56 protein-coding genes and 2 tRNA genes (2 of these 58 running past the window's edge) are annotated in these 55,233 nt (G+C 59.8%); 42 read left to right on the top strand and 16 right to left on the bottom strand.

The window, feature by feature from the left end; translation table 11 throughout:
* On the top strand, positions 1 to 1,023 hold the 3' portion of the coding sequence (locus tag AC1RT4_RS20250; RefSeq protein ID WP_493087376.1) for a c-type cytochrome. Its footprint begins 213 nt before the window's first position; only the last 1,023 of its 1,236 coding nucleotides appear in the window; its start codon lies off the left edge, out of view; it ends in the stop codon at positions 1,021 to 1,023.
* A gap of 2 nt (positions 1,024 to 1,025) precedes the next feature.
* Positions 1,026 to 1,997: an XdhC family protein gene (locus AC1RT4_RS20245; RefSeq protein ID WP_493087374.1), complete on the top strand. Its 972-nt coding sequence runs from the start codon at positions 1,026 to 1,028 to the stop codon at positions 1,995 to 1,997.
* Between the two features lie 52 nt (positions 1,998 to 2,049).
* Here AC1RT4_RS20245 and AC1RT4_RS20240 read toward each other — a convergent pair whose 3' ends face one another.
* A complete protein-coding gene (locus AC1RT4_RS20240; RefSeq protein ID WP_074687695.1) occupies positions 2,050 to 3,333 on the bottom strand; it encodes an NAD(P)/FAD-dependent oxidoreductase in 1,284 nt (427 codons plus the stop codon).
* 184 nt (positions 3,334 to 3,517) lie between these two features.
* Between AC1RT4_RS20240 and AC1RT4_RS20235 the strand changes: the two genes are divergently transcribed.
* From AC1RT4_RS20235 to AC1RT4_RS20225, 3 genes are all read left to right on the top strand, one after another.
* Positions 3,518 to 3,594: transfer RNA gene (locus AC1RT4_RS20235), tRNA-Val, on the top strand.
* A gap of 142 nt (positions 3,595 to 3,736) precedes the next feature.
* Positions 3,737 to 4,198: a GNAT family N-acetyltransferase gene (locus AC1RT4_RS20230; RefSeq protein WP_493087370.1), complete on the top strand. Its 462-nt coding sequence runs from the start codon at positions 3,737 to 3,739 to the stop codon at positions 4,196 to 4,198.
* A gap of 341 nt (positions 4,199 to 4,539) precedes the next feature.
* Positions 4,540 to 4,995 carry a DUF2214 family protein gene (locus tag AC1RT4_RS20225; RefSeq protein WP_493087366.1) on the top strand — a complete coding sequence of 152 codons (456 nt, stop codon included), beginning with the start codon at positions 4,540 to 4,542 and terminating at the stop codon, positions 4,993 to 4,995.
* Positions 4,996 to 5,202: 207 nt separating this feature from the next.
* Here AC1RT4_RS20225 and csrA read toward each other — a convergent pair whose 3' ends face one another.
* Positions 5,203 to 5,397: a carbon storage regulator CsrA gene (gene csrA, locus AC1RT4_RS20220; RefSeq protein WP_003179932.1), complete on the bottom strand. Its 195-nt coding sequence runs from the start codon at positions 5,395 to 5,397 to the stop codon at positions 5,203 to 5,205.
* Between the two features lie 251 nt (positions 5,398 to 5,648).
* Between csrA and AC1RT4_RS20215 the strand changes: the two genes are divergently transcribed.
* The gene (locus AC1RT4_RS20215; protein WP_493087364.1) at positions 5,649 to 6,014 is read left to right on the top strand and encodes an SPOR domain-containing protein; all 366 of its coding nucleotides are present in this window, start codon (positions 5,649 to 5,651) and stop codon (positions 6,012 to 6,014) included.
* An 86-nt stretch (positions 6,015 to 6,100) separates the two neighbouring features.
* The gene (locus AC1RT4_RS20210; protein ID WP_493087362.1) at positions 6,101 to 7,003 is read left to right on the top strand and encodes a siderophore-interacting protein; all 903 of its coding nucleotides are present in this window, start codon (positions 6,101 to 6,103) and stop codon (positions 7,001 to 7,003) included.
* Between the two features lie 54 nt (positions 7,004 to 7,057).
* On the opposite strand, the gene AC1RT4_RS20205 is transcribed toward AC1RT4_RS20210, so the two are convergent.
* The 3 genes from AC1RT4_RS20205 to AC1RT4_RS20195 all read right to left on the bottom strand — a co-directional run bounded on the left by AC1RT4_RS20205 (position 7,058) and on the right by AC1RT4_RS20195 (position 9,296).
* Positions 7,058 to 7,747 carry an endonuclease gene (locus tag AC1RT4_RS20205; RefSeq protein WP_085612799.1) on the bottom strand — a complete coding sequence of 230 codons (690 nt, stop codon included), beginning with the start codon at positions 7,745 to 7,747 and terminating at the stop codon, positions 7,058 to 7,060.
* 4 nt (positions 7,748 to 7,751) lie between these two features.
* A complete protein-coding gene (locus AC1RT4_RS20200) occupies positions 7,752 to 8,021 on the bottom strand; it encodes a DUF1654 domain-containing protein (protein WP_371857356.1) in 270 nt (89 codons plus the stop codon).
* Between the two features lie 186 nt (positions 8,022 to 8,207).
* Positions 8,208 to 9,296: an asparaginase gene (locus AC1RT4_RS20195; RefSeq protein WP_007956004.1), complete on the bottom strand. Its 1,089-nt coding sequence runs from the start codon at positions 9,294 to 9,296 to the stop codon at positions 8,208 to 8,210.
* Positions 9,297 to 9,645: 349 nt separating this feature from the next.
* Here AC1RT4_RS20195 and AC1RT4_RS20190 point away from each other — a divergent pair, with 349 nt between their 5' ends.
* The 8 genes from AC1RT4_RS20190 to AC1RT4_RS20155 all read left to right on the top strand — a co-directional run bounded on the left by AC1RT4_RS20190 (position 9,646) and on the right by AC1RT4_RS20155 (position 17,270).
* On the top strand, positions 9,646 to 10,095 hold the full coding sequence (locus AC1RT4_RS20190; protein WP_493087359.1) for a hypothetical protein: 450 nt from the start codon (positions 9,646 to 9,648) through the stop codon (positions 10,093 to 10,095).
* Between the two features lie 197 nt (positions 10,096 to 10,292).
* Positions 10,293 to 11,249 carry a sugar ABC transporter substrate-binding protein gene (locus AC1RT4_RS20185; RefSeq protein ID WP_493087357.1) on the top strand — a complete coding sequence of 319 codons (957 nt, stop codon included), beginning with the start codon at positions 10,293 to 10,295 and terminating at the stop codon, positions 11,247 to 11,249.
* 55 nt (positions 11,250 to 11,304) lie between these two features.
* Positions 11,305 to 12,858, top strand: a complete 1,554-nt coding sequence (locus tag AC1RT4_RS20180; protein WP_493087355.1) for a sugar ABC transporter ATP-binding protein — start codon at positions 11,305 to 11,307, stop codon at positions 12,856 to 12,858.
* Positions 12,855 to 13,832: an ABC transporter permease gene (locus AC1RT4_RS20175; RefSeq protein ID WP_493087353.1), complete on the top strand. Its 978-nt coding sequence runs from the start codon at positions 12,855 to 12,857 to the stop codon at positions 13,830 to 13,832. Before AC1RT4_RS20180 ends, AC1RT4_RS20175 begins: the two co-directional genes overlap by 4 nt.
* Before the next feature lie 3 nt (positions 13,833 to 13,835).
* Positions 13,836 to 14,855: a LacI family DNA-binding transcriptional regulator gene (locus tag AC1RT4_RS20170; protein WP_493087351.1), complete on the top strand. Its 1,020-nt coding sequence runs from the start codon at positions 13,836 to 13,838 to the stop codon at positions 14,853 to 14,855.
* Between the two features lie 23 nt (positions 14,856 to 14,878).
* Positions 14,879 to 15,796, top strand: coding sequence for a ribokinase (rbsK, locus tag AC1RT4_RS20165; protein WP_493087349.1), 918 nt, complete (start codon positions 14,879 to 14,881; stop codon positions 15,794 to 15,796).
* Positions 15,793 to 16,197: a D-ribose pyranase gene (gene rbsD / locus AC1RT4_RS20160; protein WP_493087347.1), complete on the top strand. Its 405-nt coding sequence runs from the start codon at positions 15,793 to 15,795 to the stop codon at positions 16,195 to 16,197. The genes rbsK and rbsD overlap by 4 nt, the downstream gene beginning before the upstream one ends.
* Before the next feature lie 44 nt (positions 16,198 to 16,241).
* A complete protein-coding gene (locus AC1RT4_RS20155; RefSeq protein WP_493087345.1) occupies positions 16,242 to 17,270 on the top strand; it encodes a nucleoside hydrolase in 1,029 nt (342 codons plus the stop codon).
* Between the two features lie 33 nt (positions 17,271 to 17,303).
* On the opposite strand, the gene AC1RT4_RS20150 is transcribed toward AC1RT4_RS20155, so the two are convergent.
* Positions 17,304 to 17,516, bottom strand: a complete 213-nt coding sequence (locus AC1RT4_RS20150) for a hypothetical protein (RefSeq protein WP_007956023.1) — start codon at positions 17,514 to 17,516, stop codon at positions 17,304 to 17,306.
* A gap of 127 nt (positions 17,517 to 17,643) precedes the next feature.
* Here AC1RT4_RS20150 and AC1RT4_RS20145 point away from each other — a divergent pair, with 127 nt between their 5' ends.
* Both AC1RT4_RS20145 and AC1RT4_RS20140 read left to right on the top strand, forming a co-directional pair.
* A complete protein-coding gene (locus AC1RT4_RS20145) occupies positions 17,644 to 17,949 on the top strand; it encodes a hypothetical protein (RefSeq protein ID WP_493087342.1) in 306 nt (101 codons plus the stop codon).
* A gap of 167 nt (positions 17,950 to 18,116) precedes the next feature.
* Entirely contained in the window at positions 18,117 to 18,434 is a 318-nt protein-coding gene (locus AC1RT4_RS20140; protein ID WP_192564211.1) for an I78 family peptidase inhibitor, read from the top strand.
* A 72-nt stretch (positions 18,435 to 18,506) separates the two neighbouring features.
* Here AC1RT4_RS20140 and AC1RT4_RS20135 read toward each other — a convergent pair whose 3' ends face one another.
* Both AC1RT4_RS20135 and AC1RT4_RS20130 read right to left on the bottom strand, forming a co-directional pair.
* Positions 18,507 to 18,719, bottom strand: coding sequence for a cold-shock protein (locus tag AC1RT4_RS20135; protein WP_007956027.1), 213 nt, complete (start codon positions 18,717 to 18,719; stop codon positions 18,507 to 18,509).
* A 290-nt stretch (positions 18,720 to 19,009) separates the two neighbouring features.
* The gene (locus AC1RT4_RS20130) at positions 19,010 to 19,312 is read right to left on the bottom strand and encodes a hypothetical protein (protein ID WP_262157856.1); all 303 of its coding nucleotides are present in this window, start codon (positions 19,310 to 19,312) and stop codon (positions 19,010 to 19,012) included.
* Between the two features lie 372 nt (positions 19,313 to 19,684).
* On the opposite strand from AC1RT4_RS20130, the gene thrS reads away from it, so the two are divergent.
* From thrS to AC1RT4_RS20085, 9 genes are all read left to right on the top strand, one after another.
* Positions 19,685 to 21,607 carry a threonine--tRNA ligase gene (gene thrS / locus AC1RT4_RS20125; protein ID WP_007956031.1) on the top strand — a complete coding sequence of 641 codons (1,923 nt, stop codon included), beginning with the start codon at positions 19,685 to 19,687 and terminating at the stop codon, positions 21,605 to 21,607.
* The gene (gene infC / locus AC1RT4_RS20120; protein WP_169432615.1) at positions 21,607 to 22,158 is read left to right on the top strand and encodes a translation initiation factor IF-3; all 552 of its coding nucleotides are present in this window, start codon (positions 21,607 to 21,609) and stop codon (positions 22,156 to 22,158) included. The genes thrS and infC overlap by 1 nt, the downstream gene beginning before the upstream one ends.
* Positions 22,159 to 22,218: 60 nt before the next feature.
* Positions 22,219 to 22,413 (top strand): 50S ribosomal protein L35, encoded by a 195-nt coding sequence (gene rpmI, locus AC1RT4_RS20115; RefSeq protein ID WP_002553160.1) that lies wholly within the window; start codon positions 22,219 to 22,221, stop codon positions 22,411 to 22,413.
* 30 nt (positions 22,414 to 22,443) lie between these two features.
* Positions 22,444 to 22,800, top strand: a complete 357-nt coding sequence (gene rplT, locus AC1RT4_RS20110) for a 50S ribosomal protein L20 (protein ID WP_007913489.1) — start codon at positions 22,444 to 22,446, stop codon at positions 22,798 to 22,800.
* 109 nt (positions 22,801 to 22,909) lie between these two features.
* Positions 22,910 to 23,926 (top strand): phenylalanine--tRNA ligase subunit alpha, encoded by a 1,017-nt coding sequence (gene pheS / locus AC1RT4_RS20105; protein ID WP_493087337.1) that lies wholly within the window; start codon positions 22,910 to 22,912, stop codon positions 23,924 to 23,926.
* 26 nt (positions 23,927 to 23,952) lie between these two features.
* Entirely contained in the window at positions 23,953 to 26,331 is a 2,379-nt protein-coding gene (gene pheT, locus AC1RT4_RS20100; RefSeq protein WP_085607825.1) for a phenylalanine--tRNA ligase subunit beta, read from the top strand.
* 3 nt (positions 26,332 to 26,334) lie between these two features.
* Positions 26,335 to 26,637 (top strand): integration host factor subunit alpha, encoded by a 303-nt coding sequence (gene ihfA, locus AC1RT4_RS20095; RefSeq protein WP_002553164.1) that lies wholly within the window; start codon positions 26,335 to 26,337, stop codon positions 26,635 to 26,637.
* Positions 26,618 to 26,974, top strand: a complete 357-nt coding sequence (locus AC1RT4_RS20090; protein ID WP_003179985.1) for a MerR family transcriptional regulator — start codon at positions 26,618 to 26,620, stop codon at positions 26,972 to 26,974. Before ihfA ends, AC1RT4_RS20090 begins: the two co-directional genes overlap by 20 nt.
* An 89-nt stretch (positions 26,975 to 27,063) precedes the next feature.
* A tRNA-Pro gene (locus AC1RT4_RS20085) sits at positions 27,064 to 27,140 on the top strand.
* A gap of 142 nt (positions 27,141 to 27,282) precedes the next feature.
* On the opposite strand, the gene AC1RT4_RS20080 is transcribed toward AC1RT4_RS20085, so the two are convergent.
* Positions 27,283 to 28,404, bottom strand: a complete 1,122-nt coding sequence (locus AC1RT4_RS20080; RefSeq protein ID WP_493087334.1) for a Gfo/Idh/MocA family protein — start codon at positions 28,402 to 28,404, stop codon at positions 27,283 to 27,285.
* Between the two features lie 120 nt (positions 28,405 to 28,524).
* Positions 28,525 to 29,445 (bottom strand): MurR/RpiR family transcriptional regulator, encoded by a 921-nt coding sequence (locus AC1RT4_RS20075; RefSeq protein ID WP_085607793.1) that lies wholly within the window; start codon positions 29,443 to 29,445, stop codon positions 28,525 to 28,527.
* A 309-nt stretch (positions 29,446 to 29,754) separates the two neighbouring features.
* Between AC1RT4_RS20075 and AC1RT4_RS20070 the strand changes: the two genes are divergently transcribed.
* From AC1RT4_RS20070 to AC1RT4_RS20020, 11 genes are all read left to right on the top strand, one after another.
* Positions 29,755 to 31,692 (top strand): bifunctional 5-dehydro-2-deoxygluconokinase/5-dehydro-2-deoxyphosphogluconate aldolase, encoded by a 1,938-nt coding sequence (locus AC1RT4_RS20070; RefSeq protein WP_493087332.1) that lies wholly within the window; start codon positions 29,755 to 29,757, stop codon positions 31,690 to 31,692.
* A 43-nt stretch (positions 31,693 to 31,735) separates the two neighbouring features.
* Positions 31,736 to 32,629, top strand: a complete 894-nt coding sequence (iolE, locus tag AC1RT4_RS20065) for a myo-inosose-2 dehydratase (protein ID WP_493087330.1) — start codon at positions 31,736 to 31,738, stop codon at positions 32,627 to 32,629.
* Entirely contained in the window at positions 32,626 to 33,435 is an 810-nt protein-coding gene (iolB, locus tag AC1RT4_RS20060) for a 5-deoxy-glucuronate isomerase (protein WP_493087328.1), read from the top strand. Before iolE ends, iolB begins: the two co-directional genes overlap by 4 nt.
* A gap of 30 nt (positions 33,436 to 33,465) precedes the next feature.
* Positions 33,466 to 34,968, top strand: coding sequence for a CoA-acylating methylmalonate-semialdehyde dehydrogenase (locus tag AC1RT4_RS20055; protein ID WP_493087326.1), 1,503 nt, complete (start codon positions 33,466 to 33,468; stop codon positions 34,966 to 34,968).
* 25 nt (positions 34,969 to 34,993) lie between these two features.
* On the top strand, positions 34,994 to 35,815 hold the full coding sequence (locus tag AC1RT4_RS20050; protein WP_493087324.1) for a TIM barrel protein: 822 nt from the start codon (positions 34,994 to 34,996) through the stop codon (positions 35,813 to 35,815).
* A 45-nt stretch (positions 35,816 to 35,860) separates the two neighbouring features.
* Positions 35,861 to 37,792, top strand: a complete 1,932-nt coding sequence (iolD, locus tag AC1RT4_RS20045) for a 3D-(3,5/4)-trihydroxycyclohexane-1,2-dione acylhydrolase (decyclizing) (protein WP_493087322.1) — start codon at positions 35,861 to 35,863, stop codon at positions 37,790 to 37,792.
* 35 nt (positions 37,793 to 37,827) lie between these two features.
* Entirely contained in the window at positions 37,828 to 38,853 is a 1,026-nt protein-coding gene (gene iolG / locus AC1RT4_RS20040) for a bifunctional inositol 2-dehydrogenase/D-chiro-inositol 1-dehydrogenase (protein WP_179692031.1), read from the top strand.
* A 65-nt stretch (positions 38,854 to 38,918) separates the two neighbouring features.
* Positions 38,919 to 39,968, top strand: a complete 1,050-nt coding sequence (locus AC1RT4_RS20035; protein ID WP_493087320.1) for a Gfo/Idh/MocA family protein — start codon at positions 38,919 to 38,921, stop codon at positions 39,966 to 39,968.
* A 160-nt stretch (positions 39,969 to 40,128) separates the two neighbouring features.
* Entirely contained in the window at positions 40,129 to 41,055 is a 927-nt protein-coding gene (locus AC1RT4_RS20030; RefSeq protein ID WP_007956051.1) for a sugar ABC transporter substrate-binding protein, read from the top strand.
* A 70-nt stretch (positions 41,056 to 41,125) separates the two neighbouring features.
* Positions 41,126 to 42,691 (top strand): sugar ABC transporter ATP-binding protein, encoded by a 1,566-nt coding sequence (locus AC1RT4_RS20025; RefSeq protein ID WP_493087318.1) that lies wholly within the window; start codon positions 41,126 to 41,128, stop codon positions 42,689 to 42,691.
* 57 nt (positions 42,692 to 42,748) lie between these two features.
* Positions 42,749 to 43,771 carry an ABC transporter permease gene (locus AC1RT4_RS20020; protein ID WP_007956055.1) on the top strand — a complete coding sequence of 341 codons (1,023 nt, stop codon included), beginning with the start codon at positions 42,749 to 42,751 and terminating at the stop codon, positions 43,769 to 43,771.
* Between the two features lie 99 nt (positions 43,772 to 43,870).
* On the opposite strand, the gene AC1RT4_RS20015 is transcribed toward AC1RT4_RS20020, so the two are convergent.
* Positions 43,871 to 44,128 (bottom strand): hypothetical protein, encoded by a 258-nt coding sequence (locus AC1RT4_RS20015; protein ID WP_493087316.1) that lies wholly within the window; start codon positions 44,126 to 44,128, stop codon positions 43,871 to 43,873.
* Positions 44,129 to 44,259: 131 nt separating this feature from the next.
* Positions 44,260 to 45,861, bottom strand: coding sequence for an RNA repair transcriptional activator RtcR (rtcR, locus tag AC1RT4_RS20010; protein WP_493087314.1), 1,602 nt, complete (start codon positions 45,859 to 45,861; stop codon positions 44,260 to 44,262).
* Positions 45,862 to 46,066: 205 nt separating this feature from the next.
* Here rtcR and AC1RT4_RS20005 point away from each other — a divergent pair, with 205 nt between their 5' ends.
* From AC1RT4_RS20005 to AC1RT4_RS19985, 5 genes are all read left to right on the top strand, one after another.
* A complete protein-coding gene (locus AC1RT4_RS20005) occupies positions 46,067 to 47,614 on the top strand; it encodes an RNA-binding protein (RefSeq protein WP_493087312.1) in 1,548 nt (515 codons plus the stop codon).
* 238 nt (positions 47,615 to 47,852) lie between these two features.
* Complete coding sequence (locus AC1RT4_RS20000; protein ID WP_085612896.1) at positions 47,853 to 49,079, top strand: RtcB family protein; 1,227 nt, start codon at positions 47,853 to 47,855, stop codon at positions 49,077 to 49,079.
* A gap of 39 nt (positions 49,080 to 49,118) precedes the next feature.
* A complete protein-coding gene (locus tag AC1RT4_RS19995) occupies positions 49,119 to 49,907 on the top strand; it encodes a nucleotidyltransferase domain-containing protein (protein ID WP_493087310.1) in 789 nt (262 codons plus the stop codon).
* An 8-nt stretch (positions 49,908 to 49,915) separates the two neighbouring features.
* Positions 49,916 to 50,947, top strand: coding sequence for an RNA 3'-terminal phosphate cyclase (rtcA, locus tag AC1RT4_RS19990; RefSeq protein ID WP_493087308.1), 1,032 nt, complete (start codon positions 49,916 to 49,918; stop codon positions 50,945 to 50,947).
* 74 nt (positions 50,948 to 51,021) lie between these two features.
* Complete coding sequence (locus AC1RT4_RS19985) at positions 51,022 to 51,351, top strand: hypothetical protein (RefSeq protein ID WP_007956060.1); 330 nt, start codon at positions 51,022 to 51,024, stop codon at positions 51,349 to 51,351.
* A 57-nt stretch (positions 51,352 to 51,408) separates the two neighbouring features.
* On the opposite strand, the gene AC1RT4_RS19980 is transcribed toward AC1RT4_RS19985, so the two are convergent.
* From AC1RT4_RS19980 to AC1RT4_RS19965, 4 genes are all read right to left on the bottom strand, one after another.
* The gene (locus AC1RT4_RS19980) at positions 51,409 to 51,822 is read right to left on the bottom strand and encodes a VOC family protein (protein WP_493087306.1); all 414 of its coding nucleotides are present in this window, start codon (positions 51,820 to 51,822) and stop codon (positions 51,409 to 51,411) included.
* 159 nt (positions 51,823 to 51,981) lie between these two features.
* Complete coding sequence (locus AC1RT4_RS19975; RefSeq protein WP_493087304.1) at positions 51,982 to 52,926, bottom strand: alpha/beta hydrolase; 945 nt, start codon at positions 52,924 to 52,926, stop codon at positions 51,982 to 51,984.
* 112 nt (positions 52,927 to 53,038) lie between these two features.
* Positions 53,039 to 54,037, bottom strand: coding sequence for an NAD(P)H-quinone oxidoreductase (locus tag AC1RT4_RS19970; protein WP_493087302.1), 999 nt, complete (start codon positions 54,035 to 54,037; stop codon positions 53,039 to 53,041).
* A gap of 63 nt (positions 54,038 to 54,100) precedes the next feature.
* Positions 54,101 to 55,233: the 3' portion of a YbfB/YjiJ family MFS transporter gene (locus tag AC1RT4_RS19965; protein ID WP_493087300.1), read on the bottom strand. 88 nt of this gene lie beyond the right edge of the window; 1,133 of the gene's 1,221 nt are visible here — the last part of the coding sequence; its start codon lies off the right edge, out of view; it ends in the stop codon at positions 54,101 to 54,103.

Here is a 55,233-nt window from a genome sequence, read left to right as displayed (position 1 = left end):
AGCAAAGAGCACGGCATCGGTTTGTACAACGACGACGAGTTTTTCGCTGCGCTGACTGAAGGCAAGCGTCGTGACGGCGCGAACCTCTATCCGGCGATGCCGTACACCTCGTATCACTTGATGCCGCGTGCGGATTCGGATGCGATTCACGCGTATCTGAAAACCATCGAGCCAATCGAGCGTGCAGCGCCGGTGACCAGTCTGAGCTTCCCGTTCAACGTGCGTCCGGGCTTGATCGGCTGGAACATGATGTACGGCAAAGCCTTGAAGCTCGAATCTGCCGAAGGCAAAAGCGATGCCTGGAAGCGCGGCCAGTACATGGTCGAAGTGCTTGGCCATTGCGGCGAATGCCATACGCCACGCGGCCTGCCGGGCGCGATGCAACTGGACAAGCGCCTGACTGGCGGCATTCTCAACGGCTATCTGGCACCGAGCCTGCTGGCGACGGACCTGGCGGCGCGCGGCTGGAATCATCAGGACCTGAGCACGTTCCTCAAGCACGGCATGAGCGCCCAGGGCACGATGTTCAACGAGATGTTCCCGGTGTTCCACAACAGCACTCAGGGTCTGAATGATCCGGATCTGGCGGCGATGGCGACTTTCCTGCTGGGCGACAAGCCTCCAGCGGCGAAAGAACTGACCGAAGTGCCGGTGGAAAAACTCAGTGCCAGCGCTCAACGCGGCCGTCAGGAATACTTGAACGTCTGCGCCGGCTGTCACGCGGCCGGTGGCGAGGGTAAGCCGCACATCGCGGTGGCCATGCGCGGCAACACCACGCTGCGTCTGGAAGACCCGCGCAACCTGTTGCGAGTGGTCGAGGATGGCATCGGCGAACAGAAATTCGCCGGGTTCGAACACATGCAGCCGATGCCGGGTTTTGCCGACAAGCTCAGTGCTGAACAACTGACTGATCTGCTGAACTACCTGCGTCAGGGTTGGGGTGGTCAGTCGGCTGAGTTGGCGGTGGGCGACGTGCAGAAGCTTCAGGCTGACGCCCCGTCCATCGAGCACAAGGCGCACTGATCATGCAGCATCTCGATCTGCAGGTTGTGCGGCGGGCGCTGGAGTGGTCGACAGCGGGGCAGCGCATCTGGCTCTGCACCGTGCTGACCACCTACGGCTCGGCGCCTCGCGCGCCGGGTTCACTGCTGGCGGTGAACGATGGCGGGCAGTGGGTCGGGTCGCTGTCCGGTGGCTGCGTTGAGGAAGACTTTCTCGAGCGCGTCGCCGAAGGTGCGTTTCTCGATGCGATCAATGTCGTGCGTTATGGCGAAGGTGACGATCCGCGTTCGCGGGTCAGCCTGCCGTGCGGCGGCATTCTCGATGTGCTGGTAGAGAAATTTGACGCCGGCTGCGAGGTGCAGGCGCACCTGCGTGAACTGGAATCGGCGTTGCTGGGGCAGCGCCGGTTGATTCGCGAGGTCGATCTGACCACGGGCGCGCGTAGCCTGTTTGCGGATCGTGAACAGGGTGCGCGGATCGAGCGTGAGATCGACCGGGTGCGGATCCGCATCGGCGCTGCCCAGCGTTTGTTGCTGGCGGGCTATTCCAGCGTGGCGCAGGCGTGTGCGGAATTCGCGGTCGGTCTCGGTTTCGAAGTGATTCTCTGCGACCCGCGCGATGAGGTGCTGGAAGGCGTGGTGCTCAATGGCGTGGAGATCCGCCGGCAGTTGCCGTCGGTGTTTATCGCCGATGGCGGTTGCCACCGTGATACGGCGGTGGTGGCGTTGACCCATGATCCGCGCATCGACGATCTGGCGATGATGGAAGCCGTGCGCACCGAAGCGTTCTACATTGGCGTAATGGGCTCGCAGCAGACATCGCAGAAGCGCTTCGAGCGTTTGCGCCGGATTGGCGGTCTGGGTGAAAGCGAGCTGGGGCGGATTCATGCGCCGATCGGTCTTAACCTTGGCAGCAAGACGCCGGCGGAAATTGCTTTGGCGGTGCTCGCGGATATTCTGCGGATTCGCAGCGGGATTGCGCGGGATCAGTTGTGATTGATGTTGGATGTAAAAAGGGCCGCTTTTCAGCGGCCCTTTTTTTCGCTCATCAGAAACCGAGCTTGTCGCGCAATCCGTAGTACCACGCGCCCAGCGCGGCGAACGGTGTTCGCAGCAGTTGCCCGCCGGGGAACGGGTAGTGCGGCAGGTCGGCGAACGCATCGAAGCGCTCGGCTTGTCCGCGCAGTGCCTCGGCCAAAACCTTGCCGGCCAGATGCGTGTACGTCACGCCGTGGCCGCTGCAACCCTGGGAGTAATAGATGTTGTCGCCCAGGCGTCCGACCTGAGGCAGGCGCGACAGGGTCAGCAGGAAATTGCCGGTCCAGGCGTAGTCGATCTTCACATCCTTGAGCTGCGGGAAGGCCTTGAGCATTTTCGGGCGGATAATCGCTTCGATGTTTGCCGGATCCCGCGCGCCATACACCACACCGCCGCCGAAGATCAGACGCTTGTCGCCAGTGAGGCGATAGTAGTCGAGCAGGTAATTGCAGTCTTCGACGCAGTAGTCCTGCGGCAGCAGGGATTTCGCCAGCTCATCGCCCAGTGGCTCGGTGGTGATGACCTGAGTGCCGCATGGCATCGATTTGGCCGCCAGTTCCGGCACCAGATTGCCGAGGTAGGCGTTGCCGGCGACGATGATGAATTTGGCTCGGACCTTGCCCTGCGGTGTATGCACGACCGGGTTGGCTCCGCGTTCGATGCGCACGGCCGGCGACTGTTCATAGATAGTGCCACCCAGGGATTCCACGGCGGCGGCTTCGCCCAGCGCCAGGTTAAGCGGGTGGATGTGGCCGCCGCTCATGTCGAGCATGCCGCCGACGTATTGATCGCAGGCCACCACTTCGCGGATGCGGCGTTGATCGAGCAGTTCCAGTTGGGTATGGCCGAAGCGTTCCCACAAGCGTTTCTGCGATTCCAGGTGGCCCATTTGCTTGGCGGTGAGGGCGGCGAATACGCCACCGTCCTTCAGGTCGCACTGAATGTTGTACTTGCTGACGCGCTCACGAATGATCCGGCCGCCCTCGAACGCCATCTGCCCGAGCAGTTGCGCCTGTTTCGGGCCGACGCTGCGTTCGATCACGTCGATGTCACGGCTGTAGCTGTTGACGATTTGCCCGCCATTGCGCCCCGAGGCGCCAAAGCCAACCTTGGCGGCTTCCAGCACGGTCACGCGAAAACCGTTCTCCAGCAGGAACAGGGCCGAGGAAAGTCCCGTATAACCAGCGCCGATCACACAGACATCCGTCTCCACGTCATCCTGCAGCGCAGGGCGTGGCGGTACGGCGTTGGCCGATGCAGCGTAATAAGACTCTGGGTAAGGGGTGTTCGCCATCCTGCAGCCTCTGTTTAATATATTTTACGAGTGCAGCGATCCTACCCCAGTTGAAAAACCTCCGCCAGCCACCGGGAAATCTTCTTGCGGCAGGTCGAAATTAAATATTTTGCATATTCATAGGGTTAGGTGAAAAAAAGGTGTTGACACCCCTCCGGAATTCCGTAGAATGCCGCCTCACAGCAGGCACGTAGCTCAGTTGGTTAGAGCACCACCTTGACATGGTGGGGGTCGTTGGTTCGAGTCCAATCGCGCCTACCAAACAAAATCCGCTCTGCTGGGCGGTCTGGAAGGGCTCACCGAAAGGTGGGCCCTTTTTTGTTGTCTGCGATTTGCAGAGCCTTTGCACATTTTGGTTTGGTCGAGCGCAGCTACACTTCGGCACATTTGCTGGAGTTTATTTATGAGTCGCCAATTCAGGCGTGCCAGCCCAGGCGATATCGAAAGCCTGTTGAGGATTGATCCTTTCGCTGAAAAAGATTGCTACCGTCGCGAATACATCGCGAGGGCCGTTGGGGCGGGGGAGTGCTGGGTAGTCTGCGAGACTGGCGATCCCGGTGTTCCCCTCGGCTACGGATGTCTGGATCGAAGCTTTTTTGGAGAGTTGTTCATACCTCTCGTGGTCGTCTCCAGTGCGAACAGGCGTTCCGGAATGGGGCGACAAATCGTGAACGGTCTGGAGCAACATGCTTGTGCAGAAAAGATCTTCACGTCGACCAATACGTCCAACTTGCCGATGCGACAACTGCTGACCAATCTTGGATATCAGCACAGCGGAATGGTGGAGAACCTTGATCCGGGGGATCCCGAGCTCATTTTTGTAAAATTCTTGAGCCGTGCGCGTATTGATCGCGATGGATTCTGATCCATTCGTCGCCGGGTTTCGCGATCGCCCTTCTAAATAGTGTGGATATTTAATGGGTTACGGATTTTATTAACCATTCGGTTATCAAAAATACGTTGTTACATACTGGAAAAATCAGTAATATCCGCCCCGCGTTCACCACCACGGTTTATGCATTTTTAAATCCCAAGCTTCCATCAGCTGCTTGGGATTTTTTTTGCCCGCGATTTGCCTTTCCCGCACCTCTGCCCAGCCTCTCGTCTCGCCCGCTCCTGTTTTCCGGGAGGGGTGACAGGCAAGCCCGCATTTTTTCGACTACTACTGTCAGGCTGATTTCAACTCTGCCGGACAGGAGTTCATCGATGCTGGTTCATTGGTTTCTTGCGGCGATTAATTTACTGGCGTTTGCCATGGGCTTCTGGGCGGTGTTGACGCGTGGGACGGCTTTCAGTCGCCTGGCGTCCGGCTCCGGTGATGTCGGGCGCGTGCTGCTTGCCGACAATCTATGGGGGCTTTCGGCGCTGGTGTTGCTCATCACCGGTGGCATGCGCGCCTTCGGAGGTTATGAGAAGGGAACCGACTACTACCTGCATCAGCCGCTGTTTCATCTGAAGATGACGTTGTTTGTGCTGATTCTGCTTCTGGAGCTTGTGCCGATGATCACCCTGATCAAGTGGCGCGTGGCCAAGACGCGCGGCACTGTCCCTGACACAGGACGAGCAAGGGTGTTCGCACGGATCAGTCATGCCGAGGCGCTGCTGTTGATATTGATGGTCGTGGCGGCCGCCGGGATGGCGCGTGGCGTCACATTCGGCTAGGCGGGCGAGATTCCCGACCGCTATTCGGAAATGTCCGACAGCCAGCCCATTGAATGACGGTTAGTATCGGTTGCGAGAAGGGTTAAGGCAGGAAGGGGCGTGGCACGCGCCGTCACCAAGGAGGTGGGGGAATGGCAATACGGCGCTTGAATCTTTAGCCAGTCATTGCGCGCAGGCAAACGAACTGGCTACTGACTGCGATAGGGCTCAGGGCGTTTGTGGCTTGTCCGGTGCGGTCAGGCCAGCCTGGATGCGCTGGTAGATTTCTTCCCGATGCACTGCAACGTTCTTCGGAGCATTGATGCCGATTCGAACTTGCTGGCCGCTGACGCCGAGAATGGTGATCGTGATGTCATCACCAATGTTTATGCTTTCACCGACTTTGCGGGTGAGTATCAGCATGGTCTTCTCCTTGATTGCTTTGTAGGGCACCTGATTCAGACAGTGCAGAGGTCGGTGGTACGTATAGATTAGTGCGAAGTCTTACAGTTTGGGTGCCTCTTTCTGACGCGCAGCAGCGGCATTAATTCCCAGCGCGTAACTATACAGGGGCTGTCGGCATCAATCTCGTAGTTTTATGCCGCAATTTGCGGGGCTCGGAAAGTATTCTCGAATGTTAAGATCGCCGCTTTGAGAATTCAGAGGGAAGCGTTGTGCGCAAATTGGTCTGGGTAGTCGCGGCACTGGCATTGGCAGGATGTGGCGAAGGCAAGAGCGTGGATGCGCAAAAGCCGAAACCGGCGGTGGTAACAGCGCCTGCTGCGGTGGGACCGCAGTGGGATCTCGAAGTGCGCGGTGAAACCCCTCAGGCCGTCAGCGACCTCAGCGGCTGGTTGATCGAGCATGGCTTTGTGGTCAGTGTCATCAAGGACGCCAGCGGCAAGACCCGGATCCTCCTCGGCCCTTTCAATTCGAAAGCTGACGCCGAGGCGCGCCAGGCGGATGTGAATGCGGCGCTGGTCAAGGCGAAGAAGCAGAACATCGAGACGCTGGTGATAGAGCGCACGGCGGCGCAATAAGGATCCATTCGGCGGAGCTGACTAAAGGGTGTCCCCCGTGATTCGTTTTTCAAGGAGTCACTGAAGATACCCAGAAGGAGCTCCGCATGGCCTCCGCCAATCCTTACAAATTGTTCGACGTCGTTTTGCGTCACAAGCAGCAGTTGAGCCCGCATCTCATGCGGATCACGCTCGCAAGCCCCGCGGTCACCGAGATGGCAACCTGGGCGCCGGATCAGCGAGTGAAGCTGTTTTTCCCGGCAGCCGACGGTTCACCCGCCAGGCTTTCTCAGGGCGAAGGGTGGTACGCCCGTTTTCGCTCGATGCTGGTTGATCGTCGCCCGGCGATGCGCACCTACACCATCCGTCATTTGCGCGCCGAAGCGGGCGAAGTCGATATCGATTTCGTCCTGCACGGCGAGACCGGTCCAGCCTCCCGTTGGGCGTTGCGAGCGCAGCCTGGCGAATCAATGCAGATTTTGGCCCCCGACAGCCGATTTTCGGCACAAGAGGCGGGGGGATTTGAATGGAGGCCACCGCAAACGCTCAAGCAACTTCTGTTGGTCGCCGACGCCACAGCGTTGCCGGCCGCCATGGGGATTCTGGAAGAGCTGGCGGCACTGGCCGAGCCGCCGCAGACCCAGGCGTTTTTTGAAGTCGACAGTCGTGAAGACATGTTGGCAGTTCCTGACTGGCCCGGGCTTTCGGTGCAATGGCTGATCCGCGATCACGCAGCTGCCGGCACGTTGATGGTGGAAGCCGTGCGGCAGGCGACGTTGCCTGTCGATGCATCGCCGGTTGGGCAGGCGGTCGAACTGGCGGATGTCGACATCGAAGAAGAGATTCTTTGGGAGATCGCCGATTCGGCCAGCGAGGGATTCTATGGCTGGATCGCCGGAGAATCCGCTGCGGTCATGAGCCTGCGCAAATACCTGATCAAGGAGCGCGGCATCCCGCGCGAGTCACTCAATCTGATGGGCTACTGGCGTTACAACAAGTCCGGCGGTTGAGCACAAAAAAGGCCTTGAGTTTATCGCTCAAGGCCTTTTCTTTTGAGTAATCAATCAACCACAGGCTTTCAGGTTCACCGGGCCGACAAATTCGTTGCCGCGTCCCATCACGCACGCCACGCTCTGGTTGCGCTGACGTTCCCAGTCCTGCACCGGATAAGTCTTGTCCCAGGCTTCGTACAGTTGACGGTCCTGCTTCGACAAGCGCAAGCCGTATTGTTTGCTCATGTAAAAGTAGGTGCGGGCGATCATGCCGCGGATCGAAGGGCGGGGCATGACCTTCTTCGCCTTGAAGTCGACCTGGGTCAGGCAGGAGCCGTACTGACCTTTTTCGACCGGCAGCCAGCCGTAGCTGAAATTGCTGCGGTCGCCATTCACCTCGCCGATGCTCGGCACCAGGTTGTGCAGGTCGGCTTCGGCTTTCTGATAGCTCGGGTCGTAGCGGGTGCAGTTCTTGCGACCGCCTTCCTGCCAGCATTGACGCTGATGGCCGAACTGCCAGGCCGGAACAATGTGCTCCCATTCGATGCGGGACGCCCGCTTGGCGTTCTTGCGTGGGACGTAGCCGCAGGCGGCCAGATCGACCTTGTTGCCGGTGTATTTGCACCCGCAATAGAACTCGGTGGATTGTGGAGCGTACAGCTTCCAGGCGACCTTCTTGGCCTCGGTGAATGTACGCGGCGCGCCAGCTTGCGCACCCAGGGAAATGAACAGCAACAGCACAGCAGCAAAACGCAGAATCATTGAATCAATCTTCCTTCGGCACAACCCAGAAAATCTGTACGCCGCCATCGTCGCGGTAGGCGAGGGTGACGTTGTCGTTCTCGTCGATCTCTTCCAGCAAGCGCTCCCAGTCATCCACCGGCTCGTCCGGAAGGCGGAAGATCAGTGCGGCTTTGGCTTTTTGTGCGGTGGGGGAGTTGATGATTTTTTGAACGCGCATGCCCATGCGTTCGTAAGCGTCAGGAGCATCAGGGGAAGTGGCCACGAGGTTATCCTTATTGAGCTGTACGTGCATACAGTATTTAACTGTAGGCATTTTCGCAACTGCTTAAAATTCAAGAAAATCCTCTGACAGCGGTTTTCCGGTTTTGATGTCACTCAGGTGAAATTTTTCTTTGGAGGAGGCGCAAGCTTCACCCTCCGTCAAGTTGACGAAGGGTGAAGTCAGTGCCCGATCAGGAAAAGATCAGGCGAGGGTAAATCAGTATTCCCAGAACATCCGCTGCAGCTCTTTGCTGTCGTTGGTCTTGGTCAGCGCGACCATGGCCAGGATGCGGGCTTTCTGCGGGTTCAGGTCGTGAGCAACCACCCAGTCGTATTTGTCGTCGGGCTGTTCGGCGTTGCGCAGAACGAAACCACCGGCATTGACGTGAGACGAGCGAATGATCTGCACGCCGTCCTTGCGCAGCGCTTGCAGGGTCGGAACCACGCGGGAGGAAACCGAACCGTTGCCGGTACCGGCATGGATGATTGCCTTGGCGCCGGACTGGGCGAGGGCCTTGTAAGCCGTGTCACTGACATTGCCGTAGGAATAGGCGATTTCTACATCAGGAAGGCTCTTGATGTTTTTGATGTCGAATTCCGAATCCATGGTGTGGCGCTTGGCTGGCAGGCGGAACCAGTAAGATTTGCCTTCTACCACCATGCCGAGCGGGCCCCAGGCGCTTTTGAAGGCTTCGGTCTTGATGTTGATCATTTTGCTGACATCGCGACCCGACTGGATTTCATCGTTCAGGGTCACCAGTACGCCTTTGCCGCGAGCTTCTTTGCTGCTGGCGACGGCCACGGCGTTGTACAGGTTCAGCATGCCGTCCGCCGACATGGCGGTGCCCGGGCGCATGGAGCCGACGACGATGATCGGCTTGTCGGTTTTTTCCACCAGGTTCAGGAAGTACGCGGTCTCTTCCAGGGTGTCGGTGCCGTGTGTGATGACGATGCCATCGACGTCTTTGCTGTCGGCCAGTTCGGAAACACGACGACCCAGTTGCAGGAGGTTTTCGTTGGTGATGCTTTCCGAGGCGATTTGCATGACCTGTTCGCCGCGCACATTGGCCAGCGTGCTCAGTTCGGGAATGCCGGCGATCAATTGTTCGATGCCCACTTTCGCAGCCTGATAGGTCGCACTGTTGGCAGCGCTGGCGCCGGCGCCGGCAATGGTGCCGCCGGTGGCCAGTACCACTACGTTGGCCAACTTGGCCTGGGTTTCAGCTTCTTTTGCCTGGAGGGCGGTTGGCAGGAGCAGCAGGAGGGCCAAAGCGCCCGGAACGAAACTCTTCAAAGCAGATGTCATTATTTTTCTCTCTAGTAGTGAGACGGTGCTGATGCAGGTTCATCTAGATGCGCCCCGGGCCGATCTGAATGCCAGGGGTGCAGGGAGGGAGCAGGATCTGTACCAGTCGTACTCTGCTGCAGAGAAATGTTTAACCTTATGATTTAAATCAAGATTTATTCGAAGAGTGGCTGTGAATCTCCCTCGCTCATCCGGGTTTCCGAACACGGGATGTTTTCTCGTTCGGCTCACCGAAAAGGACTACGAGCCTCGTCCACAGACTGAACTGGCTGCTTTCCAGATCTCTGCTAAAGAAAACGGCGCGCTGGCCGATGCGCCTTGATAGGGATCCAATTTTTCAGGAGTTAAAATGTCATTGACTATCGGTTTGCCAAATCCCGGCGCGGTCACTATCGGCGGAAAAACGGCTGCTACGATCAATGCCCTGAGCGAGGCGAACGAGCAAGCATCGGCCGAGGCGCTGGGTAAAGATGCGGGCGAAACCAAGCAAGTCAGAACCGGTGGCGGTCCCGTGCAGGAAGAGGCACCGGCCGAGAGCAGTGGCAATCAAAGCATCACGATAAAAATACTGCTCAAACGGATGAAGGAATTGCAGCAGCAATTGCAGGAGCAGCAACAGCAATTGGCTGCCGCGCAGGCAGCGAGTTATCCGACCGATGAAGCCAAGACGACAGTGGTGATGTCGATTCAGGGGCAGATCGCAGACACCAACGCAGCCCTCATGGAAGTGGCCGGCAACCTGGTTCGTGAGATGGCCAAGGGTTCTGGCAGCGGCGGTGTGATCAACACGACCGCATAGGAAAAGGGGCGATGACGGTTATTCGCCCTACAAAAAAAGCAGATCTTCAGTCGTTGACAAATGTCGGCAGGATTCGCATAGTTCGGTCTACGCAAACGTTTGCGCGCTCTTCGCGATGGATTGAATTATCGTGGGGTGCAGCGAGCTTACGCCAGCGCAAGCGTTGCTCACAATAATCATAAGATCGGAGTGAACCCATGAAGCTGCCATTCGCTAGACGTCTTCTTGCTGTCGCCATGCTGGCTGCCGCATCCGCCGCACTGCCTGTCTCTTCGGCTTTCGCCGAATCCCCTGAAAAACCCAAAGTCGCCCTGGTCATGAAATCCCTGGCCAACGAATTCTTCCTGACCATGGAAGACGGCGCCAAGGCCTACCAGAAAGAACATTCCGCCGATTTCGACCTGATCTCCAACGGCATCAAGGACGAAACCGACACGGCGGGGCAGACGCGCATCGTCGAGCAGATGATTCTGGCGAAGGTCAACGCACTGGTCATCGCACCGTCTGATTCCAAGGCGATGGTGCCGGTGATCAAGAAGGCCGTCGATGCCGGTATCACCGTGATCAACATCGACAACCAGCTCGATCCGGCTGTGATCAAAAGCAAGAACATCAGCGTTCCGTTCGTAGGCCCGGACAACCGCAAAGGCGCGCGTCTGGTGGGCGAGTACCTGGCCAAGCAACTGAAGGCCGGTGACGAAGTCGGCATCATTGAAGGCGTCTCCACGACGACCAACGCCCAGCAACGTACCGCTGGCTTCAAGGATGCGATGGAAGCTGCACAGATCAAGGTTGTCTCCCTGCAGTCCGGCGATTGGGAAATCGACAAGGGCAACAAGGTGGCCGCTTCGATTCTCAGCGAGTACCCGGACGTCAAAGCGCTGCTGGCCGGTAACGACAGCATGGCCGTGGGCGCCGTTTCCGCCGTGCGTGCTGCCGGCAAGGCCGGTCAGGTGAAGGTTGTCGGTTACGACAACATCAATGCCATCAAGCCGATGCTGAAGGACGGCCGCGTTCTGGCGACTGCCGATCAGTACGCCGCGAAGCAGGCGGTGTTTGGCATCGAGACCGCGCTGAAAATCATCAAGGGCGAGAAAGTCGACAGTGGTGCGAACGGCGTGATCGAAACGCCGGTCGAGCTGGTCACCCAGTAAGTCCTTTGGCGACACAACGGCGCTCGTCCGTCCGGACGAGCGCATGGAGATTTTTATGTCAGTTTCCGCTCCGAACGCTGTCCTCTCGGTCAGCGGTATCGGCAAGACCTATGCGCAACCGGTTCTGACCGGCATCGACCTGACGTTGATGCGCGGTGAAGTGCTGGCGCTGACCGGTGAGAACGGTGCCGGCAAAAGCACCCTGTCGAAGATTATCGGCGGGCTGGTCACACCTACCACCGGCCAGATGCAGTTCCAGGGCAAGGACTATCGCCCCGGCAGCCGCACACAGGCTGAAGAGCTGGGTGTGCGCATGGTCATGCAAGAGCTCAATCTGCTACCGACGCTTTCGGTGGCGGAGAACCTGTTCCTCGACAATCTGCCGAGCAACGGTGGCTGGATCAGCCGCAAGCAACTGCGCAAGGCCGCCATCGAAGCCATGGCTCAAGTCGGCCTCGACGCCATCGACCCGGACACACTGGTCGGCGAGCTGGGCATCGGTCACCAGCAAATGGTCGAGATCGCTCGCAACCTGATCGGCGATTGTCATGTGCTGATCCTCGACGAACCGACCGCGATGCTGACCGCCCGCGAAGTCGAGATGTTGTTCGAGCAAATCACCCGGTTGCAGGCGCGTGGCGTCTCGATCATCTACATCTCCCACCGCCTCGAAGAACTGGCCCGGGTCGCACAGCGCATTGCCGTGCTGCGCGACGGCAACCTGGTTTGCGTCGAGCCGATGGCCAATTACAACAGCGAGCAACTGGTCACCCTGATGGTCGGTCGCGAGCTGGGCGAGCATATCGATCTGGGGGCTCGCAACATCGGCGCGCCGGCCCTGACGGTCAAAGGCCTGACCCGCTCCGACAAAGTGCGCGACGTGTCCTTTGAAGTACGCGCCGGTGAGATTTTCGGCATCTCGGGTCTGATCGGGGCAGGGCGCACCGAACTTTTACGGCTGATCTTCGGCGCCGATGTCGCGGACAGCGGCACGGTGGCACTCGGTTCGCCGGCAAAAGCGGTGAGCATCCGCTCGCCTGTCGATGCGGTGCGCAATGGCATCGCCTTGATCACCGAAGATCGCAAGGGCGAAGGACTGCTGCTGAGTCAGTCGATCAGCGCCAATATTGCCCTGGGCAACATGCCGGAAATTTCCAGCGGCGGGTTCGTCAACAACGGCGATGAAACGAAGCTTGCGCAGCGGCAGATCGACGCCATGCGCATCCGCAGTTCCAGCCCGACGCAGTTGGTGTCGGAACTGTCCGGCGGCAATCAGCAAAAGGTGGTGATCGGTCGTTGGCTCGAGCGCGACTGTTCGGTGCTGCTGTTCGACGAGCCGACTCGCGGTATCGATGTCGGCGCCAAGTTCGATATTTATGCCTTGCTCGGCGAACTGACCCGGCAGGGCAAGGCGCTGGTCGTGGTGTCCAGCGATTTGCGCGAGCTGATGCTGATCTGCGACCGCATTGGTGTGTTGTCGGCGGGGCGCCTGATCGACACGTTCGAGCGCGACAGCTGGACCCAGGATGACTTGCTTGCCGCCGCGTTCGCCGGCTACCAGAAACGTGATGCGTTGCTCAACGAAGCAGCGCCTAGGGATCTCCCATGAAAACTGCATCTTCCGCCGGCAAATCCAGTGGCAATTTCTACGGCCTCGGCACTTACCTGGGCCTGGCCGGCGCGTTGCTGGCAATGATTGCGCTGTTCTCGGTCATGAGCAGCCATTTCCTGTCGTACAACACCTTCAGCACCCTGGCCAACCAGATTCCCGACCTGATGGTTCTGGCAGTGGGCATGACGTTCGTCCTGATCATCGGCGGGATCGACCTGTCGGTTGGTTCGGTGCTGGCGCTCGCAGCCTCCACTGTCAGCGTGGCAATCCTGGGCTGGGGCTGGAGCGTATTGCCGGCGGCCTTGCTGGGGATGGCCGTTGCGGCGTTGGCCGGCACCGTTACCGGTTCGATTACCGTGGCGTGGCGAATTCCGTCGTTCATCGTGTCGCTCGGTGTGCTGGAGATGGCCCGTGGCCTGGCCTATCAGATGACCGGTTCGCGCACGGCCTACATCGGTGACTCCTTCGCCTGGCTGTCGAACCCGATCGCCTTCGGCATTTCGCCGTCGTTCATCATTGCTTTGCTGGTCATTATCATCGCTCAGGCCGTTCTGACCCGTACCGTGTTCGGTCGCTACCTGATCGGCATTGGCACCAACGAAGAAGCGGTGCGGCTGGCGGGCATCAATCCCAAGCCCTACAAGATCCTGGTGTTCAGCCTGATGGGCCTGCTTGCCGGCATTGCGGCGCTGTTCCAGATTTCGCGGCTGGAAGCGGCCGACCCGAATGCTGGTTCAGGCCTTGAGTTGCAAGTCATCGCTGCGGTGGTGATCGGCGGCACCAGCCTGATGGGCGGCCGTGGTTCGGTGATCAGCACCTTTTTCGGTGTGTTGATCATCTCCGTGCTGGCGGCCGGTCTGGCGCAGATTGGCGCGACCGAGCCGACCAAGCGCATCATCACCGGTGCGGTGATCGTGATCGCCGTGGTGCTCGACACCTATCGCAGTCAACGCGCAAGCCGACGGGGCTGATAAATGGCAACGATCAAGGATGTGGCGGCACTTGCAGGAATTTCCTACACGACCGTGTCCCACGTAGTAAACAAGACCCGACCGGTAAGCGAAGAGGTGCGGCTCAAGGTCGAGGCGGCGATCGAGAGTCTCGACTATGTGCCGAGCGCGGTGGCCCGCTCGCTGAAAGCGAAAACCACCGCCACCATCGGCTTGCTGGTGCCTAACAGTCTCAACCCGTACTTCGCCGAGCTGGCGCGCGGGATCGAGGATTACTGCGAGCGTAACGGCTACTGCGTGATTCTCTGCAACTCCGACGACAACCCGGACAAGCAACGCAGCTACCTGCGGGTCCTGCTGGAAAAACGCATCGACGGCTTGATCGTCGCCTCGGCGGGTGGTGACAGCGGTCTGGCGCAAGGACTGGCGGGCGTGAAGACGCCGATGGTGATCGTCGACCGTGGGCTCGAAGGCGTGGATGCCGACCTGGTGCGCATCGATCACGAATATGGCGCGTACCTCGCGACGCGGCATTTGCTTGAACTCGGTCATCGCGATATCGCCACGATCGGTGGTCCGGCCAGCACCAGCGTCGCGCAAATGCGTCAGGCCGGTTTTGCTCGAGCGCTGAAAGAGGCGGGTGTTGAAGTATCCCCGTCGCGCATGCTGGAAAGCGACTTCACCAGCACCGGCGGTTACAACGCGGCTTCGGTCCTGCTTGAGCGCAACCCGCCGAGCGCGATTTTCGCCGGTAACGACATGATCGGCATTGGCGTGTTGCGAGCGGCGGCAGAACGTAACGTGCGCGTGCCCGCCGAGCTGTCGGTGATCGGCTTCGACGATATCCAGATGAGCCGTTACGTGTACCCAGCGTTGACGACCGTGGGCCAGTCGATCCTGCAACTGGGCGAGATGGCTGCGGAAGTATTGTTGCGAAGAATTGCCACCCCGGGTCTGGCGACGGATCAGCGGATCGTGACCCCGAGTATTGTCCTGCGCGAATCGACTGCACCGCTGTCCGGCGTGTTCACCGAATACCGCTGAAACGAATTGAAGAGTAGTGATGTATGTCCGCAAATGTAGTGGTAATAGGCAGCCTGAACATGGACCTGGTCACCCGGGCGCCGCGCTTGCCCCGGGGCGGTGAGACGCTGATCGGCCATTCCTTTGCAACCGTGTCCGGTGGCAAGGGTGCCAATCAGGCCGTAGCTGCCGCCCGACTGGGTGCGCAAGTGTCGATGGTCGGCTGTGTCGGCAACGATGACTACGGCGTGCAATTGCGCGATGCGTTGCTGGTCGAGCAGATCGATTGTCAGGCGGTCAGCGTGGTGGAGGATTCCAGTGGCGTGGCGCTGATCGTGGTCGATGACAACAGTCAGAACGCGATTGTCATCGTGGCCGGTGCCAATGGTTCGATGACCCCGGCGGTCATCGACCGGTTCGACGCCGTGCTGCAAGCGGCCGACGTGATCATCTGCCAATTGGAAATCCCCGATGCCACCGTAGGTCATGCGCTGAAACGCGGACGTGAACTGGGCAAGACAGTCATCCTCAACCCGGCGCCGGCCAGTCGCCCGCTGCCGGCGGACTGGTTTGCCGCCATCGATTACCTGATTCCCAACGAGAGCGAGGCCGCCGCCCTCAGCGGTTTGCCGGTGGACTCGCTGGAGACCGCTGAAAAAGCCGCTGCGCACCTGATTTCACTGGGCGCCGGTAAGGTCATCATCACGTTGGGGGCCCAAGGCTCGTTGTTCGCCAACGGTACGGGTTACCAGCATTTTCCTGCGCCCAAAGTGAAGGCGGTCGATACCACCGCCGCCGGGGATACGTTTGTCGGCGGATTTGCGGCTGCACTGGCGGCCGGCAAAACCGAGGCCGAGGCCATTCGCTTCGGGCAGGTCGCTGCGGCCCTGTCGGTTACCCAGGCAGGTGCCCAGCCCTCCATTCCCACCACCTCCGACGTACAGGCATTCAAACCCGCATGAAAAAGACTCCTTTGCTCAATGTCGCCCTGTCGCGGCTGATTGCTTCCCTCGGCCACGGCGACATAGTCGTGATCGGTGATGCCGGCCTGCCGGTGCCGCCGGGTGTCGAGCTGATCGACCTGGCGTTGACGCACGGCGTGCCGGATTTCGTCAGCACCCTGAAAGTCGTGCTCAGCGAAATGCAGGTGGAAAGCCATGCGCTGGCCAAGGAGATCTTCGACAAGCAACCGACCACGCTGTCCACGCTGGACGAGCTGAATGACGAAGGCTCGCTGGGGCGGCGTGACCTGCTCAGTCACGAGCAATTCAAAGTACTCAGCCGACAGGCACGAGCGATTGTTCGTACGGGCGAATGCCAGCCGTACTGCAACATCGTGCTGGTGTCTGGAGTTACGTTCTAAACAGGGTTCGCCCCTTTTGATTTCATCTGCACAAGGAATGCGCCATGCACCGCTATGCTCAAAAAATGCATCAACTGATTCGGAGTCTGCTGCTTTTGTCCGTGATAACCGCGACCGGCGCCCAGGCGGCGGAAAAGATCGACCTGATCATCGACACCGATCCGGGCGCCGACGACGTGGTCGCCCTGTTGTTTGCCCTGGCCTCCCCGGAGGAGCTGAACATTCGTGCTTTGACCACCGTGGCCGGCAACGTGCGTCTGGACAAGACTTCGCGTAATGCGCGGTTGGCCCGTGAGTGGGCAGGGCGGGAGGAGATTCCGGTGTACGCCGGCGCGCCGAAACCGCTGATGCGCACGCCGATCTACGCCGAAAACATCCATGGCAAGGAAGGCCTGTCGGGTGTCACGGTGCATGAGCCGAAGAAAGGCCTGGCCGAAGGCAATGCGGCCAACTACCTGATCGACACCCTGAAAAAAGCCAAGCCGCACAGCATCACCATCGCGATGCTCGGCCCGCAGACCAACCTGGCCCTGGCGCTGATCCAGGAGCCGGAGATCGTTCAGGGGATCAAGGAAGTGGTGATCATGGGTGGCGCCCACTTCAATGGCGGCAACATCACGCCAGTGGCCGAATTCAACCTGTACGCCGACCCGCAAGCGGCGGAAGTGGTGCTCAAAAGCGGCGTGAAACTGACTTACCTGCCGCTGGACGTGACCCACAAGATCCTGACCAGCGATGCACGTCTGAAGCAGATCGCGGCGCTGAACAACAATGCGAGCAAGATTGTCGGCGACATCCTCAACGAGTACATCAAAGGCGATATGGAGCACTACGGCATTCCGGGTGGCCCGGTGCATGATGCCACCGTCGTGGCTTATCTGCTCAAGCCTGAGCTGTTCACTGGCCGGTCGGTGAATGTCGTGGTCGACAGCCGTGAAGGCCCGACCTTCGGCCAGACCATTGTCGACTGGTATGACGGCCTGAAGGCGCCGAAGAACGCCTTCTGGGTGGAGAACGGCGATGCCCAGGGCTTCTTCGATCTACTGACCGAGCGTCTGAAACGTCTGAAGTAAGCGATACGCCCGCAGGTGCCAGCTTGCGGGCTTTTACTCTCTCTCAGTGTCCGATGTCCCTTTGAAGTCATCGGGATACTTCTCGAACAGCTGGGCGATGAACGACTGCGCGCCTTGCGTTCCCAGCGTCTTCACCAGCAAGTCAATGCTGATCAAAGCCAACTCCTCCGGACTGCCCGGACTGTAAGAACTGTGCCCTTGTGGCCAGGTGGCCTTGATGTCGGCGGTAATGCTTACGGTGGTCATGGCAAGGCTCGGTCGCGGGATCGGAGTTTTGAGTTAACCACTTTGCCGAGCGTTTGGCACTGCGACTTAGGCATGAGCGCAGGGCTATGCGACACTTGGTCGTTTCCGCAAAAACAAGGATTGCGCTGTGCAGATCGATTTGAATAGCCCCGGCGGCCTGACCCTTGATGCTGTCCGCCGGATGCTGGCGTCGGCCAGTGATGACGAACATACCCAACTGCGCGTGACCAAGGGTGGGATCGCCTATATCTCTTCGGGCGTCACTGGTGGCCAGGACATCGATGGCCTGCTGTTTCGTCTGGAGACCTGGGCAAAAGGCTCGGGATACGTGGGAAATGTCGCAGCCAGCGACGAAGTCTGGGTCATGCAGATTTTCAATGCGCTCAAGGACAACTGGCCGAATCCGCCCTACGACTACATTGATGTCTACTGAGCGTCATTAATATTCAGTGACGTTTTACCGGGTGATGCTTCAAGCGTTGCTCAGGCACACTCGGCGTTTTTCCGATCGTGGGGCAGGGTGATAGCACTCACCGTGAAACCAAACGCCGTATTGGCGGTCGCACGATCTCTGCTCAAAATTGAAATAAGGAGGCTTCAATGCCTTGGAAGTTCGCGTCACTGGGTGCACTGATGGCCGTTGCTTTGTTGGGTGGTTGCACTACGACCTCCAGCGAGTCGCAGAAGGATCCCGTGGCGACTGAGGCCGGACATGGTCGTTGCGAGGCGTCAGCTGCGGAGTTCGCTCTCGGCAAGAAAGCTTCGCCGGAGCTCTTGGAGCAGGCACGCAAGAAAGCCGGTGCGCAGAACGCCCGCTTCCTCAAGCCGAATGACATGATTACTTTGGAGTACCGTTCCGATCGCCTCAACCTGAATACCGATCAGAATCTGGTGGTTACCCGCGTCAACTGCGGCTGAGCCTTTTGGGCTTTTGTTTCACCCATAAAAAACCCCGTCACATGGACGGGGTTTTTTTAGTGCGCCGGGAAATTACTCTGGGCGAACTTGTGCAGCTTGCATACCCTTTTGGCCTTTCTCAGCCACGAAGGAAACGGTTTGGCCTTCTTTCAGGCTTTTGAAACCGTCAGTTTCGATAGCTTTGAAGTGTACGAACAGGTCGTCACCGCCACCTTGAGGAGTGATGAAGCCGAAGCCTTTTTCATCGTTGAACCATTTAACGGTGCCGGTTTGGCGATTAGACATGGTGTATCTCCAAGAAACATATATTTTCAGTAGTACTGTGCTGCTCAGGCCAACTGGGCACACCGGGGTATCATAGTCGAAATGTTCGCTTTGGTAGCCCCCCGGACGTGCTGTTTGCCAATCAGTCGTGTTTTCTTTACTGCCTGTTTCGGCTGGAGGCCCCGGTTTAAAAGGCTTCTGGCGAAAAATAAAGACAATAAAAAAACCTGTAAAACCTGCATAAAACGTTCGAAAAAGCCTGATTCAGATGCTTTTCAGCGGTGCTGGGGGCATTGAAAAGGCCTGTTTCATCATTTTTTCGCCGGGGTATTGGCCTTGCATTTGGCAATTTGCCCCAGGGCTTTTTGCTGCAATTCCTGGCTGGCTTTGTTGTCCATCAGCGCCTGAATGTCGCTGGCAGGGTAGGACTTGATGGCATCGGCACCGCACGCGCAGTGAGATTTTGCAGCAGCGGCACCGATTTGCGGGGTGGCCGCCTGGGTGCACTGAGCCATGTATTTCTCACGCTCGCCCTTTGGCCAGTCGGCGTGGGCGCTCAGCGGCAGCAGAAAAACGAGGGGGGCGACTGCAGCAAGCAGGGTGTTAAGACGCATGCGAGGATGCTCCTTGTGGGTCAATGTCTTGTTATCTGAGGGCCCAAAGGCCGATCAAGTTCAGCACTCTGGCATAAAACAGACGATTTGCCTCTCGGTAAAAACCAGAGTGCATCGGCGACCGTTCATCTGTGCTAGCATGCCTCGCTCGGGCGTTCGCAGGCTCCGGATGACCTTCAGTCCCGGTAGCGGCAGTGCACGAATTTTCTGATTTGAATCCCAGTCACTCTGGTTCGGTTTTCCGGTTGGCCGCAAGGCTCCTGCCGCTGTAAGGCAGGCGTTCGTCATTGAATGGCCTGGATCGGATCTTGTACTGGCTCATCCCAACCCACGTGACCTTTGGTAGGGGTCACCACTAGGAGAGGAGGCGCCATGCCAACTATTACTCTTCCCGACGGCAGTCAACGTTCATTCGATCACCCGGTTTCCGTAGCCGAGGTCGCCGCATCCATTGGTGCCGGTCTGGCCAAGGCCACCGTGGCCGGCAAGGTCAACGGCAAGCTGGTCGACGCCTGCGACATCATCGACAGCGACGCGACGCTGCAAATCATCACGCCAAAGGATGAAGAGGGGCTGGAGATCATTCGCCACTCTTGCGCCCACCTGGTCGGCCATGCGGTCAAACAGCTGTACCCGACCGCAAAAATGGTTATCGGGCCGGTCATCGACGAAGGTTTCTATTACGACATCGCCTTCGAGCGTCCTTTTACTCCGGACGACATGGCGGCCATCGAACAGCGCATGCAACAGCTGATCGATACAGAATATGACGTCATCAAGAAAGTCACTCCGCGTGCCGAAGTGATCGAAGTGTTCAAGGCTCGTGGCGAAGACTACAAGCTGCGTCTGGTCGAAGACATGCCGAACGAGCAGGCCATGGGCCTGTACTATCACGAAGAATACGTCGACATGTGCCGCGGTCCGCACGTGCCGAACACCCGCTTCCTGAAATCCTTCAAGCTGACCAAACTGTCCGGCGCCTACTGGCGCGGTGATGCCAAGAACGAGCAATTGCAGCGCGTTTACGGCACTGCGTGGGCTGACAAGAAGCAACTGGCTGCTTACATCCAGCGTATCGAAGAAGCTGAAAAGCGCGATCACCGCAAGATCGGCAAGCGCCTGGGCCTGTTCCACACCCAGGAAGAAGCGCCGGGCATGGTGTTCTGGCATCCGAATGGCTGGACGCTGTACCAGGTACTCGAGCAGTACATGCGCAAGGTGCAGCGCGACAACGGCTATCTCGAGATCAAGACGCCGCAAGTCGTTGACCGCAGCCTGTGGGAGAAATCCGGGCACTGGGCCAACTACGCCGACAACATGTTCACTACCGAGTCGGAAAGCCGCGACTACGCCATCAAGCCGATGAACTGCCCTTGCCACGTGCAGGTGTTCAACCAGGGCCTGAAGAGCTACCGCGAGCTGCCGATGCGCCTGGCCGAATTCGGTGCCTGCCACCGTAACGAGCCATCGGGTGCGCTGCACGGCATCATGCGTGTGCGCGCATTCACTCAGGACGACGCCCACATCTTCTGCACCGAAGAGCAGATGCAGGCCGAATCCGCGGCGTTCATCAAGCTGACCATGGATGTTTACCGCGACTTCGGCTTTACCGATGTCGAGATGAAGCTTTCCACTCGTCCGGAAAAGCGCGTCGGTTCCGACGAACTGTGGGATCGCGCCGAAGCGGCCCTGGCTGCAGCCCTTGATAGCGCTGGTCTGCCGTACGATCTGCAACCGGGTGAAGGTGCGTTCTACGGTCCGAAAATCGAATTCTCGCTGAAAGATTGCCTCGGCCGCGTGTGGCAGTGTGGTACCTTGCAGCTCGATTTCAACCTGCCTGTGCGTCTGGGGGCCGAATACGTCTCCGAAGACAACAGCCGCAAGCATCCGGTGATGCTGCACCGTGCGATCCTCGGTTCGTTCGAGCGTTTCGTCGGGATTCTGATCGAGCACTACGAAGGTGCATTCCCTGCGTGGCTGGCGCCAACCCAGGCAGTGATCATGAATATCACTGATAAACAGGCAGATTTCGTCGCTCAGGTCGAAAAAACTCTCAACGAAAGCGGGTTTCGTGCCAAGTCCGACTTGAGAAATGAAAAGATCGGCTTTAAAATCCGCGAGCATACTTTGCTCAAGGTTCCATATCTCTTGGTTATTGGGGATAAGGAAGTCGAGATGCAGACTGTCGCTGTGCGTACTCGTGAAGGTGCTGACCTGGGCTCGATGCCCGTCGCCCAGTTCGCTGAGTTTCTCGCGCAAGCGGTTTCCCGGCGTGGTCGCCCAGATTCGGAGTAATTATTATTAAGCGTGAAATGAGACAAGATAAACGAGCTGCACCGAAAGCCCCGATCAACGAGAATATCTCGGCACGCGAGGTTCGGTTAATTGGCGCTGATGGCGAGCAGATTGGCATCGTCTCGATTGATGAAGCGCTTCGTATTGCTGAAGAAGCAAAGCTTGATCTGGTAGAAATCTCTGCCGACGCAGTCCCACCGGTTTGCCGGGTGATGGACTACGGCAAATCGATCTTCGAAAAGAAGAAGCAGATTGCTGCGGCGAAGAAGAACCAGAAGCAGATTCAGGTAAAAGAAATCAAGTTTCGTCCAGGGACGGAGGAAGGGGATTACCAGGTAAAACTGCGCAACCTGGTACGTTTCCTGAGTGACGGGGACAGGGCCAAGGTATCCTTGCGATTCCGCGGCCGTGAGATGGCCCACCAGGAGCTGGGGATGGAACTCCTCAAGCGGGTTGAACAAGACCTGCTCGAGTACGGTTCGGTCGAACAGCATCCTAAGATGGAAGGACGCCAGCTGATCATGGTCATCGCCCCGAAAAAGAAGAAGTAATCAACAGGGCACGGCAGGCCTTCTGATTATGTTTATCAACTGAATGCGGAGTATCCGAACATGCCAAAGATGAAAACCAAAAGTGGTGCTGCTAAGCGGTTTCTGAAAACTGCTAACGGTATCAAGCACAAGCACGCTTTCAAGAGCCACATCCTGACCAAAATGTCGACCAAGCGTAAGCGTCAACTGCGCGGTAGCAGCTTGCTGCATCCGTCTGACGTGGCAAAAGTCGAGCGCATGCTGCGCCTTCGTTAATTTTTGGATCAAGAATAGAGGAAGTAACTCATGGCTCGTGTAAAGCGTGGCGTCATTGCCCGTAAACGTCACAAAAAAATTCTGAAACTTGCTAAAGGCTACTACGGCGCACGCTCCCGCGTATTCCGTGTTGCCAAGCAAGCGGTAATCAAGGCAGGCCAATACGCCTACCGTGACCGTCGTCAGAAAAAACGTCAGTTCCGCGCTCTGTGGATCGCTCGTATCAACGCTGGTGCTCGTGTTAACGGTCTGTCCTACAGCCGTTTCATCGCTGGCCTGAAAAAAGCGTCCATCGAGATCGACCGTAAGGTTCTGGCTGATCTGGCAGTGAACGAAAAAGCGGTGTTTGCTGCGATTGTCGAGAAAGCTAAAGCCACCTTGGCTTAAGTACCCCCGACAATCACCCGGCCTCACTTCCGTGGGGCCAGGTGGTAAACGTCTTAAATAGGGGAAGAGCCTTCAAGCTCTTCCCCTATTTTGTATCTGGAGTCTGTACATGGAAAACCTGGATGCGCTGGTCTCTCAAGCACTAGAGGCTGTGCAAAGCGCTGAAGATATCAATGCCCTGGAGCAAATCCGGGTTCAATACCTTGGCAAAAAGGGTGAATTGACTCAGGTGATGAAGACCCTGGGGAATTTGCCGGCAGAAGAGCGTCCGCAGGTCGGCGCCCTGATCAACGTTGCCAAGGAACGTGTTACAGGCGTTCTCAATGCGCGCATGGCTCTGTTTGAGGAAGCCGAACTGGCTGCCAAACTGTCTGCCGAATCCATTGACGTGACCCTGCCGGGCCGTGGTCAGACCTCCGGTGGTCTGCATCCGGTCACCCGGACTCTGGAACGTATCGAACAGTTCTTCACCCATATCGGCTACGGCATTGCCGAAGGCCCTGAGGTCGAAGACGACTATCACAACTTCGAGGCGCTCAACATCCCAGGCCACCACCCGGCCCGGTCGATGCATGACACCTTCTATTTCAACGCCAGCATGTTGTTGCGCACCCATACCTCGCCGGTACAGGTCCGCACCATGGAATCGAAAAAGCCGCCGATCCGCATCGTCTGCCCAGGCCGTGTGTATCGCAGCGACTCCGATATCACCCACTCGCCGATGTTCCACCAGGTCGAAGGCCTGCTGGTCGATCGCGATATCAACTTCGCCGACCTCAAAGGCACGATCGAAGAGTTCCTGCGGGTGTTCTTCGAAAAAGAACTGGCCGTGCGTTTCCGTCCTTCGTACTTCCCGTTCACCGAGCCTTCCGCCGAAGTCGACATGGAATGCGTGATGTGCAGCGGTAAAGGCTGTCGCGTCTGCAAACAGACCGGCTGGCTGGAAGTGATGGGCTGCGGCATGGTTCACCCGAACGTGCTGCGCATGTCCGGGATCGATCCGGAAGAGTTCTCGGGCTTCGCCTTCGGCATGGGCGTTGAGCGTCTGGCCATGCTGCGTTACGGCGTGAACGACTTGCGTCTGTTCTTCGACAACGACTTGCGGTTCCTCGCGCAATTTCGCTAGTCGTAACGAATTCTTAGGAGAGCAGGATGAAATTCAGTGAACAATGGCTGCGTGGCTGGGTCAGCCCGCAGGTAGATCGCGACGCGCTGGTTGCACGTCTGTCGATGGCCGGTCTTGAGGTCGATAGCGTTACGCCGGCCGCCGGTGTTTTCAGTGGCGTGGTGGTGGGCGAGGTACTGAGCACCGAGCAGCACCCCGATGCCGACAAATTGCGCGTTTGCCAGGTCAGCAATGGCGCGGAAACTTTCCAGGTCGTGTGCGGTGCGCCAAACGTGCGCCCGGGCCTGAAGATTCCGTTCGCGATGATCGGTGCCGAGCTGCCGGGCGACTTCAAGATCAAGAAGGCCAAGCTGCGCGGCGTCGAGTCCAACGGCATGCTGTGCTCGCAATCCGAGCTGCAGGTTGGTGAAGGCAACGACGGTCTGATGGAGCTGCCGGCCGATGCGCCGGTGGGCGAAGATTTCCGTGTTTATCTGGACCTGGAAGATGCCAGCATCGAAGTCGATCTGACTCCGAACCGCGGCGACTGCCTGTCCCTGGCCGGTCTGGCCCGTGAAGTCGGCGCGCTGTACGACGCTCCGGTCACTCGCCCGGTGGTGATGACCGTTCCGGCGGTGCACGACGAAGTGCGCTCGGTAGAAGTCCTGGCACCTGCTGCCTGCCCGCGTTACCTGGGCCGTGTCATCCGTAACGTTGACCTGTCCAGGCCGACGCCGCTGTGGATGGTTGAGCGCCTGCGTCGCGCCGAAGTCCGCAGCATCGACGCCGCCGTCGACATCACCAACTACGTGATGCTCGAGCTGGGTCAGCCGCTGCACGCTTTTGATCTCGCCGAAATCAACGGCGGCATCCGTGTGCGCATGGCGGAAGAGGGCGAGAAGCTCGTGCTGCTCGACGGTCAGGAAGTCAGCCTGCGTAGCGATACGCTGGTGATCGCCGACCACACTCGCGCTCTGGCCATCGCCGGCGTGATGGGTGGCGAGCACAGCGGTGTATCCGCGACCACTCGCGACGTATTCCTTGAGAGTGCATTCTTCGACCAGATCGCGGTGGCGGGCAAGGCTCGTTCCTACGGCCTGCACACCGACGCTTCGCACCGCTATGAGCGCGGTGTGGACTGGCAACTGGCCCGTGAAGCCATGGAGCGCGCCACTGGCCTGTTGCTGGAAATCACCGGTGGCGAAGCCGGCCCGATCATCGAGACCGTCAGCGAGCAGCATCTGCCGTCGATCGCGCCGATCACCCTGCGTGCTCAGCGCATCACTCAGATGCTGGGCATGGAAATGGATTCGGCCGAAGTCGAGCGTCTGCTCAATGCTTTGGGTCTGAAAGTTTCCGCCGACGGAGCAGGTCAATGGCGCGTAGAAGTGCCAAGCCATCGCTTCGATATCAGCCTGGAAGTCGATCTGATCGAAGAGCTGGCGCGTCTGTACGGTTACAACCGCCTGCCGGTTCGTTACCCGCAAGCTCGTCTGGCGCCACAGGCCAAGGCCGAAGCGCGCAGCGATCTGCCGGAGCTGCGTCGTCTGCTGGTCGCTCGTGGTTACCAGGAAGCGATCACTTACAGTTTCATCGATCCGAAGCAGTTCGAGCTTTTCAACCCAGGCGTCGAGCCGCTGCTGTTGGCGAATCCGATCTCCAATGACATGGCCGCCATGCGTTCGTCGCTGTGGCCGGGTCTGGTCAAGGCGTTGCAGCACAACCTCAACCGTCAGCAGGATCGTGTTCGTCTGTTCGAGAGCGGTCTGCGCTTTGTCGGTCAGCTGGAAGGTCTGAAGCAAGAGCCGATGATCGCCGGTGTGGTATGCGGCAGCCGTCTGCCGGAAGGCTGGGCGCAAGGTCGCGATACCGTGGACTTCTTCGACGTCAAGGCTGACGTAGAAGCGGTACTGGGCTTTGCTGGTGCGCTGGATCAGTTCACTTTTGCACCGGGCAAACATCCTGCGCTGCATCCGGGTCAGACCGCGCGCATCGAGCGGGAAGGGCGTGAAGTCGGCTTTATCGGCGCGATTCACCCTGAGCTGTCGAAATCCCTGGGTCTCGACCGTCCGGTCTTCGTCTTCGAGCTGGTTCTGGCTGAAGTCGCTCTGGGTAAAATGCCGAAATTCCACGAGTTGTCGCGCTTTCCTGAAGTGCGTCGTGACCTGGCACTGATTGCGCACAAAGACGTTGCGGCCTCGGCTGTACTGGACGTAATCCGTGAAAATGCAGGCGAATGGCTGACAGACCTCAGGCTATTTGACGTGTATCAGGGTAAAGGCATTGATCCTGATAGAAAAAGCCTCGCAGTCGGCTTGACCTGGCAGCATCCATCGCGCACTCTTAATGACGATGAGGTGAATTCGACGACGCAAAATATCCTCACCTCGCTCGAACAAAGGTTGAACGCCACGTTAAGGAAGTGACGTATGGGGGCTTTGACGAAAGCTGAGATGGCGGAACGTCTGTATGAAGAGCTGGGCCTGAACAAGCGGGAAGCCAAGGAATTGGTTGAACTGTTTTTCGAGGAAATCAGGCACGCTCTTGAAGACAACGAGCAGGTCAAATTGTCGGGTTTCGGCAATTTCGACCTTCGGGACAAACGCCAGCGGCCTGGCCGCAACCCGAAAACGGGGGAAGAAATCCCGATCACGGCTCGCCGTGTGGTCACCTTTCGTCCAGGGCAGAAGTTGAAGGCCCGAGTTGAGGCTTATGCTGGAACCAAGTCATAACGACGAACTACCCGTCATCCCGGGCAAACGCTACTTCACCATTGGTGAAGTCAGCGAGCTGTGTGCGGTAAAACCACACGTGCTGCGCTACTGGGAGCAGGAGTTTCCTCAGCTCAACCCCGTCAAACGCCGCGGAAACCGCCGGTATTATCAGCGCCAGGACGTGCTGATGATCCGGCAGATCCGCGCGCTCCTTTACGATCAGGGGTTCACCATCGGCGGCGCGCGCCTGCGTCTGTCCGGCGATGAAGCCAAAGACGACACCACCCAATACAAGCAAATGATCCGCCAGATGATCGCCGAGCTCGAAGATGTTCTGGTGGTTCTCAAGAAATAATTTCCTGCTTTTAAATACTTCCAGTTTTCAAAAGCTTGCGATATATTCTTGAGCGTTCTTCGAGATGGAGAACGAGTTTCAAACCTAGTCGGGGCGTAGCGCAGTCCGGTAGCGCACTAGCATGGGGTGCTAGGGGTCGAGTGTTCGAATCACTCCGTCCCGACCATATAATTCAATGACTTAGCCCAACTTTTGCGAGTTGGGCTTTTTCATGTGCAGTGACTTTTGCAGGGGATCCCGTTGCCTCCTCATCAAAGTCAGACACTAAAGCCGATCACCCCGATCGGCTTTTTTGTGTCCTCACAAAACTAGCCAGTGATCTCACGGACAGACACCCAACGCCGCTCCTCAGCCGCGACCCGAATCGCCGTCGCCAGCTTCTCAACTTCAAACGCCTCCTCGAAATCAGTCCCGGTTTGCCCGTTCCCAGCCAACGCCATGATCAGCTCATGCACTTCCAGCGTCTTCAGCTCGTTGTAACCCAGCTGATGCCCCGGCGCCGGGCTGAATGCTGCGTAGCCGGGCAAGTCCGGTCCGGCCAGTAAACGCTGGAAGCCGCCCTGGCCGGCACGGCACAGCCGTAGCTCGTTCAAGCGCTCCTGATCGAACGCGAGGGTGCCTTGGGTGCCGCTGATTTCGAAGCTCAGATGATTTTTGTAGCCATGCTTCAGCCAACTGCTGCTGAAGGTGCCGCGCGCGCCGCTGGCAAAGCGCAGCAGCGCATGGGTCTGATCGTCGACCGCAATGCGGCGTTGTTCCTGGCTGCCGGTTGTGGCCGGGCGTTGGCCATGGACTGTCTGGGAGTCAGCGCACACCGCTTCGACATCACCCAGTAGATAGCGCGCCATGGCGAGCAGGTGGCTGCCCAGATCCGCCAGGGCTCCACCGGCATGTTCGGGTTCGCAGCGCCAAGACCAGGGGGAGGCTGGATCGGCCATGAAATCTTCGCTGAACTCACCTTGAAAACTGATGATCTCGCCGAGTTCGCCACTCAGGATAAGCTCGCGCGCCAGGCCGATGATCGGGTTGTGCTGGTAGTTGTAGCCGATCCGGGTGACGACCCCGGCATGCTTCGCCGCCACGTGCATGGCATGAGCTTGCTCAAGATTCACCGCCAGCGGCTTTTCGCAGTAAACCGGCTTACAGGCGGCGAGGGCGGCCATGGCCATCGGGTAGTGCAGGTGATTGGGAGTGGTGATGGCGATCAGGTTGACCTTGGGGTCATCGATCAATCGCTGCCAGTCGCCATGGGCCTGCTCAAAGCCCCAAGCGGTGGCGCAGGCTTGTGCGCGTGCGGGATCGGCGTCAGCCAGGGCGGCAAGGCGAAGGGTAAAGGGCAGTTCGAATGCCCCGCTGACGTTGCGAAAGGCCAGGGCGTGGGCGCGCCCCATGAAGCCCGTGCCGATCAGGCCGATTCCGAGTTCACGCATGACAGGATCCTTTGAGTTCTTGTTTTCAGAGATCCTGTTTATAGAATAAATATTCCCTGTATTCAAATAATGGAATAAATATTTTGAATTGCCATATTCGCTGGGATGGCGGTGCCCCGGTCAGTCCTCGAACCCGACCTGCTCGTGAATCTCGTCCACCTTCAACTCCAGTCGATAGGCAACGGCGATAAACAGCGCCTGGCACAGGCACAAGGTCGCACTCAGGGAACGGAACGCAAACGAACTGCCTTCATTGACCAGCAGCAGGGTGTTGGCGCGCTTTGCCAGCGGCGAGAGATTGCTGTCGGTGATGATCAGGGTTTTCGCCTGATGGTGCTGGGCGATGCGCAGGCAGTGCTGGGTTTCCTTGCCGTACGGCGTAAAGCTGATGGCGATCACCAGGTCATTGGCGCGCACGCTGCGCATCTGCTCGCGATAGCTGCCGCCGAGGCCCGAAACCAGGTGAATGCGCTTGTTGGTGTGTTGCAGGTTGTAGACCAGATAGTCGGCCACGGCGAACGAGCGGCGAACGCCGACCACGTAGATATTGTCGGCATTGACCACCAGGTCCACGGCTTTTTCGAAGGCCTGGTCATCCAGTTCCTGGCCCAGGCGTTCAATGCCTGACAGGGTGGCGTCGATGCACTCACGGGCCAGATCGCCGCCGCTGGCTTTCTGCGACTTGTTGGCGATCATGCTGCGAATGCGCTGCTGGTAGTTCTGCACCGGCGTGGCTTTGTGGGTATACGCCTCGCGGAACAGCGCCTGCATTTCACTGAAACCGCTGAAACCGAAGCGCTGGGAAAACCGCACGATGGCCGACGGATGCACTTCGCACTCGCGGGCGATGTCGCTGATGCGGTCGACCATGATCCGGTCGCTCTGCTGGCTCATGTAACTGGCGATGCGTTTGAGCTGGCGCGGAAGGCTTTCGTATTCAGTGGTGATGAGCTGCAGCAGACGCTCGGCATTGATCGGGGGGCTGGCAAGATCGCTCTCGGGCGTGCTCTCGGCGGTAGCCGGCTGATCGGTGCGGGACATAAATAATCCTTCTGGCTTGTTCTTATAGGGACTTGGTTCTTCTCGTCCCCTGACAATAGGTTGGCTGTGCGCAGTCTACAGGCTCGGCCCCGACAAAATCTTGGGCTTGCGCCAGCGGGATGCCTGCTGAAACGATGCACTGCGTCTGGAGCGCCTGCACTGAAGTTTATTGGAAAAAATATTCCACGTGAAAAATAATTGGAATATTTATTGATTGTTCGATCCGGCTCGTTTTAGTCTGCATCCACCAAGAGTGTCAGGCGCGGTCACCGCGTTGGGCACAGGCTGATAAAAATAACAGGAGCCAGCATGGGCCAGACTCGTTTTGCCAGTGGACGTCAATTGGATCTGATTTGCCTCGGGCGCCTCGGCGTCGACCTCTATGCGCAGCAAGTCGGGGCACGGCTGGAGGATGTGAGCAGCTTCGCCAAATACCTCGGCGGCTCGTCCGCCAACATCGCGTTCGGCACCGCCCGGCTGGGGCTCAGGTCGGCGATGCTGAGCCGGACCGGCGACGATCACATGGGGCGTTTCCTGATCGAGTCCCTGGCTCGTGAAGGCTGCGATGTCAGCGGCATCAAGGTCGATCCGGAGCGACTGACCGCCATGGTGCTGCTCGGTCTCAAGGATCGGGAAACCTTTCCCCTGGTCTTCTACCGTGAAAATTGCGCCGACATGGCGCTGCGGGCCGAAGACATCAGCGAAGCCTTTATCGCCTCCAGCAAAGCCTTGCTGATCACCGGCACTCACTTCTCCACCGACGGCGTCTACAAGGCGAGCATCCAGGCGCTGGACTACGCCGAAAAGCACAACGTCAAACGGGTGCTGGACATCGACTACCGCCCGGTCCTGTGGGGGCTCGCCGGCAAGGCGGACGGCGAAACCCGTTTCGTTGCCGATCAGAACGTCACCCAACATGTGCAACAAATCCTCCCGCGCTTCGATCTTGTGGTCGGGACCGAAGAAGAGTTTCTGATGGCCGGCGGTTCCGAGGATTTGCTCACCGCGCTGCGCAATGTCCGGCGGCTGAGCGCAGCGACCCTGGTGGTCAAACTCGGTCCGCAAGGTTGCACGGTGATCCACGGAGAGATTCCACAACGTCTTGAAGACGGCGCGATTTATCCCGGCGTGCGAGTTGAAGTGCTGAACGTACTGGGCGCCGGCGATGCGTTCATGTCGGGCTTCCTCAGCGGTTGGCTGGAAGACGCCAGCGACGAGCGTTGCTGCCAGTTGGCCAATGCCTGCGGTGGTCTGGTGGTGTCGCGTCATGCCTGCGCGCCGGCGATGCCGACCCGTGCCGAACTGGATTACCTGTTCAGCAGCCCGGTGCCGATTACCCGTCCGGATCAGGACGTCACCCTGCAGCGCCTGCATCAGGTCAGTGTGCCGCGCAAACAGTGGAAGCAACTGTTCATCTTTGCCTTCGACCATCGCGGACAACTGGTGGAACTGGCCCAGAAGGGCGGACGCGACCTCGGCGCCATCGGTGAGCTCAAGCAACTGTTCATCAAGGCCGTGGAGCGGGTAGAAAGCGATTTGCGCGAGCAGGGCATCGAAGCCGATGTCGGGTTGCTGGCGGATCAGCGTTTCGGCCAGGACTCGCTGAACGCCGCCACCGGTCGTGGCTGGTGGGTGGCGCGGCCGGTCGAGGTGCAGGGCTCGCGGCCGCTGGCCTTCGAACACGGGCGCTCGATCGGCAGCAACCTGATCGCCTGGCCGCAAGAGCAAATCATCAAATGCCTGGTGCAATTCCACCCGGACGACGAACCGATGCTGCGGCTGGAACAGGAAGCGCAGATCAAGGCGCTGTATCAGGCATCGCAAGTCAGTGGTCATGAACTGCTGCTGGAAATCATCCCGCCCAAGGATCACCCCTCACCGTATCCCGACGTGTTGTATCGCGCGCTCAAACGCCTCTACAACCTGGGCATCTATCCGGCGTGGTGGAAGATCGAAGCGCAGAGCGCCGAGGAATGGCAACAGCTGGACGAACTGATCCAGGCGCGCGATCCCTATTGCCGAGGCGTAGTGCTGCTGGGCCTGAATGCCCCGGCATCCGCATTGGCCGAAGGTTTTCAGCAGGCTAGTCAGAGCCAGACCTGCCGCGGGTTCGCCGTGGGCCGGACGATTTTCCAGGAGCCGAGCCGCGCCTGGCTGGCCGGGGAAATCGACGACGAGACGCTGATCCGCCAGGTACAGGGCACCTTCGTCGAACTGATCGATGCCTGGCGTACGGCCCGGGCCTGAGCCGCGGTTGAACATTCTAGAAATAACAATAAAAGGTGCAGCCATGCCCGCTATCCGAATTGGCATCAACCCGATTTCCTGGAGCAACGACGACCTGCCGTCCCTCGGCGGTGAAACGCCGCTGAGCACCGCCCTCAGTGAAGGCAAGGCCATCGGTTATGAAGGCTTCGAACTCAACGGCAAGTTTCCCAAGGACGCCAAAGGCGTTGGCGACGTGCTGCGTCCGTATGACCTGGCGCTGGTGTCCGGCTGGTATTCCAGTCGCCTCGCGCGCCGTTCGGTAGCCGAGGAAATCGACGCGATTGCCAGCCATGTCGAGTTGCTGGCGAAGAACGGCGCGAACGTGCTGGTTTACGGTGAAGTCGCCGACTCCATTCAGGGCCAGCGAATTCCGCTGGTCGAGCGCCCGCGTTTTCACACCGAGCAGGCGTGGCAGCAATACGCCGACAAACTGACCGAACTGGCGCGCTTCACCCTGTCCCAGGGCGTGCGTCTGGCGTATCACCACCATATGGGCGCCTACGTCGAATCGCCGTCGGACATCGATACCCTGATGGCGTTGACCGGCAATGAGGTCGGGCTGCTGTTCGATTCGGGCCATTGCTACATGGGCGGCGGCGAGCCCTTGCAGGTGCTGCGCAAACACCTGTGGCGCATCTGCCACGTGCATTTCAAGGACGTGCGCAAACCGGTGGTGCAACTGGCGCGCAACAACCTGTGGAGCTTCCCCGACTGCATCATCAACGGCACCTTCACCGTGCCGGGGGATGGCGACATTGACTTCGCCGAACTGCTGGACGTGCTGCTGGCGGCCGATTACCACGGCTGGCTGGTGGTCGAGGCCGAGCAGGATCCAGCAGTGGCGCCGAGTTATGTCTACGCGAAGAAAGGCTTCGACACCTTGCGTGCGTTGCTCGACGAGAGGACTGCGCGATGAGCCTGCTGGTCAAAAGCAATGCCCGTGGCCGGACCATGGTCGAGCTGGGTGAAGGTGAGCTGCAGTACGTCGGTTTCGCTGCCTACCGGTTGAGCCTGGGTGAAACCTTGCCCGTCGCAGCGGGCGATAAAGAGCTGTGCCTGGTGCTGCTCAGTGGTCGGATCGGCATCCACGGCGAAGCGCCGGGGCAGGGGGCTTTCAACTGGGACAACCTCGGTGATCGCCAGTCGGTGTTCGAAGACAAATCCCCGTTCGCCGCGTACCTGCCACCCGGCAGTCAGGCGCAGGTGGTGGCATTGAGTGATGCGCAAGTGGCGGTCTGCGCTGCTCCCGGTTCGACCACCACGGGCCTCGGCCCGCGCCTGATCAGGCCTGAAACCATGAAACGCAGCGTGCGCGGCAAGGGCGCCAACACCCGCTATGTCTGCGACATCCTGCCGGACAGCGAACCGGCTCATTCGCTGCTGGTGGTGGAGGTGCGCACGCCGTCGGGGCATTCCTCGAGCTACCCGCCGCACAAGCACGACACCGACGACCTGCCGCACCAGAGCTTTCTCGAAGAAACCTACTACCACCAGATCAACCCGCCCCAGGGCTTCGTGTTTCAGCGGGTCTACACCGACGACCGCAGCATCGATCAAGCCATGGCCGTGGAAAACAGCGACCTCGTCGTCGTGCCCAAGGGCTATCACCCGGTCAGCGTGCCGTATGGCTACGAGTCCTACTACCTGAACGTGATGGCAGGGCCGAAACGCGTCTGGCAGTTCCATAACGACCCGCAGCACAGCTGGCTGCTGGATCTCTGAATTCCAACTTTCGCACGGAGAACAAGAACAATGAGCGACGCCCCGGTCATAGGCCACTACCTCGACGGTCAGGTGCAGGACAGCGGTAGCGAACGATTCAGCGATGTCTTCAATCCGGCCACCGGCGCCGTTCAGGCGCGAGTCGGGCTGGCCAGTCAGAAGACCGTGGACGCTGCCGTCGCTTCGGCGCTGAAGGCATTCCCGGCCTGGTCCGAGCAATCGTCCCTGCGCCGTTCGCGGGTGATGTTCAAGTTCAAGGAATTGCTCGATCGTCATCACGACGAACTGGCCGAAATCATCAGCCGCGAACACGGCAAGGTGTTTTCCGACGCGAAAGGCGAAGTCATCCGAGGCATCGAAATTGTCGAATATGCCTGCGGTGCGCCGAACCTGTTGAAAACCGAGTTCAGCGACAACATCGGTGGCGGCATCGACAACTGGAACCTGCGTCAGCCGCTCGGCGTCTGCGCCGGGGTCACGCCGTTCAACTTCCCGGTGATGGTGCCGCTGTGGATGATTCCGCTGGCGCTGGTGACCGGCAACTGCTTCATCCTCAAACCGTCCGAGCGCGATCCGTCCGCCAGTTTGCTGATGGCTCGCCTGTTGACCGAAGCCGGTTTGCCGGACGGCGTGTTCAACGTGGTTCAGGGCGACAAGACGGCGGTCGACGCCTTGCTGCAGCACCCGGACATCGAGGCGATTTCGTTTGTCGGATCGACGCCGATTGCCGAGTACATCCACCAGCAGGCCACCGCGCGCGGCAAGCGGGTGCAGGCGCTGGGCGGCGCGAAGAATCACATGATCGTCATGCCTGACGCGGATCTGGATCAAGCGGCGGATGCCTTGATCGGCGCCGCTTACGGTTCGGCCGGTGAGCGCTGTATGGCGATTTCGATTGCGGTCGCGGTCGGTGAAGTCGGCGATCAACTGATCGCCAAACTGCTGCCGCGCATCGATGAATTGAAAGTCGGCAACGGTCTGCAAGGCGACAACGACATGGGCCCGCTGGTCACCGCCGAACACAAGGCCAGGGTGGAAGGCTTTATCGATCAGGGCGTGGCCCAGGGCGCGCAGCTGATTGTCGACGGCCGCCACTTCAAGGTGCCGGGGGCCGAGGCGGGCTTTTTCGTCGGCGCGACGTTGTTCGATCACGTCACCACCGAGATGAGCATCTATCAGCAGGAAATCTTCGGCCCGGTGCTGGGCATCGTGCGCGTGCCGGATTTCGCCAGTGCCGTGGCATTGATCAACGCCCATGAATTCGGCAACGGCGTGTCGTGCTTCACCAGCGATGGCGGGATCGCCCGCGCCTTCGCCCGCAGCATCAAGGTCGGGATGGTCGGCATCAACGTGCCGATTCCGGTGCCCATGGCCTGGCATTCGTTCGGTGGCTGGAAGCGCTCGCTGTTCGGCGATCACCACGCCTACGGAGAAGAAGGTATTCGTTTCTACAGCCGCTACAAAAGCGTGATGCAGCGCTGGCCCGACAGCATTGCCAAGGGCCCTGAATTCAGCATGCCGACGGCCAAATAAATCATCTGCGCGGAGAACAACAAGAATGAGTACTCCCCTGCGTTTTGCCCTGAACCGAATGGTCGCTCCACGTTTGTCCCTGCCGGCGTTCATCGAATTGGCGGTGACCCTCAAGGCCGACGCCATCGAGATCCGCAACGACCTCAAAGGCATCGAGATCGAGGACGGCACCGCACCCGAACACGTGCGTGAGTTGTGCACGGGCCACGGTATCAGCGTGCTGTCGATCAACGCGCTGTATCCGTTTGACGTGTGGAATGACGAGCGCCGCGCACAGGCCTCGAAGCTGGCGGCCTATGCCCGTGATTGTGGTGCGCGGGGGTTGGTGATGTGCCCGTTGAACGACCGCGCCGATCCGCGCAGCGTCGCCGAACGGGCGTCGGGCCTGCGCACCGCGTTGAGCGAGCTGGCGCCGATCCTGCGCGATCACGGCCTGCTGGGATTCATCGAGCCGCTGGGTTTCAAAGCCTGCTCGCTGCGCCGCAAACGCACGGCGGTGGAGGCGATCAAGGCAGTCGGCGGGCTGGACGTGTTCCGTCTGGTGCATGACACCTTTCATCACCACCTGGCCGGTGAACAAGAGTTTTTCCCCGAGCTAACCGGGCTGGTGCACATCTCCGGTGTCGAGGAAACCGAGGCACCGCTGGCAACCCTTGGCGATGGTCACCGGGTGCTGGTGGGCGCGGACGACATTCTCGGCAACGCGGCGCAAATCAACAGCCTGCTCGCTGGCGGCTACAGCGGCTACCTGTCGTTTGAGCCGTTCGCCGACAGCGTCCATGGCCTGGCGGATATCCAGACGGCGATCGGCGCGAGCATGGACCACCTGAGCAAATCCCTGAGTTGACAGTGCCCCTCGCAGGGATCGGATCTGAATTTGAAAGGTGCGGTTATGACCACAACAAGACTGACCATGGCCCAGGCCCTGGTGAAATTCCTCGATAACCAGTACATCGAGGTCGATGGCGTTCAGAGCAAATTCATCGCCGGGATCTTTACCATTTTCGGCCACGGCAACGTGCTGGGTCTGGGGCAGGCGCTGGAGCAGGACAGCGGTGACCTGATCGTCCATCAGGGCCGCAACGAACAAGGCATGGCCCATGCGGCGATCGGTTTCGCCAAGCAGCATCTGAGGCGCAAGATCTACGCCTGCACCTCGTCCGTGGGGCCGGGCGCGGCGAACATGCTGACCGCTGCCGCCACCGCGACCGCCAACCGGATTCCCTTGCTGCTGTTGCCGGGTGACGTCTATGCCTGCCGTCAACCGGATCCGGTGTTGCAACAGATCGAGCAGTTCCACGACCTGAGCATCAGCACCAACGATGCGTTCAAGGCTGTGAGCAAATACTGGGATCGCATCAACCGTCCCGAACAATTGATGACCGCGGCAATCCACGCCATGCGCGTGCTCACGGACCCCGCCGAAACCGGCGCCGTGACCCTGGCTCTGCCGCAGGACGTGCAGGCCGAGGCCTACGACTATCCCGATTACTTCCTGCAAAAACGCGTGCACCGGATCGAGCGTCGCCCGGCCACTGAAGCGATGCTCGGCGATGCCGTGGCACTGTTCAAAGGCAAGCGTAAACCGCTGATCATCTGTGGCGGCGGCGTCAAATACTCGGGCGCCAACGCGGCGTTGCAGGTGTTTGCCGAGCGCTTCGATATTCCGTTCGCCGAAACCCAGGCCGGCAAGAGCGTGCTGGTGTCCAGCCATCCGCTGAACGTCGGCGGCATTGGCGAAACCGGTTGCCTGGCGGCAAACCTGCTGGCCAAAGAGGCAGATCTGATCATCGGGGTCGGCACTCGCTACAGCGATTTCACCACCGCGTCGAAATCCTTGTTCCAGCACCCTGACGTGCAATTTCTCAACCTCAATATCAGCCCGTGCGACGCGCTGAAACTCGACGGCGTGCAACTGCTGGCGGATGCCCGGACAGGTTTGTCGGCGCTGGCCGAAGCGCTGGGCGACTACCGTTCCGCTTGGGGCGATCAACCCCGTCAGGCCCGGGCGCAACTGGATGAAGAAGTGGATCGCCTGTATCAGGTCGACTATCAGGCCCGGGATTTCATCCCGGAAATCAACGACCACCTCGATCCGGCGGTGTTGCGCGAGTTCATCGAGCTGACCGGTTCCTGCCTGACCCAAAGCCGCGTGCTCGGCGTGCTCAATGAAACCCTCGCCGATGACGCGGTGATCGTCGCCGCCGCCGGCAGTCTGCCCGGCGATTTGCAGCGCAGTTGGCGCAGCAAGGGGGTGAACACCTATCACGTCGAGTACGGATATTCGTGCATGGGCTATGAGGTGAACGCCGCACTCGGCGTGAAGCTCGCCGAGCCCGAGCGCGAGGTCTATGCGCTGGTGGGCGACGGCTCTTACATGATGCTGCACTCGGAACTCGCCACCTCGATCCAGGAGCGGCGCAAGATCAACGTGGTGCTGTTCGACAACATGACCTTCGGTTGCATCAACAACCTGCAGATGGGCAACGGCATGGACAGCTTTGCCACCGAGTTTCGCTACCGCAACCCGCAGAGCGGCAAGCTCGACGGCGCTTTCGTGCCGGTGGATTTCGCCATGAGCGCGGCGGCCTACGGCTGCAAGACCTACAAGGTGAACACCGTTGAAGAGCTGCAGGCGGCGCTGGTCGATGCGCGCTTGCAGACGGTCTCGACCCTGATCGACATCAAGGTTCTGCCCAAGACCATGATTCACGGTTACCTGTCGTGGTGGCGGGTCGGCGTGGCGCAAGTCTCCACCAGCGCCCGCACCGACGCGGTGGCCAAAAACCTGAACGAACGACTGGCCAAGGCCCGTCAGTACTGATTGCCCTGAATCGAACAACCACAAGGAATCCTTTCATGTCATTGCTTTCCCAAGCGTTGCGGCTAGGCGTCATCGGCACCGGGGCCATCGGCCAGGACCACATCCGTCGTTGCAGCCAGACCTTGCTCAACAGTCAGGTCGTCGCGGTCACCGACATCAATTTGCAGCAGGCGGCCAAGGTCGTGGCTGACCTGAAACTGACCGCCGAGGTCTATCCCGACGGCCACGCGCTGATCCAGGCGCCAGATGTCGAGGCGATCCTCGTCACTTCCTGGGGCCCGAGCCACGAAGAGTTCGTGCTGGCCGCCATCGCGGCGGGCAAACCGGTGTTCTGCGAAAAGCCGCTGGCGGTCACCGCCGAAGGCTGCCGTAAGATCGTCGAGGCCGAAGTGGCCCACGGCAAGCGGCTGGTGCAGGTCGGTTTCATGCGTCCGTACGACGAAGGTTATCGTGCGTTGAAATCGGTGATCGACAGCGGCCAGATCGGCGAGCCGTTGATGCTGCATTGCGCGCACCGCAACCCGAGCGTCGGTGAAAACTACAAGACCGACATGGCGATCACCGACACGCTGATCCATGAGCTGGACGTGCTGCGCTGGTTGCTCGACGACGATTACGTCTCGGTGCAGGTGGTGTTCCCGCGCAAGAGCAGCAAGGCCCTCGCGCATTTGAAAGATCCGCAGATCGTGCTGCTGGAAACCGCCAAGGGCACGCGTATCGACGTGGAGGTTTTCGTCAATTGTCAGTACGGCTACGACATCCAGTGCGAAGTGGTCGGGGAGACTGGCATCGCCAAACTGCCGGAGCCGTCCCAGGTTCAATTGCGCAGCGGGGCCAAGCTGTCCAACGCGATTTTGATGGACTGGAAGGATCGCTTTATCGCGGCCTATGACGTCGAGTTGCAAGCGTTCATCGATGGCGTGCGGGCAGGGCAGGTCGGTGGGCCGTCGGCGTGGGATGGCTTCGCCGCCGCGGTTGCTGCCGATGCGTGCATCGAAGCGCAGAACAGCGGCGCGATCGTCAACGTCGCACTGCCGGACCGCCCGAGGTTCTACGGTTAACGCTGCTCCCACAACCACCGCGTTTCCCGAAACGCGGTGACATAACAATAAGAAGGAGTTCAGACATGCGCATCGGACTTGTCGGTTACGGCCATGGCGGCCGGTTTTTTCATGCTCCGCTGATCAGCAGCCTGCCGGCGGCGACGTTCGTCGGCGTGGTCACCCGTTCAGCGGAGCGCCGACAGTTGCTGGCGGCGGAGCATCCGGGTGTGCCGGCCTTCGACAGCATCGGCCAGTTGGTGGAAGCCGGAATCGATGTGCTGGTGGTATCGACGCCCCTCAAGGGCCGGCCGGCACTGGTGCTCGACGGCATCGAACACGGCGTGGCGGTGGTCAGCGACAAGCCGTTCGCCGCCGACTGGCAGCAGGCGCAAACCCTGATCACCATGGCCGAGCGCCAGAATGTACCGCTCAGCGTCTATCAGAACCGGCGCTGGGATTCGGATTTTCTAACCGTGCGCAAACTCATCGAATCCGGCGCGCTGGGCCAGGTCAGCCGGTTCGAATCGCGGATCGAGCGTTATTCGCCGTCGTCGGTTAACAACGGCAGCGGCGGTGGCTTCCTGCGCGATCTGGGCAGTCATCTGGTCGATCAGGCGTTGTTGCTGTTCGGCCCGGTGACACGGGTTTACGCCGAACTGGACTACCTGGAAAAAGACCAGACCTTCGATCACGGCTTCTTCATGTCCCTGACCCACGCCAGCGGCGTGACCTCGCACCTGGGCGGCAGTTGCCTGCAAAACAGCCCCGGCCCGCGCTTTCGGGTGAGCGGCACGCTGGGCTGTTACAGCGTCGAGGGTCTGGACGGGCAAGAGGCCCAGGCACTGGCCGGGCTCTCGCCGAAAACCGAAGGCGAGCGCTGGGGCGTCGAGGAGCACCGACGTTGGGGCTGGTTCGAACACGGAGACGAGCGCGAACGGGTTCCTTCTGAGCGCGGCTGCTGGATTCAGTTCTATTTACAGCTACAAATCGCGTTGCAAAACGGTGGCCCACTGCCCGTTCACGCCCGTGATGCACTGGCGACAACCCGCGTACTAGACGCTGCGCGCCTGAGTTTCAAACGTCATCAGGTAGTGGAACTGAGCGAGTTTGCAAGCCATGGAATAAAATCATAATAAAATTCTAAAACGGGTTGATATGGAAAATTTTTTCCAATAAAGTCGATTCCAGTTTCACTGTCTCGCGACACGTTCCAACGCCTCGACTGCTTGTCCGCTTACTGAAATCGTCATGCCTCATCCATAAAACCAACAAGAATGTGGAGAAAGACTTTTCATGAAGACCAAGACCCGTTTTGCCTCACTGGCCTTGTCCCTGATGTTCGCCAGCGGCGCTGCGCTGGCCGATATGAAGATCGGCGTCAGCATGTCCCAGTTCGATGACACCTGGCTGACCTACCTGCGTGAATCCATGGACAAGAAAGCCAAGTCCTATCCCGACGGCGTCAAGCTGCAGTTCGAAGACGCCCGCAGCGACGTGGTCAAGCAACTGAGCCAGGTCGAAAGCTTCATCAGCCAGAAGGTCGATGCCATCGTGGTCAATCCGGTGGATACCGCCGCCACCAAAAAGATCACCGAAGCCGCAGTGAAGGCCGGCATTCCGCTGGTCTATGTCAACCGCCGGCCCGATGACCTGAACCTGCCCAAAGGCGTGGTAACCGTTGCTTCCAACGACCTGGAAGCCGGCGAGATGCAGATGCAGTACCTGGCCGACAAGATGGGCGGCAAGGGCGACATCGTGATTCTGTTGGGGGATCTGGCGAACAACTCCACCACCAACCGCACCAAGGGCGTCAAAGAGGTGCTGGCCAAATACCCGGACATCAAGGTCGAGCAGGAGCAGAGCGGCGTCTGGCTGCGGGATAAGGGCATGACGCTGGTCAACGACTGGCTGACCCAGGGCCGCAAGTTCGACGCGGTCGTCTCCAACAACGACGAAATGGCCATCGGTGCCGCCATGGCCCTGCAACAGGCCGGTGTCGCCAAAGGCAGCGTGTTGATCGCGGGTGTCGACGGTACGCCGGACGGCTTGAACGCCGTGAAGAAGGGCTCGCTGGCCGCTTCCGTGTTCCAGGACGCCAAGGGTCAGGCCGACGGCTCCATCGATACCGCGGTGAGAATGGCGAAGAACGAGCCGGTCGAGCCAGCGGTCTGGGTGCCGTTTCGCCTGATCACGCCGCAAAACGTTGACCAGTTCAAATAGTCCGTCCGTTCAATAACAACAATAAGCCCGCAAGGTGGCGATCGCGACCTTGCTGATGGAGTACCTGATCATGTTCGCTTCAGCGACTGCTTCGAGCACCCCTTTGACGGGGAGCCCGCCCACTGCAATACCTGTCGAAGAGCCGTACCTGCTGGAGATCCTCAACGTCAGCAAGGGTTTCCCCGGTGTGGTGGCGTTGTCCGATGTGCAACTGCGGGTACGCCCCGGTTCCGTGCTGGCACTGATGGGCGAGAATGGCGCGGGCAAATCCACCCTGATGAAAATCATCGCCGGCATCTACCAGCCAGACGCCGGCGAGTTGCGCCTGCGGGGCAAACCGGTGGTGTTCGAAACGCCACTGGCAGCGCTTCAGGCCGGGATCGCGATGATCCACCAGGAACTCAACCTGATGCCGCACATGAGCATCGCCGAAAACATCTGGATCGGTCGCGAGCAGCTCAACGGCTTGCACATGATCGACCACCGGGAAATGCACCGCTGCACGGCGAAACTGCTGGAGCGCCTGCGGATCAACCTCGACCCTGAAGAACTGGTCGGCAACCTGAGTATCGCCGAGCGGCAGATGGTCGAGATCGCCAAAGCCGTGTCCTACGACTCCGACATCCTGATCATGGACGAACCGACATCGGCCATCACCGACAAGGAAGTCGCCCATCTGTTTTCGATCATTGCCGACCTGAAAAGCCAGGGCAAAGGCATCATCTACATCACCCACAAAATGAACGAAGTGTTCGCGATCGCCGATGAAGTGGCGGTGTTCCGCGACGGTGCCTACATCGGCCTGCAGCGGGCCGATTCCATGGACAGCGACAGCCTGATTTCGATGATGGTCGGTCGCGAGTTGAGCCAGTTGTTTCCGGTGCGTGAAAAGCCGATCGGCGATCTGCTGCTGTCGGTGCGCGACCTCAAGCTCGATGGCATTTTCAAGGGTGTTTCCTTCGACCTGCACGCCGGGGAAATCCTGGGCATCGCCGGTTTGATGGGCTCCGGCCGGACCAACGTGGCCGAAGCGATCTTCGGCATCACGCCCAGCGACGGTGGCGAGATCCGTCTCGATGGCGAGGTGGTGCGCATCAGCGATCCGCACATGGCGATCGAGAAGGGCTTCGCGCTGTTGACCGAAGATCGCAAGCTCAGTGGTCTGTTCCCGTGCCTTTCGGTGCTGGAGAACATGGAAATGGCCGTCCTGCCGCACTACGCCGGCCACGGGTTCATCCAGCAAAAAGCCTTGCGCGCCTTGTGCGAAGACATGTGCAAGAAACTGCGGGTGAAAACCCCGTCGCTGGAGCAGTGCATCGACACCCTGTCAGGTGGCAATCAGCAGAAAGCCTTGCTGGCGCGCTGGCTGATGACCAACCCGCGGATCCTGATTCTCGACGAGCCGACCCGTGGCATCGACGTCGGCGCCAAGGCCGAGATTTACCGGCTCATCGCCTACCTCGCCAGCGAGGGCATGGCGGTGATCATGATTTCTTCGGAGCTGCCGGAAGTGCTCGGCATGAGTGATCGGGTGATGGTCATGCACGAGGGCGACCTGATGGGCACCCTCGACCGCAGCGAGGCGACTCAGGAGCGGGTGATGCAACTGGCTTCGGGCCTGTCCTCGGTTCATTAATGGATACCGCTGGTGGCCGAGGCCGCCGTCGATGATGCGATAGAAAGGTGAGTGGTTATGAACGCGATACTGGAAAACAAACCGGCCACGGCACCGGTCAAGAGCCGCCGGCGCTTTCCGACGGAACTGAGCATTTTCCTGGTGCTGATCGGCATTGGCCTGGTGTTCGAACTGTTCGGCTGGATCGTGCGCGACCAGAGCTTCCTGATGAACTCCCAGCGGCTGGTGTTGATGATTCTGCAAGTGTCGATCATCGGTCTGCTGGCGATTGGCGTGACCCAGGTGATCATCACCACCGGTATCGACCTGTCGTCGGGCTCGGTGCTCGCGCTGTCGGCGATGATCGCGGCCAGTCTGGCGCAGACTTCGGATTTCGCCCGGGCGGTGTTCCCGTCACTGACCGATTTGCCGGTCTGGATTCCGGTGATTGCCGGGCTCGGTGTCGGGCTGCTGGCGGGGGCGATCAACGGCAGCATCATCGCCATCACCGGGATTCCGCCGTTCATTGCCACGCTGGGCATGATGGTTTCGGCCCGCGGCCTGGCGCGTTACTACACCGAGGGCCAGCCAGTGAGCATGCTCTCGGATTCCTACACGGCGATCGGCCACGGCGCGATGCCGGTGATCATTTTTCTGGTGGTGGCGGTGATCTTCCACATCGCGCTGCGCTACACCAAATACGGCAAATACACCTACGCCATCGGCGGCAACATGCAGGCGGCGCGCACCTCAGGCATCAACGTCAAGCGCCATCTGGTCATCGTCTACAGCATCGCCGGGTTGCTGGCGGGGCTGGCAGGCGTAGTGGCTTCGGCCCGCGCCGCTACCGGGCAGGCCGGGATGGGTATGTCCTATGAGCTGGACGCGATTGCCGCCGCAGTTATCGGTGGTACCAGTCTGGCGGGTGGAGTGGGGCGCATCACCGGCACGGTAATCGGCGCACTGATCCTTGGGGTGATGGCCAGCGGTTTCACGTTCGTCGGGGTCGATGCCTACATTCAGGACATCATCAAGGGCCTGATCATCGTGGTCGCGGTGGTGATCGACCAATACCGCAACAAGCGCAAGCTCAAGCGTTGAAACTCATCGTCCTGGCTTGGTGAAGCGGGATGAACGTCACACAGTACAGCCGATCGGAAAGATCGGCTTTTTTATGCCTGCGAAAACTGGCTAAGTGATTCAGGGTTTCTTTTCTACCATCCCATCCTCTGAGCCACTGGACGTTTGCGCATCCTTCTCTGTCTCATGGGACTCTGCACCGGAGTTCGACCCTGAGGCTTCTTCACCCTTTTTGTCGGCCTTGTCTTCCTTGGATTCGGTGCCTCCCTGGTTGACCCCGGGAATGCCCGTAGGCGGAACGGTGCTTCCCGCCATCGCCAACGGTGCGGTGGCAGATAAAAGACTTCCAAGCATGAGGGCTGCAATGGTTCTGTTCATCGTCGGGGCTTCCGCGTCAGGTGGGTAGACGTTGGAAGTTCTGACGCGGGTAAAGTGCCGGTCAACTGACCGGCGGGAACTTGTGAGTCACCGGCACGCACCCCGATCGTATCCATTCGTTCACGGATGCTTCACTGCTCGCGCAACTGGCTCCATTCAATGCCGAACCGTGCGAGGTACTTCCTCAATCGGTCCGCATCGTTGGGCTGCGCCTTCGCCTGTCGCGACACGCCGAACAGGCGTCTGCCGGCATCGGACAAGCTGTCTGCCTGTCTGCAAACCTCCAGCACTGCCTTCAATTGCAATCGATCGAACAGGTCCAGCGTCTCGGCATCGCCCGGCAGCTCATTCGTCATTCCGGCCGGTTGCGCCAGCCCCCACGCATACCGCAGCCGATCAATTTCCTCCTCGACCTGCGCTTCATCGATTCGCCCGCTGTCGGCCAGTGTCGCCATGCGCGTGATCGAGGCCGAGAGTTCGCGGAAGTTACCCAGCCATGCAGCTTCCCGTGAGCTGGCGAAACCCAGGTAGCGCCGTCGGGCTTCAAGATTGAAGCGCACCAGTTGGCCGTGTTCGCGTGCGTGGCGTTCAAGCTCGAAATCGATGTTGGGTTCGATGTCTTCGCGGCGGCCCGCCAGGCCTGGCAGGTCAAACGTCCAGAGGTTGATCCGCGCGTAGAGATCTTCCCGGAACAGGCCTTCGGCGACGCGACTGCGCAGGTCGCGGTGGGTGCCGGCGATGATCAGGAAGTCGCTGTCGACCTCCTTGTCCGAGCCCAGCGGGAAGAAGCGCTTTTCTTCGATAGCCTTGAGCAGCATCGCTTGTTCGTCCGCCCCCAGTTCGCCGATCTCGTCGAGAAACAACATGCCGCCGTCAGCCGCCCGCAGCAGGCCGTCGCGGGCGTTTTGCGCGCCGGTAAACGCGCCTTTGACGTGGCCGAACAGCGCGGACATTGCCCCGTCGCCACGCAGGGTGGCGCAGTTGACTTCAACGAAGCGTCCCTGCATTTGATGGCGACTGCGTTTGAGCTCGTAGATGCGTCGGGCGAGAAAGGATTTGCCGGCGCCGGTCGGGCCGATCAGCAGCATCGGCGCTTTCGAGCGCACGGCCACGCGTTCGATCTGCTCGATCGAGCGGTTGAACGCGGTGTTGCGGGTGGCGATGCCGGACTTGAGAAACTCCAGGCCTTCCAGACGTTTGTGGGTGAAGCGTGAGGCAATGCGGTCGTAGCGCGACAGATCCAGGTCGATCAGGGCGTGGGTGCCGGTGGCCGGTTCTTCTTCGCTCTTGCGGCGAGCGGGGGAGGTCTGGATCAGGCGTGCCGGCAGGTAGCGCGCCTCGGTCAGCAGGAACCAGCAGATCTGCGCGACGTGGGTCCCCGTGGTGATGTGCACCAGATAGTCCTCACGCTCGGTATCGAAGGTGTATTCGGAGGTGAAGTCGTGGAGTGCGCCGTAGACCTCTTCGAAATCCCAGGGGTTGCGCAACGCCATCGGGTGCAGGCGTACCTCTGTGCCCGGCGACACCTGACGGATGTCCTCGCGAATGCGTTCGGCCAGGCTCGCGTCCCGGGCGTCCGTGCCGTGTATCAATTCCAGTCGATGGATCAAAAGGTCCGGTTGCTGGCACAGGCCCACGCTAGGCCGCCAATGGTTCCAGCGGTTGGCGCCTTTGCCTACTCGATCGAGGGTGGCGCCGATGAAACCGATGGCGACAGTGCGCTTGCTGGACATTGATTATCCTGAAAGATAAATGACGATAGCCAATGATAGTGTTCGAGGGCGTTATTTGTCGTGACGAAAATTCAGGGACGCTCGTTTGTAAAATAAAACCTTTTAAAATCAACTAGATAAAAATAATTCGCGAACGTTTTCGAAAACTGGCACAGCGGCTGCAATACCTGTCACAACGAACAGGACAACACAGCGAGACGCCACGATGGCCAACTTCAACCTCTTCAATACGCAATCGAAAAACCTGCCGGCGTGCGACACCTTGAATGCTTCCGGAGCTGCGGCTTATGCCTACACGCCCAAGCATCAACTGGCTCAGTTGGCAGTCACCGGTTGCCTGAATTCGACCTTTTACGCAACGGCTCAAAGTCAGTTGGATCAGGTGTTGAAGCTGGTGGCGGAGCTGGACAGCCGCTTCGTGGCGAATGCCGCTCTTTACGCTCGCCAGAAGGGCCACATGAAAGACATGCCGGCGTTGTTGCTGGCGGCGCTGACGGCTCAGCGTTCGGCTCTGGTACCGGAGGTGTTCGGGCAGGTCGTGGACAGCGGCAAGATGCTGCGCAATTTCGTGCAGATCCTGCGCAGTGGCGCCACCGGTCGCCGCTCCCTCGGCTCCCAACCCAAGCGTCTGGTGCAGAACTGGCTGAACAGCGCGACCGAGCGACAGCTGCTGCAGGCATCGATCGGCAATCAGCCTTCGCTGGCGGATGTGCTGAAGATGGTTCACCCAAAACCGTCCGAGGCCTGGCGCGAAGCGTTTTTCGCCTGGGTGATCGGCAAACCGGTGGATGCACAGGCGTTGCCCGCACTGACTCGCGATTTGCTGGCCTTTCGCAGTGGCGCGAGTGATCAAGTGCCTGAAGTGCCTTTTCAATTGCTCGGCAACGAAACATTGAGCAAGGAACAATGGGCGGCTCAGGCACGAAACATGGGCTGGCAGGGGCTGCGCATCAACCTCAATACGCTGGCGCGCCACGGTGCTTTTGAAGTACCGGGTTGCACCGAATACGTGGCCGCACGGTTGGCGGATCCCGAAGCCGTTGCGAAGGCGCGGGTGTATCCGTACCAGTTGCTGGCAGCGTACCGGATGGTCGGCGATGACGTGCCGGCGCTGATTCGCGAGGCTTTGCAGGACGCGCTGGAGCTGTCGTTGACCAATGTGCCGAAGCTTCAGGGTACGGTGGTGGTTTGTCCGGATGTTTCCGGCTCGATGGGCAGCCCGCTGACCGGTTACCGTCAGGGCGCGACCACGGCGGTGCGCTGCATCGATGTGGCGGCGTTGATTACGGCGGCGGTGTTGCGTAAACAGCCGACGGCGCGGGTGATGCCGTTCGAATGGAAGGTGGTGGATATCACACTCAACCCGCGCGACAGTGTGATCAGCAATGCCGAAAAGCTTGCAGGCATTTTCGGCGGCGGAACCTGCTGCTCGGCGCCGTTGAAGAAACTGGCGGACAGCAAGGCCAGGGTCGATACGCTGATCATGGTGTCGGACAACGAATCCTGGATCGATGCGCGACGCCAGGGCGCCAGCGAGACGATGCTGCAATGGGAGCGGATCAAGCGGATCAACCCCCAGGCACGCCTGATCTGTATTGACCTGCAACCGGGTTGGGCGACACCGGCGGCGGATCGCGATGACATTTTGAATGTCGGCGGTTTCAGTGACGCGGTGTTTGATGTGATCGAGCAGTTCACTGCCGGCCGATACGGACCGCAGCACTGGGTCGAAGCGATTGAACGCATGGGGTGAGGCGATGAACCGCCCAATGAATTGATTTGTCACGGGCACTGAATGCCGGTGGGACTACATCCAAGACGTCTCACCAAACCCTTGTCAGTGCGCGTGACGGCACGAATGCCGATGGCTGTACATCTGAGGCCGGTTAACCCCGGTGCGCGGCAACGCGCAACAGTCATCAACCTTTGTCGTGCCACCTTTTTTGAATCTGCCGGCGAATGCCGGTGGAACTACCTGAAGAATCGAGATGATGAAAGAACACACTTACCAACTGCTGGAAGTCGCCAACGGCAAACCGATCAAGCTCTGGACCGAAGGCGTCCCGGTGGAAAACGAAGCGCGCGAGCAGTTGATGAACACGGCGAAGATGCCCTTCATCTTCAAGCATCTGGCGGTCATGCCGGATGTCCATCTGGGCAAGGGCTCGACCATCGGCAGCGTGATTCCCACGGTCGGCGCGATCATCCCGGCAGCGGTCGGGGTGGACATCGGTTGCGGCATGATTGCCGCGCGAACCTCGCTGACCGCGGCCGATCTGCCGGACAACCTGCATGGGCTGCGCAGTGCCATCGAGCAAGCGGTGCCTCATGGCCGCAGTTCGACCCGGTCGCGCCGTGACAAAGGCGCCTGGGATGAAATCCCGCAACAGGCCGATCAGGCCTGGGCGGCGCTGAATCCACGGTTCAAGGCGATCACCGACAAGTACCCGAAACTGGCCAACACCAACAACCGCGGGCATCTCGGAACACTGGGCAGCGGTAACCACTTCATCGAAGTGTGCCTGGATGAGGCCAACCGGGTCTGGTTCATGTTGCACAGCGGCTCGCGCGGTGTCGGCAACGCCATCGGCAACCTGTTCATCCAGATGGCCCAGGCGGATATGCGTCAGCACATCGCCAACCTGCCGGATCGTGACCTGGCGTACTTCGAAGAAGGCAGTCGGCACTTTGATGATTACGTGGAAGCTGTGGGCTGGGCCCAGGATTTCGCCAAGCAGAACCGGGCGCTGATGATGCAAGCGGTGATTCAGGCCACGCGGCAGATTATCCGCAAGCCATTCGACGTCGCGCTGGAAGCGGTGAACTGCCACCACAACTACGTGCAGAAAGAGCGGCATTTCGGCGAGGACATTCTGGTCACTCGCAAAGGCGCGGTGTCGGCGAAGAAGGGCGAGTTGGGGATCATCCCCGGTTCGATGGGCGCCAAGAGTTTCATCGTGCGCGGTCTGGGCAACGAAGAATCGTTTTGCTCCTGCAGCCACGGTGCCGGTCGGACCATGAGCCGTACCAAGGCCAAAAACACCTTCACCGTCGAAGATCAGATCCGTGCCACCGCGCACGTTGAATGCCGCAAGGACGCTGCGGTGATCGATGAAATTCCGATGGCCTACAAGGACATCGACAAAGTCATGCACGCCCAGCGTGAGCTGGTTGAAGTGCTGCACACCCTGCGTCAGGTGGTGTGCGTCAAGGGATAACGCGTGTCGCAAGGCGCACTGGAACAAGGATTGAAGGACATGAAATTCGAAGAACGTCACCCGCTGTGCAGCGTCATGCGCGCCCGCGTGCTGGAAGAACTGGCGCGCATCGAGCGTGAACGCAATGTCACGGTGCTGTATGCCTGCGAATCGGGCAGCCGGGCCTGGGGTTTTGCCTCGCCCGACAGTGATTACGATGTGCGCTTCGTTTATGTGGAAAAACCGGAGTGGTTCGTCCAGATCGATGCGCCAAGTGATGTGATCGAGCGACCGCTGGATGACGAGCTGGATGTCAGTGGCTGGGAGTTGCGCAAGACCCTCGGGCTGTTGCGCAAATCCAACCCGACCTTGCTCGAATGGCTCGACTCACCGCTGGTTTATCGCAGCGAAACCGCCGCGGTTTCTCAACTGCGGGCACTGGCCGAGGCGTTCTACAGCCCGCCAGCCGCGCGCAATCATTATCTGTCGATGGCGAAGAAGAACTTCCGTGGTTATCTGCAGGGTGAAAGCGTGCGGTTCAAGAAGTATTTCTACGTACTGCGGCCGCTGTTGGCGGTGCGCTGGATCGATCAGGGGCGGGGTCGGCCGCCGATGACGTTCAGCGATCTGCTGGGCACCGTCGATGACCGGGCATTGCTCGATGAGGTCGACGAACTGCTTGCGCTCAAGCGCAGTGCTGACGAGAGCGCCTACGGTCCTCGTCGTCCGGCGCTGCATGCGTTCATCGAGGCGGAACTCGAGCGTGCGGTGCCGGCATTGCCCCGAACCCGGGAAGATTCGCGGCAGCTCGATCGATACCTGCGGGAAACCGTTGGTTTGTACGCATAAGGAAAAAAATGAAACAGGACGTTATTGAACTGGACGGCGCTATCGGCGGTGGCCAGGTGTTGCGCAGTGCGCTGAGCCTGTCGATGGTGACGGGCCAGGCGTTTCGCATTGAGCGGATTCGGGCCAAGCGCAGTCGTCCGGGCCTGTTGCGCCAGCACCTGACTGCCGTGATGGCGGCAGCGCAGGTCTGCGGTGCAAAGATCCAGGGGGCTGAACTGGGCTCACAGACATTGAGCTTCGAGCCGGGGCCGATTCGTGGTGGCGATTATTCCTTTGCCATTGGAACTGCCGGCAGTTGCACGCTGGTGTTACAGACCTTGCTACCTGCCTTGTTGCTGGCGCCGCAAGCCAGTCGGGTGCGGATCAGCGGCGGCACGCATAATCCGCTGGCGCCACCGACCGATTTTCTCAACCGCAGCTGGTTGCCGTTGTTGCGCCGCATGGGCGCGGAAGTTGAACTGACGTTGCTGCGCCACGGTTTCGTACCGGCTGGCGGGGGCGAAATCGACGTCAGGGTGCAACCATCGAAACTGTCAGCACTGCACTTGTGTGAGCGCGGTTTGCCGCTCTCGCAACAGGCGTTTGCGCTGACGGCCGGGCTTGCGCCGAGCGTCGGCATACGCGAGCTTGACCGGGTGGCGCGTCGTATGAACATGGCGTCAGCAGAATTGAACGCCGTCATCCTTGATCCGGCCTGTGGCCCGGGCAACGTGTTGCTGCTGGAGTATGCGTTTGAACACGTCACGGAGATCTTCAGCGCTTTCGGTCAAGCCTCACTGCGTTCGGAGAAGGTGGCGGACGCCGCGATTGATCAGGCGGCCGATTGGTTGCACAGCGGTGCAGCGGTGGCAGAGCATCTGGCCGACCAGTTGCTGTTGCCGATGGTGCTGGCCGGAGGCGGATCGTTTACCACGCCCAGGATGACCGAGCATTTGCATAGCAACATTTTGGTCATCGAGCGTTTTGTCCCGATCACGATCCAGTGCCAAGAAGAGGGCGCAGACCGGTTGAGGGTTGAAGTTCGCGCCCGGGAGCAATAGGCGGCAAATTGCTGGCCCCCGAATGTTTAAAGTCCCGGCAAACTCGCCTTTTTTCAAAAGGTTAGGTGGGCTATATGCGGACGATTGTCATCACCGTAGCAACGCTTTCCCTCGCTCTGTTCGCGTTGGAGGCCCAGGCCAGGGAACTGAGCAAGAGCCATCGTTTTGCGTGTACCTGGGGTTCGGACATTGCCGCCGGCGCACAACAATCGAAGCTGTCAGGGATTTCGTTGTATGGCGCCCGCAAGCGCTTGCAGGCGCGCAAGTTCCAGCAACCATGGATGCGCATGACCGCCATGGGTATCACCGAACAGACCTACGACAGCGCGTCGCGGCTCAAGCCGGCGGCCGTCAAGCAGACCTACTACGAACAGTGCGTCCGGCACGAGTTGGCCCAGCGTTGAATGAAAAAGCCCGACCTGAAGAGGTCGGGCTTTTTCATGTCCGGTGCAATGACAGCGTCACTTGTCACTTTCGCAATTGACCATCCACGACACGCCAAAACGATCCACCAGCATGCCGAAGCGCGCAGCCCAGAAGGTGGCTTCCAGCGGCATGTCGACTCGACCATCCTTGGCCAGGGCGCTAAACACCCGTTCGGCCTCGGCAATGCTGTCGACATTCAGGGAAATCGAGCAACCGCTCATGCCTTGGGTCGGGCGGTCGGGGGTGGTGTCCGAAGCCATGAGCATCTGATCGCCGACTTTCAGGCAGGTGTGGATGATCAGGTTGTGATGCTCTTTGGGGACATGTTCCGCGGCTGGGGTTTCCCCGAAGGTCATCATCGCTTCGAGCTTGCCTTGCAGGCATTGCTCGTAAAACGTGAAGGCCGCGCGGCAGTCGCCGTTGAAGATCAGGTACGGGTTGATTTTCATGGGGGTGCTCCCGAATAGGCAGTTAGACGCGGCGCGGCCGGGTGTGCCGAAGCAGCGTCATGGATTGACTTCATCCAGCAAAGCGTTAGAACGCCGGATTGCCAGCCGATGCTGCAAGAATTTCCTTTCGGGGTGACCGATGGTCTGCGGGGAGGGGCGTCAGGAGTCGCGCGGGTTCTTTTGCACCGCAGCGCCCGCCACCCGGGCGGCAGGTCGGGTCTGCATCAGCGCATCGATCGCCTTGCGATAGTTCTGTCCGCCCAGCGCCATGCTGTTGTTGTGTGTTGCGCCGGGCACCAGCAGCAGGCTTTTCGGCTGCCGGGCGGCGGCGAACAGCTGCTCGCTGAAGCGTGACGGCACGAATGCGTCGGCCAGGCCGTGCACCACCAGCAAGGGCATGTGAATCTCGGCGATCTTGTCGATGGAATCGAATTTCTGCGACAGCAACCAACGGACTGGAAGGGAGGTGTTGGCCACGGCAGCCGCCACATCCGCCAATGAGGTGAATGTGGATTCGATAACCAGTCCGCGCACCGGCAATGGGGTGTGATGGCTGGCGGCATCGCGGCCAAGTTCTGCAGCCAGGTCGATGGCGACCGCGCCCCCCAGTGAATGCCCGTAGATCAGGCGTTTGTTCGGGTCCGGTTGCAACAGCTGGAAGCGTTCCCAGGCTACCCGCGCATCTTCGTACACCGTGCTCTCCGACGGCAGATCGCCATGACTCTGGCCGAAGCCGCGATAGTCGATGGCCAGTACCGAATAACCTGCTGCACGCAGTTGCTCGATACGGAACAGTTGACCGGTGAGGTTCCAGCGCACGCCATGCAGATAAAGGATGGCCGGAGCATCGGCGCGTTCCGCCGGCCACCACCAGGCGTGAATATTTTGCCCGGCCTTGAAGCTTTTCGGTTGCAGGTCGAGTTCCTGCACGCTGCCGGGCAAACCGTGATACCAGCCGGCGGTGCCCGGCTCGATGCGGAACAACAGCTTGCGTTCGGTGTGTTCCAGCACGGCACAACTCGCCGGCACGCCGATGATCAGGGCGGCCATGCAGGCGAACGCCAGACGGCGGCGTCGAAGTCGGGTCATGAAGGCAAGGAACATTAAACGTTTCACCACAGCGCGGACAAAGAACGCTTTTTACCAGATGCCTTGACCCGCGCGTGACATTTTCGACCACCGCACGCCTGCAACGATTACAAAATGCTGCAACGACTCAGTCGATCTTCAGCACTATCTTGCCGATGTGGTCGCCCGCTTCCATGTGCGCATGGGCCTTGGCTGCGTCGGTGAGCGGATAGACCTTGTCGATGATCGGCAGGCAGCGCCCGGCGGCGAGCACCGGCCAGACGTGTTTGCGCAATTGATCGGCGATGGTGGCCTTTTCCGCCGAGGTACGGGCGCGCAGGAGGGAACCGGTGACCACCGCACGCTTGCCGAGGATCGCCAGCAGGTCAATGTCATTGGCTCGCGCGCCGCCGAGGAACCCGAGCATTACCAACCGCCCATCCATCCCCAAGGCGCTGATGTTCCCGTTGAGGTACGAGCCGCCCATGATATCGAGGATCACATTCACGCCCTGGCCGGCGGTTTTCTCGGCGATGACAGCCGCGAAATCCTGTTCCCGGTAGTTGATCGCTTCGCCGCCCAGATTGCGGATCGCTGCGCATTTGTCGGCGCTGCCGGCGGTGGCGAAGGCTTCGATGCCAAACTCGCGGCACAGCATCAACGCGGTGGTGCCGATGCCGCTGGTGCCGCCGTGAATCAAGGCGCGCTGGCCACGGCTGGCGCCGCCGAGACCGAACAGGTTGGCCCACACCGTGAAAAAGGTTTCGGGAATGGCCGCTGCCTGAATCCAGTCCAGCCCATCGGGGATCGGCAGGGCCTGGCCGGCCGGGACCGTGCAGTATTCGGCGTAACCTCCGCCATTGGTCAGCGCGCAGACCCGGTCACCGACCGCGAATGCGCTGACACCGCTGCCAATCGCCACGACTTCGCCGGCCACTTCAAGGCCCGGAATCGGGTTCATACCAGGCTTCATCGGGTATTTGCCGGCGCGTTGCAGGGCGTCGGGGCGATTGATGCCGGCGGCATGCACGCGGATCAGTATTTCGCCTTCTGCGGCGACCGGCAGCGGGACGCGCCGGGATTGCAGAACCTCGGGCCCGCCCGGTTCGGTGATTTCGATTCGGGTCATTTCAGGGGGCAACGTCATTTTCGATTCCTCTTGAAAAAGTGATCAGTAGATGGGAGCACAGTCAGGGCGCAATGATTCCCCTCATTGGGCGCAGCAGCGTTGTTCGACGGAGGAGGGCAGCAGTTTCATGGCGTGCTCAAGTATCAGCGCGATCACGATGGCACCGCCGGCAATCACGAAGAGCAATACATGCTGTCCGCCCGTGGCGTTGAACAGCGCCGAATAGGCGAATCCGGCCAGCGCCTGAAACGTGGCGAACGACACCGTGGCGCGGCTCCACGCCACCTGCTGGCGATGATGATCCGGCACCAGCTCATGCACTCGGGCCAACGCCAGCGGAACGATGCCCGGTGGAAAGGAACCGAGGATCACCGCCAGCAGCGCCAAGGCCAGGAACGAATGTGAAATGGCCAATAAGCCAAGGGTGATCGCCTGCACCAGCAGCACCAGACGAATGCCAGTCCGCGCACCGAGGTGATCGGCGAGGAAGCCATAGCTCACAGGGCCGACGATGGCGCCCAGCCCGTACATGATCCAGACCAGTGCGCCGACGTGCGCCCCGGCGCCCAGTCCACGGGCGACGTAATCCACCAGGAAAACCATGGCCGGCACCAGCCCGGCGGCCATGAACGCGTACTGGGCAAACAGCAGATAAACAGCAGGCGGTGTCGGCTCGACCGGTTCCATCTGAGCCGTCGTGGTGGTTGCATGGGGCAGTTCTGAGGGCCAGCCGAACCAGCTCAATGCCGTCAGCGCCAGCGACAAGACGCCCAATCCCAGCCAGGTCGCCTGCAAACCCAGACTTAACAGCAGCGGGACGATCGTGCCCGAGCCGGCGATGCCCAGACCGATGCCGAGGAAAATCGCCCCGCTGGCCAGGCCTTTGCGCGCGGCGGGTACATGGGGCAGCACGGTCGCGGCCACCAGCACCATGATCGCGCCGCCCGCGATGCCGGACAGCAGGCGCCAGCCGAAATACCAGCTCACCGACACGGGGTACGCACAGGCAAAAAACGCCACGGTCACCGCCAACATCATCAGTCGCAAGGCGTTTCTCTGGGTAAGCCGGCGTGCCATCGGGCGACCGAGGAGGGCGCCGATCAGGTAACCGACCAGGTTGGCCGCGCCGAGATAGACCACATCATGGGCGGAAAACCACTGCGCCTGAATCAGCGAAGGGATCAGCGGCGTGTAGGCGAAACGCGCCAGACCGA

The sequence above is a fragment of the Pseudomonas sp. GW821-FHT11D10 genome (genome assembly GCF_058808435.1).
This window is presented reverse-complemented; position numbering and strand designations above follow the sequence as displayed.

Bases quoted from the DNA above. Each gene is read 5' to 3' on its own strand.
- AC1RT4_RS20245 (WP_493087374.1), top strand. From the start codon at position 1,026: ATGCAGCATCTCGATCTGCAGGTTGTGCGGCGGGCGCTGGAGTGGTCG.
- AC1RT4_RS20240 (WP_074687695.1), bottom strand. From the start codon at position 3,333: ATGGCGAACACCCCTTACCCAGAGTCTTATTACGCTGCATCGGCCAAC.
- AC1RT4_RS20230 (WP_493087370.1), top strand. From the start codon at position 3,737: ATGAGTCGCCAATTCAGGCGTGCCAGCCCAGGCGATATCGAAAGCCTG.
- AC1RT4_RS20225 (WP_493087366.1), top strand. From the start codon at position 4,540: ATGCTGGTTCATTGGTTTCTTGCGGCGATTAATTTACTGGCGTTTGCC.
- csrA (WP_003179932.1), bottom strand. From the start codon at position 5,397: ATGCTGATACTCACCCGCAAAGTCGGTGAAAGCATAAACATTGGTGAT.
- AC1RT4_RS20210 (WP_493087362.1), top strand. From the start codon at position 6,101: ATGGCCTCCGCCAATCCTTACAAATTGTTCGACGTCGTTTTGCGTCAC.
- AC1RT4_RS20205 (WP_085612799.1), bottom strand. From the start codon at position 7,747: ATGATTCTGCGTTTTGCTGCTGTGCTGTTGCTGTTCATTTCCCTGGGT.
- AC1RT4_RS20200 (WP_371857356.1), bottom strand. From the start codon at position 8,021: ATGCACGTACAGCTCAATAAGGATAACCTCGTGGCCACTTCCCCTGAT.
- AC1RT4_RS20195 (WP_007956004.1), bottom strand. From the start codon at position 9,296: ATGACATCTGCTTTGAAGAGTTTCGTTCCGGGCGCTTTGGCCCTCCTG.
- AC1RT4_RS20190 (WP_493087359.1), top strand. From the start codon at position 9,646: ATGTCATTGACTATCGGTTTGCCAAATCCCGGCGCGGTCACTATCGGC.
- AC1RT4_RS20185 (WP_493087357.1), top strand. From the start codon at position 10,293: ATGAAGCTGCCATTCGCTAGACGTCTTCTTGCTGTCGCCATGCTGGCT.
- AC1RT4_RS20180 (WP_493087355.1), top strand. From the start codon at position 11,305: ATGTCAGTTTCCGCTCCGAACGCTGTCCTCTCGGTCAGCGGTATCGGC.
- AC1RT4_RS20175 (WP_493087353.1), top strand. From the start codon at position 12,855: ATGAAAACTGCATCTTCCGCCGGCAAATCCAGTGGCAATTTCTACGGC.
- AC1RT4_RS20170 (WP_493087351.1), top strand. From the start codon at position 13,836: ATGGCAACGATCAAGGATGTGGCGGCACTTGCAGGAATTTCCTACACG.
- rbsK (WP_493087349.1), top strand. From the start codon at position 14,879: ATGTCCGCAAATGTAGTGGTAATAGGCAGCCTGAACATGGACCTGGTC.
- rbsD (WP_493087347.1), top strand. From the start codon at position 15,793: ATGAAAAAGACTCCTTTGCTCAATGTCGCCCTGTCGCGGCTGATTGCT.
- AC1RT4_RS20155 (WP_493087345.1), top strand. From the start codon at position 16,242: ATGCACCGCTATGCTCAAAAAATGCATCAACTGATTCGGAGTCTGCTG.
- AC1RT4_RS20150 (WP_007956023.1), bottom strand. From the start codon at position 17,516: ATGACCACCGTAAGCATTACCGCCGACATCAAGGCCACCTGGCCACAA.
- AC1RT4_RS20140 (WP_192564211.1), top strand. From the start codon at position 18,117: ATGCCTTGGAAGTTCGCGTCACTGGGTGCACTGATGGCCGTTGCTTTG.
- AC1RT4_RS20135 (WP_007956027.1), bottom strand. From the start codon at position 18,719: ATGTCTAATCGCCAAACCGGCACCGTTAAATGGTTCAACGATGAAAAA.
- AC1RT4_RS20130 (WP_262157856.1), bottom strand. From the start codon at position 19,312: ATGCGTCTTAACACCCTGCTTGCTGCAGTCGCCCCCCTCGTTTTTCTG.
- thrS (WP_007956031.1), top strand. From the start codon at position 19,685: ATGCCAACTATTACTCTTCCCGACGGCAGTCAACGTTCATTCGATCAC.
- rpmI (WP_002553160.1), top strand. From the start codon at position 22,219: ATGCCAAAGATGAAAACCAAAAGTGGTGCTGCTAAGCGGTTTCTGAAA.
- rplT (WP_007913489.1), top strand. From the start codon at position 22,444: ATGGCTCGTGTAAAGCGTGGCGTCATTGCCCGTAAACGTCACAAAAAA.
- pheS (WP_493087337.1), top strand. From the start codon at position 22,910: ATGGAAAACCTGGATGCGCTGGTCTCTCAAGCACTAGAGGCTGTGCAA.
- pheT (WP_085607825.1), top strand. From the start codon at position 23,953: ATGAAATTCAGTGAACAATGGCTGCGTGGCTGGGTCAGCCCGCAGGTA.
- ihfA (WP_002553164.1), top strand. From the start codon at position 26,335: ATGGGGGCTTTGACGAAAGCTGAGATGGCGGAACGTCTGTATGAAGAG.
- AC1RT4_RS20090 (WP_003179985.1), top strand. From the start codon at position 26,618: ATGCTGGAACCAAGTCATAACGACGAACTACCCGTCATCCCGGGCAAA.
- AC1RT4_RS20080 (WP_493087334.1), bottom strand. From the start codon at position 28,404: ATGCGTGAACTCGGAATCGGCCTGATCGGCACGGGCTTCATGGGGCGC.
- AC1RT4_RS20075 (WP_085607793.1), bottom strand. From the start codon at position 29,445: ATGTCCCGCACCGATCAGCCGGCTACCGCCGAGAGCACGCCCGAGAGC.
- AC1RT4_RS20070 (WP_493087332.1), top strand. From the start codon at position 29,755: ATGGGCCAGACTCGTTTTGCCAGTGGACGTCAATTGGATCTGATTTGC.
- iolE (WP_493087330.1), top strand. From the start codon at position 31,736: ATGCCCGCTATCCGAATTGGCATCAACCCGATTTCCTGGAGCAACGAC.
- iolB (WP_493087328.1), top strand. From the start codon at position 32,626: ATGAGCCTGCTGGTCAAAAGCAATGCCCGTGGCCGGACCATGGTCGAG.
- AC1RT4_RS20055 (WP_493087326.1), top strand. From the start codon at position 33,466: ATGAGCGACGCCCCGGTCATAGGCCACTACCTCGACGGTCAGGTGCAG.
- AC1RT4_RS20050 (WP_493087324.1), top strand. From the start codon at position 34,994: ATGAGTACTCCCCTGCGTTTTGCCCTGAACCGAATGGTCGCTCCACGT.
- iolD (WP_493087322.1), top strand. From the start codon at position 35,861: ATGACCACAACAAGACTGACCATGGCCCAGGCCCTGGTGAAATTCCTC.
- iolG (WP_179692031.1), top strand. From the start codon at position 37,828: ATGTCATTGCTTTCCCAAGCGTTGCGGCTAGGCGTCATCGGCACCGGG.
- AC1RT4_RS20035 (WP_493087320.1), top strand. From the start codon at position 38,919: ATGCGCATCGGACTTGTCGGTTACGGCCATGGCGGCCGGTTTTTTCAT.
- AC1RT4_RS20030 (WP_007956051.1), top strand. From the start codon at position 40,129: ATGAAGACCAAGACCCGTTTTGCCTCACTGGCCTTGTCCCTGATGTTC.
- AC1RT4_RS20025 (WP_493087318.1), top strand. From the start codon at position 41,126: ATGTTCGCTTCAGCGACTGCTTCGAGCACCCCTTTGACGGGGAGCCCG.
- AC1RT4_RS20020 (WP_007956055.1), top strand. From the start codon at position 42,749: ATGAACGCGATACTGGAAAACAAACCGGCCACGGCACCGGTCAAGAGC.
- AC1RT4_RS20015 (WP_493087316.1), bottom strand. From the start codon at position 44,128: ATGAACAGAACCATTGCAGCCCTCATGCTTGGAAGTCTTTTATCTGCC.
- rtcR (WP_493087314.1), bottom strand. From the start codon at position 45,861: ATGTCCAGCAAGCGCACTGTCGCCATCGGTTTCATCGGCGCCACCCTC.
- AC1RT4_RS20005 (WP_493087312.1), top strand. From the start codon at position 46,067: ATGGCCAACTTCAACCTCTTCAATACGCAATCGAAAAACCTGCCGGCG.
- AC1RT4_RS20000 (WP_085612896.1), top strand. From the start codon at position 47,853: ATGAAAGAACACACTTACCAACTGCTGGAAGTCGCCAACGGCAAACCG.
- AC1RT4_RS19995 (WP_493087310.1), top strand. From the start codon at position 49,119: ATGAAATTCGAAGAACGTCACCCGCTGTGCAGCGTCATGCGCGCCCGC.
- rtcA (WP_493087308.1), top strand. From the start codon at position 49,916: ATGAAACAGGACGTTATTGAACTGGACGGCGCTATCGGCGGTGGCCAG.
- AC1RT4_RS19985 (WP_007956060.1), top strand. From the start codon at position 51,022: ATGCGGACGATTGTCATCACCGTAGCAACGCTTTCCCTCGCTCTGTTC.
- AC1RT4_RS19980 (WP_493087306.1), bottom strand. From the start codon at position 51,822: ATGAAAATCAACCCGTACCTGATCTTCAACGGCGACTGCCGCGCGGCC.
- AC1RT4_RS19975 (WP_493087304.1), bottom strand. From the start codon at position 52,926: ATGTTCCTTGCCTTCATGACCCGACTTCGACGCCGCCGTCTGGCGTTC.
- AC1RT4_RS19970 (WP_493087302.1), bottom strand. From the start codon at position 54,037: ATGACGTTGCCCCCTGAAATGACCCGAATCGAAATCACCGAACCGGGC.